The following is a 56,139-nucleotide window of genomic DNA, read 5'->3' as shown; positions in this document are numbered from 1 at the left end:
GATTTCTGCCGGAACGCGGCGGGCATGATCTACCCGGTCGTCGCCAATGCCAATGCGATCATCGAGGAAGAACTTGCCACCTATCTTCGTGGTCGCAATGACGCCATTTGGGCATGCACCCTCGCCACGGACGGTACAGCTTACAAACCGCACATTCTCGGCGAGCTGGATGCCGGGCAGATGAACACCATTCAACTGATCGCCGCGCATCATCCGATTTCCGCGCCGGACCTGGCCAAGCTCCGCCCCGATGACAAGATCGGAACCACCGCATGGAACAACCGGCTGGCGACGCTGTCCGCCAAGGGCATGCTGAAGGAAGTGCGTCACGGCAAAACCAAGCTGTTTAGCCCTGTGATGGAGGCGATCTGATGGGGGCCGATTTTATCCGCGAACAGTCCGGTCAGCCCTGGAGCAAGCGTTGGAATAAGGGCAGGGACCGGCTCAAGGAATCGGGACTGTTCGATGTTCAGTTTGGGGCGCAGCAGCGCACCATTACGGCGGACATCGACCCCGGCATGAGCGTGCAGGCTGGCGACGAGCTGGTGGTGCAGTGCGGGTCCGGTAACGCCATGGTGTGCCGGGGACAAAGCCGCATTGGCGCGGTGGATGGCCTGCCATCGGACATGCACGCATCCATTACCGAATGCGGCGGCGTCGCCCTTGGGATCGTCGAACGGGTCAGTCTGTTCGGCAACAGTGCGGAGCTTCGTTTGCAATGAAGAATGCCAACAACCATTCGCTTCCCCGCCTCGTGCGCAATGCGCAGAGCCTGTGGGATGATGCCGCCACCATGCCATGTTCGCTAGGATGCGTAACCTGTGTTGACCGCCCCATCTGCGGTGGTGTCCATAACGGCGCTAGCTTCTTTGACTGCGGCGATTACTGCCGCTGTGAGGATAAGGCGAGCTGTGATCTTGTCTGCCGGGGCAAGCCGAAGCAGTTCGTGGCACGCCTGAGGGAAGTCAGCGGGTTGGAGTTCGCGAACGTCCCCCGCGCTCCCCGAATCGCCGTTGAGACACTGCCGCCGATGGTGCCGATGATTGAGCATGCCACAGCGCGTGTCGGTACACTCAATTCTCCGATTGTCGCGCTGCCGCTCTACGCGCTTTTGGACATCGACGCGGGCACGCTACGCTATCCTGACCGCACAGCGCTGAGCCAGAAATTCGGCATCGATCCGAATGCGCGGCTTGTGGTTTCCGGTGTGGCGCGGGATAAGAAGATCGAGCGTTACTGGGCGGCAAAAGACAGGCCTGCCATGCTTCAGCAGCTGGCAGCCCTTGACATCGCGCTGATCACGCCTCCCAATTACAGCGTGCTGACCGATGTGCCCCGCACCGACAACCTGCATGCCATGAAGCGTATCCTGATGGCGACGGTTGAGATGATGCAGGCGGGGCTGCCGACCGCCTTACATGCGAACGCGCGCACGGAACGGGATTTTGAGCGCTGGGGCGAGCTGATCGCTGAGCGCCCGGAGATTCAGTATCTGGCTTTCGAGTTCGCGACCGGTGCAGGCCGTGGCGAACGGCTGGATTGGCATGTGGCGCAGCTAACCGCCCTTGCCGCGCGCGTGCCGCAACGGCTTGGTTTGGTGGTTCGCGGAGGCATGCGCGCGCTCGAACCGCTGCGGGCAGCCTTTGCGGGGGTGACGATGATCGATACCGACGCCTTCACCAAGACCCGCTGCCGCCAGGAGGCGCAATTCCGGCACGATGGAAAGTTGGTGTGGCGCAAGCATCCGACTCCGCCTGGCGCGCCGATCGATGCGTTGTTGCAGCAGAACGTCGCGGCGCTCCACAGTCACCACATCATTCTGGCGCGCACGCACGCCGAAAAACGGCGCGACGCTGCGTCAGAGGGCTTCCGCGCGCCAAATCGCGCAGATCGTCATGCCCGCGAGGGCTGACGTATGACTTAATCGCTGATCGCCATTGAGGGGGTCATGGGTCGGGCAAAGCATGAGCGCGTGATCGCCAGAGCGGAAGCGAAGCTCCGCTCGGTCAGTCACCATGGACCGGCAAAGCTGTACGAATCCCTGTCCACGACCAGTTGACGTGGGATAGCGCGACACACCGGTTTTGATGGCCTCGGCCAGCGCCGCCCCTGCATCCGGCAGATGCGCGTAGTCGGGATTTTGCCGTAGCGTTTCCAGCACACCCATGCCCCGATCCGCCACTACAAACTCGAAAGAGCAATCCGTGACGGCATAGGCGACCAGTCCCGTATGAGCCGCGCCGCTATGCTCGTAGACATTGTCCTGCATCTCACCCATCGCCCCGATAAGCGATGCAACGAGCCGGGCGGGAAAACCGCGATTCTTCGCGGCATTCTCCGCATGGAGCAGCCATTGCTGCCAAGTTTGGTCTCGGGTCTCGACTGGGTTCTCAGCAGGGAGTGGGAATGCTCCTGCCTGATCGTTGAAGCCGCCGCCGAATGGCTTACCCGTCGCCCACGCCTCACGAACTTTAGAAGCGAACGCCCCCGCGAAAGAAATGGAGTTATACTCGCCTGGGAATTGTTGAGCACCTGCTAGCAACTCAATTAGCGGGCCGATCCTGCCCGAGTTCTGAATCACGATAGAACCGTGATCACGTAACCTCCCATGCACTGCCTCTCGCAAGAGATCATCGACATCAGAGAACTGAGCGTGAAGGGAGTGCATCATTGCCCAATATCACAAGGACTTGGTCAACTCCTACCCCTCTTTCAATCAACGATGATCTGGAACTACGACCGCGCTGCCTCAGCAGCGCTATGGGATGAACATGTGGTAACAAAGGTTTTCAGGGTAGTGAGTTCGGATAGCCAGCTGGATTCGCCGGTCGTCGAGGCAGTGCACGGTGACGTCAATAGCGCAGCAGCGGAGGTTTCTGGAATTCGGGCGATGGCGGGCTGACGGTTTTCGGAAAATACCTCAGAAAAGTCGTCATTTGTTTACGCGACGATTATATCCGCGAAGAACCAGCCCCGCCGACGAGGCAGCGAGCTGATCCTACTTCGGTCAACATAAGGAATGCGACTGTGGCGACAAGCGCGCCAACTATCGCCAGTCCAGATACGGCGACAAGAACGAAGCGGTGCCACTTAATTCTGTCGTCCAGATCGTCGAAGACATCGACAAAGTCGTTGCTGACCGCCGCATAGTCGTCCTCAAACCTTGCACGCTGTCCCGTTATCTCGCCCGCCAGCATCGCCAGCGTGTGCCACTGATTGCGCACCGATAGTCCGAGAAGTGCAACGAATATCCACGCGCCCAAGAGCACAGCGCAATTCGTCCAAAACTCGAGTCCACAGTTCCTTGATATTTTGAGTTGTGATGCGACGACGATGGTTGCGACCGGGATGCCCAGCAGCTGGCCTTGAATATCTACAATCGTCTTGTGGATTTTGTTGATGTAGTCCAGCCGCGCTGTCTCAATTTCTTTTCTTATTTTCGAATAGGAGAAGCTCGATACAAAAAGGCGATAGCCCTTCTCCACCTCCTCGCAGAGGCTATCGAGGTTGGCGATGATGAACTGGAATCGTTTTGCTTGACGCTGGCCGCTGACGAGTTCGATCACCGCCGCAGCGAGCAGATCGGCCTTTTCCTGACCGTGAAGCGAGTCTTCGAACAACCGCCCGAGCCGGGTGGCCCCCGCGATCAGTGATTCCCGAAGATCAGCCTGGGTGAATACAATCGGCACGACCACATTTTCATTGCCGATGAACACCAGCTCCCTCTGTAACTCGACAACGTAGGAAGCCGCATGTTTCAGCGCAGCGACGACGGTAAGCAGTGCGCGGTAACGGGCCAGAACTTCAGGCACCGGATTGTCACCGGCGGCGTAGTTTAGATCGGCGACGAAGTAGTCCGTGGGTTCCGTGAACGCCGCACCCGGAGATAGGAACAATGCGTCGAAGGTGGCTGCAAGGAAGCCGAGCTTTAGGCTGGGTGCTGCGACGTTGATCGCGACTTGGGTGCCGACCATGGGGTCGCGCTGGTGGACCAGACTTATCTGCGTGAGGTCGTACAAGTCTTGGTCGGTCTCGATGGCGCGGAGCGTGTCCGCGATTCCCTCATTCGCAATCGTCAGCGTGCCGCCGCCTTTGCCATCGAAACTGGTGTGCCGGTAAATCTCGACGAGATCGGCGAAGCCGATGTCAGCCACCGCCCAAGCCCTCGGACTTTAGCTGCGCGACGAGGTCGTCGGGAAGCCCCGTAAGCGTCAGCGTGTTAGCAGCAGCGTCGTAGATCACCGATCGATTGCTCACTGCGTCCCGATCGAACTCAACCTTCCACTGCTTTGTGCCGCCGCGGAAGCGAACGAGAGAAGCCAACGCCCGACGGTCCGGTACGAATCGGTCGCTCAGACCCCGATCGGTATGCGCGAGATGATCGGCCAGCTTCTTCGGGTCCTTCGGCATCAGCTCGTTCGCAAGCGCGTCGAACTCAATCTCCTCCCGTGCGCGAGATGCCCGCTCGCAGATCGCCTTGGCACGGCCGAGAAACTCGTTGCCTTCCTTTTCTGACATCTTCGCTTCGGCCACGAACTCCTTAAGCGCTGCGACGAGATTGGAGGTATCGACGCGGTCCTGAACGACGGAGTCGCAGCCAAGAAAGTGTCGGAAATACTCCGACACATCGCCTTTGCCTTTGAGAAAGCTGATGTAGCGCTCGTCCCCGATTGCCCAGGCGGTCAGGTTGATGCGACCAGCGAAGCGAAAACCATCAAGATCCAAGTGACGGACATCCCGTACGTCGCGCTGCGATGTCAGCGCAGCGCTCAGTTTGTCGGTGATGATTGCTACGAGAAGATAGTCGTGCCCTTCCCGGCGGAAGTGCGCAAAGAGCACGTGGCCACCCGTCGACGCGGATCGTGCTTGCGCTTGGCTGCGAAGGGTTTCCATCATGCGCAATGTGAGGCGGAGAAAATCATTCTCAGGATCCTCGACATAATCGCGTACCTGCGCCTGCGTCGGATAACCTTCCGCAGTCGTGAACCTCCCATGTGATTTCGATGCGCGCCGATTGTAAAGGTCATACAACTCGTCGATGACCCTTTGGGTCGTCGACGTAACCGCGAGCTGCTTGTCTGCCGCCTGTACCTGATAGGTGCCATCTCGACGCTCAATGTCATGGATGGCTAGTGCTACGATCTTGTTCAAAGACGAAATTCCCCCATTCTCGAACTCTCGACCGATGCTGCGATCAGCTACTTCTCTCTCGGAACATCATAGCAACTCAGTGTTGCAATGGGAAATGCCATCATAGTTCCATGGAAGGAAAGTGTTTCATTGCAGCAGCGTATCGGTTTGCAGCGAGCGCTGGCGACAGCGCGGCTTTGGCGAGTGAGCGTGTTTCAAGGCAACTTGTGGGATCGTGAAGAGACAAACCGAAGGACCGACCTTAGGGCCCAAAGCTGCCGAAATCACCGCAGCAGAACCCGGACGTAGGATCTTTAGTCTACGCAGCATCCACCAACCGAAACACCGCCCCTGTACCAACGTCTCGAACCAGATCGACACCCTTTCCGTCCCAGTGATAGTCAAGGTGACGTCCTTGAGTGGGGTCGGATGCACAATCCGGGTAGAACAAGCCGACACATTCACCACCCGGATGCCGGATGCTCGGATAGACAAGACCTTCGGCCCCGCCCCCTTTAAGCTCAACAGCGAGGGCTTGCGATGCAGCATAGTTGTCGGGATCTAGCGCAGGATTGCCTGCGACAAGGCTCCTGAGATCGTGAAGATCGGCGCTTACCGAAAGGATGATCTCACGGAACTGTGAGGTCCAGCCTGGCGCTTCTACGGTGCGAGCCATGAAGCGGGCATGATGATGGATTGTCTCGAACAGCGCAGTTTCGAATGAATCCCCCGCGTATAGGACGCCGTAGGTCCCATCGGTGAAGCGACTTGGTCGGTCAGTGCTGACATGCGTGAACGGGGCCATCAGATAGGATGCGCCGTTGCCCCCTACCCGGCGGTCAGCAGGTACCAGATCGAGATTGCCGATCGTCGCCATGATGCGGGGATTGGTTTTTTGCTCGGCAGAGATCAGCAGCGGCCAATCTGCGGGGTCTGCGATATCTTCGAATAGGTCGATCGGTGGAAAGGCACTGCGGATAATCCGCACAGCACCTTTCCACTCGACCTGGGCAACCGGAATTGCCTGGGGATCAATCACCAGGCACCACGTTCGGCATCAAGATAGCGACGCACCCGCATGATATCGGTCAGCTCGCCGCCAAGCATGACGTCGAGCGCACTCTCTCCGGCAAAGGCGGCGTTACCTGCCTTGATCCAGGCGTAGCCACGTTGGGCTTCGGAAAAGATGATCCTCAGCGCCTTGTGGATACCCATCAGGTTGGAGAGCCGCGCCGCGCCATCGCGCGAGACACGGCCTGCACCCCCCGCCTTCCACCGCCGATAGGAGCGAACCGGCATGTCGAGCAAAGTCGCGGCTTGTTCGTCGGTTAGTTCCCATTTCCCGAACAGGTTCAGCACGGCGCGGAACATCGCCGCTGCTTCCTCTTGGGTTACAGGATCGTGCCGGAAGGCGTGTGGGACGGTATCAATGGGTTGCAAAGCCAACATGACTATTCTCCATATGGCAGCATATAGCATTTTTAATGCCATTTGGCAAGATACGTCAAATTTGACCTGCAAGCCGCGCCAACACCGCCACAGCGTTCGTCGTCGGGACGAAAAGTCGCGTCTGATAGCGTATGATCTCGGTGAAGCACCCATATGCCTTGTACCAGTCGAGGCGCGACGCCGACCAACCAGCCAGTTCGAGCCGCTGCGCACCATTCACGAGGCTGCGCTTGAGCGTAAGCGCTTCGCGGCTTTTGATTTGCATCGGTCGCCCTGTCCCGAGCACCGCATCGACGATTTGCTCTGCCGAAAAGGCATGTTCGTCTTCGAGCCCAAGCGCCTGGCACAGTTCGGGCACGCAATGAAGCGGAACCTCCCGACCTATTAGCGAGCGTCCGTCTCGCGCCGAAATCCGGCTGACCCGAACATAGTCGGAAGGGAGTTTGTCCCACACTGGAAGCAGCAGGCCGGTTGCAAGATGCAGGCGCTCGCGCTTGTGATTTGATGCTGCGTCATCGACCTCCGCCTGCCACAGGCGCTGAAATTCGGTTGGATGAACCGTTTCCCAGTTGCTCTCCTCGAGTTGATCGGCGGTGATGTGCCCATGCTTCAAGGGACGGACAAGCTCGAAGCGGGCCACACGCATACCTTCGTCGGTGAGCAGGCTGCGCGCTGGGACAAGCAGCCCGATCCGGCCTGAGCGCGTATTACGCAGAAGCTGCTGACGCGCACCTGAAAAGCCGTAGAGCTCCTCGAGGCGTTTGAGACGCAAAGGCTTGAGCGCACGGGCGATCTCGAGTTCCAGGAGATGCGTAGTAGCGCCCGACAGCGCATCGGTGCGCAGTAGCGTGTCGGTCAGCACCTCGTAATGCTCCACCGCAATGGTCTCGACCCCAATGTCGAGCGTGCCGGCCTGGCGTGCTGCATCGATCCGCGCTTCGACGAGGCCGAGAAACTCGTCAAATATGCCGTTTTGCAAAGCAATCGGCAACGCGAGGATGCGATTGAGCCAGCGCTGGATTGTTGGCAGGTCATCGACCATCCCGCCGTCGGGCCCTTCGACCCTGAGCCCGCTCAATTCCTCAAACCGAGAAAGCGTAACGGCTTCCAGCTTGCCTGCGAACAACAGGCCGAACCAGCGATGAAGCGCCTCCTTGGCGTAGGTGCTCTCGAGATTGTCGGCAGGATCGAAGAGGTTCTGCCCACCTGTCTGGCGCTGCCCTCGGGTCAGTGCCCCGAGACTGTCAAGCCGACGTGCAATGGTCGATATAAACCGACGTTCGCCACGCACGTCGGTGGTCACCGGGCGGAACAGCGGGGCCGACGCCTGATTGGTGCGGTTGGTACGGCCAAGGCCCTGAATTGCGGCATCGGCCCGCCAGCCCGGCTCAAGCAGGAAGTGGACCCGGCGCATCTGGTTCTTTGCCGCAAGGTCGGCATGATAACTGCGGCCGGTGCCACCGGCATCGGAGAAAACCAGAATCCGCTTTGTCCCGTCCATAAAATCTCGCGTTTCGGCGACATTGGCGCGCGGAGAGCGCGACTGGAGCACCTGGCGTCCATCGCGCCCGACGATCAGGCGGCGGGTACGGCCGGTGACTTCGGCGACCTGATCGACACCGAACCGTTCGATGATCGCATCGAGCGCCGTCGCGATCGGCGGCAAGGCACAGAGCTGCTCGATCATGCGGTCGCGCGCGGCAAGCGCCGAACGACAGAGAACAGGAGCACCATTGTCATCACTCATCGGTTCGGACCGGGCATTGCCATTCTCGTCCGTGAACACCGCCATCAACCGAACCGGGAAGCTTTTGGTGAGGTAATCGACCACATATTCGCGAGGGGAGAGATCGATTTCGAGTGCTTCACGTTCCGCATCGGAGAGATCGGCGAGGCGGCGGTTGAGCATGGCTTCGGCGGTCGAGACGAGTTGCACTACAACAGCGTTGCCGTCGGCAAGTGCCGTATCAATCGCAGGCAGCAGGCTCGGCAGCTTCATCGATAGAAGGAGCTGCGCGAAGAAGCGCTGCTTGGTGCCTTCAAACACCGAAAGCGCAGCCGATTTGGCACCTGAATTCAGGGTATCGCCACTGTCAGTGTCGACGATCCGGGTTGCCTCGAGTGCCTCGCGCAGGTTGGCATGAATGATTGCCCAGGCGTCTGCATAGGCGTCATAAACCGCTACCTGGTCGGGGGTCAGGCAATGCTCGAGAATCTCGTACTCAACTCCGGCGAATGAAAGTGCCCTCGCCGCGTACAGTCCGAGTGCCTTCAGATCGCGCGCGACCAGTTCCATTGCAGCGATACCGCCATCGCGGATGTCTGCGACGAAGGCTTCACGATTGGCAAAAGCCGTCTCGGGACCCCACAGGCCAAGACGGGTGGCATAGGCGAGATTATTGACGTCGGATGCCCCGGTCGCCGATGCGTAGAGCACGCGAGCGCGCGGCAACAGATTCTGGATGCGAACACCGGCAATGCCCTGTTCCGATCCTTTGACCTTACCACGTGAGCCCTCCCCGCCTGCGGCGTTGGCCATCGCATGGGCTTCGTCGAAGACGATGAGCCCGTCGAAGTCCTCCCCTGCCCATTCGAGAATCTGATCGAGCCGGGTCGCGTCGCTTCGACCCGAACGGAGTGTCGGATAAGTCACGAAGAGTATGCCCTCGCGCATCCCGATCGGGACACCGAGCTTCCATTGGCCAAGGGGCTGGACGTCGATGGGAAGGCCGCCGAGCGCGCTCCAGTCGCGGCGGGCATCTTCGAGCAAAGCTTCGTTCTTGGAAATCCAGATGTGGCGCCGTTCGCCCCTCACCCACCGATCGAGGATGACGGAAGCGACCTGCCGTCCTTTCCCTGCACCAGTTCCGTCACCAAGAAAGTAGCCCATGCGGTAGGCGTGCCCCTCGGCGCTCGCCTTCAAGGCGCAGCCCTTGTCGTCGGGCTCAAACCGTCCCGGCAGATCGCGGGCATGCGCGCTTGCGGCATAGATCAGGGTCTCGGCCTGCGCAGCGGATAGGGCGCCCCCAGCAATGAGGCTCGACGGAAGCTGAGGCACCACTTCGGGCACGGGTGCGGTTATCGAACCCATCGCAACGGATTCGACTAGGGGGGTCGGATGCGGGACAGCATCTGCAATCGAGATCCGGCTCGGCCGGTAGGGCAAATAATGCCCAACCTGGCTTTCGATCGGCGCAGGTGCTTCGAGCGGAGTAAAATCAAGCGGCAGGATCGACGGCGCCGCATCGGTTGGATGGACCTTAAGTGGAACTGGTTTCGTCTTGTTCGCAACCAGCCGAAGCGGCAATGCTGGCTTGATGCCGATGCTGGGTCCCGCGGGCAGGCTTACCCGGTCAGGGAGCATATCGATCAGCAGATGAAGGTCGGCAAAGTTTGCCGGCTGGGCGATGATCGGGCTGGTACCATCCTCAGCCTTATCGAGAATCAGGAGCCGGGTTGAGATTGAGGTGCCCTGCTTGATGAAACCGCGCTCGATCGTCGCGTTGAGGCGCAACGAGAGGCGACCAGCGATCCCGGCGAGGAATTTCGGAAGCTCGAACCATTCGGGCATCACTGCGACCAGGCGGCCACCGGGCAGGAGGCGCTTCCAGGCAGAACGTAAGTGCCGGTCCCCAGTGCGGCTATCGTGGCCCCTCTCGATACCGTGTGAATATGGCGGGTTCATCAGCACCACGCTCGGACCCACGTCGGGCGTGAGAAGTTCGTCGATCAGTTCCCCGTCAAACCCCGTGACTGTCGCCTCCGGAAACACAACGCCTAGGCATTCGCGGCGCAGCGGCGAAATCTCGTTGAGAGCAAGACGCGCAGTTGCCTTTGCTGCCCATACGCCCAGCATCCCGGTCCCGGCCGACGGCTCGAGAACCAGTTCAGCGGCAGAAATCGCGCATGCCTTTGCAGCCATCCAGGACAGACGGGGCGGCGTCGCGAATTGTTGCCACTCGATCTGCTCATCGCTCCGGTTGGACTGGGTCGGGACCAGACGTTCGAGGTGCGTGAATGCCTCATCGGCGAAGCTGGAAGACATTGCAGGTGAGAATTCAGTTGCCTGCGCCAGGAACAACACCTGCGCCAATTCAAGTGCGGCATGGGCATCGCGTACGGACCAGCGTCCTTCGGCGTCGCTACCGCCGAAGTGATCGGCCATTGTTGCATTCACAGTGAGCCGTGAAATTGCTTGATCTGCAGCGAGCCGCGCGGCCAGCGCCCTCGCGGCTGCCAGCACTTGCGGCTCGGCGGGATCGGAGAATGCGAAAGCGGTATTTGCGTGTGACATGAGAGACCTCCTGAAGAGGCCCGGGGTTTGTCCGGGTGTCCGTTCGGATGGATCCGCCCGGGGGCCTCACAAGGCCCCAAGCCCGCTTTCCTCTCACCGACATTCAGACCGTAGCTCGGACTGAGCGCATGAGCACATCATTCCAGTCGTCGCCGGTTAGCTCCGGACGCCTGGTGACAATCAGCCGCCCTTCACAAGCGTAGGCCTCTCGCGCACGCTCTTCAGCAAGGTGCCCGCCCGCATCATTGTCGACAAAGAGATACAGCTGGTGCACCGATTCCGGGATTGTGGCCAAGCCGAAGCGTTCGTTTCCTAGCGTCGCCCAGCAGGGAACCTTGAACATTTGCATCGCTGAGAGGGCCGTTTCGTTTCCCTCTGCGAGGCCAAGGCGTCCCCCATTCGGGTACGCGAAACGCACCGCCCCAGAACCGGGGCTGCCTAACGCACGCCTGGGCTGATCGAAAGAAGCCAAGCTGGTTTTGTCGAGGTCGAGGAAGGAGCGGTGCAGCGCCAGAATTCCTGCATCATTGCGCACGGCCGCCACCATCGCGGGTAGAAACCGGACAGCACCCTTTGGCCCCAGCGGCATATGCGGGTGGAAACGCAGCTCCGGCGAAGAAATCGTGATGCCTCTGGACACGAGGTACTTCTCGGCGGGGCTGCCAGCGATGGTCGATGCCTCACGCCAGAGCCTCAGTGCATTGCGATTGGCGACTTCCTCGCGCGGTTCGGCCACGATCGGACCACTCGTGCCATCGAACAGGTCCGCAATTCGTATTCCGAGCCCGGCCATGGCTTCTATCACCGCCTCGTTCGTGCAGCCGGCAAAGCAATGAACAAGAATTGCGCGCTTTCCAAGTGTGATGCTTAGCGAAGGAGTGCGATCGTCGTGGGCCGGGCAGCAGCACATTCCGCGCGAACGCGACCAGGCACCGCCCAGCTGCTCGACTATCTTGCGCGCGCGGTTTTCCAGTTGCAGACCTTGGAATTGGGATGATCGGTGTTGGTGCATGGGGCATCTCCATCGTAACGTGCCTCCACCCGCGCAGCCTCCGCTCTGCGTCGCTGACGTTTCATTTTCCTACATCACATGTTCTATATATGTTCTTTCCCGATTCGACCACCAAAGGATTCGGGAATGAGACTGAAATGGGCAGTAGTTGCAGGGGCAACGACAGGACTTGGGTCCGTCCTCCCCGCTCACGCGCAGGAGATGGAGCCCCCTCAGATGACCGTTGCCTCGGAGTTGACGACCGACGGCTTCCGCGTTGCAGAAGGGACTGATGGCTTCCTTCTCGTCGAACATGGCATTTGGAGAAAGCCTCCAACGATCTCGTCCGAGCCGCCGGCTACCGATACGGGTCGAACCTATCTGCCCTATCGATATCCAAAGCCCCAAGGCAGCGCGCCATCGGGATTCCGTCGGGCAAGCTACCTTCCTCATGTTTACGCTGCTGAGGCTCAATACTCGCTACCAAGCGGCCTTCTCGACGCTCTTGTATGGACGGAATCACGATATAATCCGATGGCCATCAGCAAGGCCGGGGCCGCAGGTTTGGGGCAATTGATGCCAGGGACAGCGCGGGACCTTGGCGTTTCAAATCGCTTCGATCCCAAGGCGAACATCTTGGGTGCGGCCCGATACCTACGCCAGATGCTGGACAAGTTCGGGGTAGTTCATCTGGCCCTCGCTGCCTACAACGCAGGTCCAGGTGCCGTCGAGCGCGCAGGCGGTATTCCTCGCAATGGCGAGACGCCGGCCTATGTGCGCGAAGTGCTGCGCCATTGGCGTTTTTGAACGGGGGGTGTTGTGAGCGCGGGTCGAATACGCGTCTCGGGAATTTTAAGCCGCGGTAGACGCGGGATGTTCCTGACCACGACAGACGAAGTCGTCTGGATCATCGAGAGCGAAGAACCCGAATGCGAATTCGTCGGATCAGCGGTGATTGTCGAGGGGGTTGTCGCAGGTCGAGATCGTTTGCGCGCAGACTGGATTGGACCGGTCTGATCGATGCCATAGTTATCAGGCTGCGCGCTTCCCTGCCTTCTTGATGTCGATCACCTTCCCGCCGCTCAGATAGTCAGCCCAGTCCTGCATCATCCGGCGCCGGGGAGCCAGATATTCAGCGGCATTGTAAGCTCCACGCACGTCGTTTTTCTCCGAATGCGCGAGCTGTAGTTCGACCCAATCCTCATGGTATTTCCTGATCCACATGGGCGGCTTGCCGAACTCGACCAACTGCTCATTGGCCCAGGTGCTCGCCAAGCCCCGGAAGCCGTGTACGGTTTGGCGACTGTGGTATCCGAGGCGATAGAGCGCGTAGATCATTGTGTTCTCTGAAAGCGGCTTGTTCGGGCCGTTACCCGGGAAGAGAAACTCGCCAGGCGCTGCTGCTATCATAGATTTCGCGATGTGCGTTGCCTGCTGCGAGAGGGGAACCAAATGCTCTCGTCCCATCTTCATTCGCTCGGCCGGTATGCGCCAGACAGGTGATTTGCCGCCGAGGTCTTCGAACTCGGATTTGGCGGCGAAGCGGAGCTCCTTCGTTCGAACCCAAGTCAGGAGCGCAAAGAGAACTGCGTCACGGGTGATTGAGGACCGTCGTTCGCCATCTTCCTGGTAGGCATGCAGCTTCTCGATGAATGCGGGCAATTCGCTGAGCGGCAGCCGGCTCATATGCTTCACTCGTGGTCGCGGCTTTAGCGCCCCACGCAGATGTGTCGTCGGATCATTCGAGGCCAGGCCACACGCGATTGCGAACTGGAAGACTTGCCCAACCCCTTGCTTCGCACGCCGGCTGATATCGAGCGCGCCTCTTGCTTCGATTTTGCGTATCATTGCCAGGACGTCGGGCGCAGTGATTTCATGCACGAGTTTCTCGCCGATGGCTGGAAACACGTCCCTTTCCATGCGCGACCAGACACGTTCGGCGTGCGCGGCATTCAACGCGCTCTTTCGATTTTCATGCCAGCGCTTTGCGACATCAAAGAAAGTGGCACCCTCCTGCGAGATCACTTGCCCCTTGGATTTCGTTGGATCCTTGCCCTCGGCTAGCAACGCCTTTGCGGCTGTGCGCTTGGCACGCGCTGCAGCTATCCCGAGGTCTGGGTAAGCGCCGAACGAGAGCAACTTCTCCTTGCCTGCGAAGCGGTACTTCATCCGCCACAACTTTGATCCGTTCGGCTGGACGAACAGGAATAAGCCCTCCCCGTCGGCCAGCTTGTAGGCGCGATCACTTGGCTTGGAATTTCGGGCCTGAGTCTCCGTGAGAGGCATTGGGGGTATCGCTCCTTTCCGACACTCCGCGAAAATACCCCCAAAATACCCCCACACCAAATCTGGCTGCATGTGGAAGACCATGGGCGCATGCGGACGCGAATCACCCGCAACCCTCTGCTTTTCTTTCGATTTTTGGAAAAATGCGGACGCTTGTGGAAGCTTCCGGATCAAAGGATGGTAGCGGAGGAGGGACTTGAACCCCCGACACGCGGATTATGATTCCGCTGCTCTAACCACCTGAGCTACTCCGCCCCACAGGGCCGCGCCCGGCCATATGCCGGGGCAAGGCGGCGCGTTTATCGGCGCACCCGCCCCCGGTCAACCGCGAAACGACCAGCGTTTCACGAACTCCCACGGTCCGCCGCGATAGGTGTGGCGTTCCACCTTCCCGTGGCTCGCGCGGCACGCTCCGCTGCCCTGGAGCGGCCCGCCCTTTCGAGACAGGCCGTGTGGCAAGGCCCATGCCGTCTCCGGACATCCGTGTTCTCCCTTATAGGCGTGAACGGGGGAGGAGCTACAGAATAAACGCCGTAGCTCACCGGGTTTGCGCGGCGCCACGCTCGGGACTGTCCCAGCACCACATCCGATCTCGCTCCAAGTATTGAGGTTCGAACCCGCAGTCTTCGTGCTTTCCCTGGCTCATGACCATTCGCTTAGCAGAGACGACATTCTCAACCGATAATGCGCCCTATTCTTATTCATCCCGGATTGCACAAGACCGGCACCAGTTGGCTGCAAGCGGTTCCTTTCTCCGACATCGATATCTTCAATAATGTCATGTCTCATGAAGAGGTCGACGCTTACCTCGTTCGTCCGCACGAATGGCAATGGGACCCTCAGATCGCCCGGGATCGAATAGCGATCGCCCTGCAGAAAAACGAACGCGCTTCGGTGAACGTGTTGAGTTCGGAGATACTGACGGGAAACCCGTTCTTCGGATCTCGTGAGGCACCCCTTCTGGCGCGCCGCCTGCGCGAGGTGCTGCCGCATGCCAAGATTCTGCTTACGGTTCGCGAGCAAGGTCAATGGCTTCGCTCGCTTTATCAGCAATATGTTAAACGCGGCGGTCGACTTGCACTCCCCGATTTTCTTTCCGGTAGTTCGGAACCGCAATATAAAACCTTCGACTTCATAAGTCTCGAATTCGACAGATTTGTCGAAGAATTTGCTTCCGCCTTCGGCCGGGAAAACGTTCTTGTTCTTCCGCAGGAACTACTGCGCGCCGATACGGGCGTGTTTTTCGAGCACCTCTCCTCCTTTCTTGGAGTGGAACAGATCGTCCCAAAGGACGAGTGGCGACGCGCTGTAGGTGCCTCGCCCCCGGAAGGCTCGGACTGGCTGCTGCGCCTCGCGAACTCGTTCCGGGACAAACCACTCAGTCGAACATCGAACACCCGCTTCGATTGGTTCGGGAAGCAGCTTGAAAGAGCGGCATATCGATTGCCCGCTCGCGGAACTCGCTATCAAGTCGAGCTTCCCGAAGAATTATTGAAAAGAAGCAATATTCGCCTGCAGGATTACTGTCCCACACCGCTCAGTACATTCGGATACCTCCTGTAGTATTTACAGTCGCCCTATCGACCACATGCATTCATTTTTCGAGGTATTGGTAAATTGAAAAGCGCTCTAACGGCTACGAAGCACTTTGCCAGCCTGGGATTATCGCTATTCCGGGATTCGATGTACGATGCGGGTCGGATGGTTCGGTATAGCCATGGTTCCGTCCGCCCGATTTCGCAGGCCCAGTCGCAGTACCGCATTCGAAAGGCGTATCATGGCATCGAGAAGGGCCTGTCCCTTCCCAATCCCCGCTATCGCTTCGGTCTGGCGAAGGTTCACAACCTGATTGCGATGGTGAACGAGCATATCCGCAAATATGGCCTGGATAGCACGGCGGCGGCGGCCAGCTCTGCGGTGCTGGCATATGACGAGGTCAACGATACCGATCTCGCCGATCGCCTTTATGGTGTTCACCAGACACGCGATTTGCGGGTTGGCGGGACGGAGGTCGTCATGCCGATGACTTTTGCCGATCCAGCCACGTTTCTGAAGAGCCGCCGGTCCGTCAGGCAGTTCACCGACGAACCGGTCCCCCGTTCGGTGATCGAGCAAGCCGTCGCCATCGCGCAGAACGCCCCGTCGGTCTGCAACCGTCAGGGTTGCAAGGTCTACGCCTTCGACAATCCGGAAGTGCTTTCGCTCCAGCCCGGAAACGCAGGCTTCGGCGATACCGCGGCATGGGGTTTGATCGTCACGAGCGATCTCAAGGCATTCTCCACATCGGGCGAGCGACACCAGGCATGGTGCGACGGCGGTATGTTCGCCATGTCCCTTCTTTACGGGCTTCACGCGTTGAAACTCGGAGCCTGCCCTCTCGCATGGACCGCCTCCGCCAGGCGCGACAGGAGCGTCCGGAAATCCCTCGGCATTCCCGACAATGAGGTCATAGTGATGTTCATTGCGGTCGGAGCAGTCGGCGACAGCTATGTCGTCGCCAAGTCTGCTCGCAAGGATCCGCGGGATGCGCTGGTCTTCGGTCACCATCCGGGCATGCCTGTTTCCGCTACGCGCAATTAGCAGGCGATTGGGGGCACGGCGGGCAACCTCGAGCGCTGCTCGCACCCGCCCCCGGTCAGCCGCGAAACGACCAGCGTTTCACGAACTCCCACGGTCCGCCGCGATAGACGTGGAGTTCCAGGCCGGTAAAGCGGAAGCGGTGGCGTTCGTAACTGCCATCCAGCTCGCGCTGCAATGCCTTCGCCGCGTTCGGCTCCACCTTGTTCTGCACGGTGATATGCAGGCGCGGCTTGTGCTGGTCCTGTTTCGTCAGCGCGCCGTGAAACCGCTCCGCGATCCGTTCGCGCACCTCGAGCATCCTCGGGCTGCGGATATCGATCGCCGTGCCGCGACCCAGGTTCATCAGCCCGCCCAGTTCGGCCTCGGGCGCGCGGTGTCGGCGGCGATCTGGGGCAGCACGGTCTTGAGTTCGTCGAACAGCGTCGGCGCGAAGGCGTGGAACAGCGTCACATGCGCCTTCAGGTGGTTGCGCTCGGCGGGAAAATGCGCCTGTCGCAACCGATCGGCCCAGGCAAAGATGTCGTCTGGCAGCGCCGCGGTCACGATGAACGGGTCGCTCACATCTCCCCGCGCGCTTTGCGGATTCTGTACCATTTCTGCACGTTCGCATTGTGCTCTTCGAGCGTCTTGGCGAACACGTGCCCGCCGGTCCCGTCCGCCACCATGTAGACCGCATCGGTCGGTGCGGGGTTCAGCACCGCTTCGATCGAGGCGCGGCCGGGATTGGTGATCGGCCCCTTCGGCAGGCCGGTCATGCTATAGGTATTGTACCCGTTGACCGCCCTGATTTCCGAACGCTCGATCCGGCGGCCCAGCGGTTTGCCCTTGGTGATCGGGTAGATCAGCGTCGGATCGGCCTGCAGCCGCATCCCGTCCTTCAGCCGGTTTGAATAGAGCCCGGCGACCATGCGTCGCTCCTTCGGCAGGCCCGTTTCCTTCTCCACGATCGAGGCGAGCGTCACCGCGTCCTGGATATTGTCGACCGCGATCCCCGGTTTGCGCCGGGGCCAGGCTTCGGCGAGGAAGTTCTTCATGCCCGCCTGCATCCGCGCCAGCACGGCCGCTCGCGGCTCGCCACGCTCGAAATCGTAGGTCGCGGGCAGCACCGAGCCTTCCTTGGGCACGGAAATCTTGCCGGTCAGCAGCGGCTCGGCCATCAGCCGCTCATAGACCATGATCGACGGCATCCCTTCAGGGATGGTGACGAACCGGCGGATCACCTCGCCATGCTGGAACGTGTCGAGGATCTGCGCAGGGCTCGCACCGGCGGGCAGCGCGAATTCGCCCGCCTTCACCGGATCGCCGCTGCCGAGAAACTTCGCCCGGACCAGGAACCGGTCGGCGGACGCGATCAGGCCGTCGTCCTCCAGCTCATGCGCGACGGAGGTCAGCGTCGCGCCAGAGGGCACGATGAAGAAGGTCTCCTCCTCTACCTCGCTCGACCCGTACCAGCCCCAGGCGAACCAGAGCAGCGCGGCGCCGACGACCGCGACGACGAGGGCGATCGCCAGCGGAACGATGCGGCGCATCTCAGTCGACCTTGCGCATCACCAGGCTGGCATTGGTACCGCCGAAGCCGAAGCTGTTGTTGAGAACCGCGTTCACTTCGCGCTTCTTCGCGGTGTGCGGCACCAGGTCGACGCCTTCGGTCCCCTCGTCCGGGTTGTCGAGATTGAGTGTTGGTGGAACCACCCCGTCGCGCATGGCGAGCAGGCAGAAGATCGCCTCTACCGCGCCCGCGCCGCCCAGCAGGTGGCCGATCGCCGATTTGGTGCTGGACATGCTCGCCCCGCCCAGATCGTCGCCCAGCACGCGCCTCACCGCAGCCAGCTCGATCGTGTCGGCCATGGTGCTGGTGCCGTGCGCGTTGACGTAGTCGATATCGCCCGGCTCCAGCCCCGCCTTCTTCAGCGCCATGCGCATGGCGAGCTCCGCGCCCTTCCCTTCCGGATGCGGCGCAGTCACGTGGTAGGCATCGCCCGAAAGGCCGTAGCCGACGACCTCGCCGTAGATCTTCGCACCTCGCGCCTTGGCGTGTTCGTATTCCTCGAGCACGACGACACCCGCGCCCTCGCCCATGACGAATCCCTCGCGGTCCCGGTCGTAGGGGCGGCTCGCCTCGGTCGGGCGGTCGTTATAGCCGGTGTTGAGCGCGCGGGCCTGTGCAAAGCCGGCGACGCCCAGCGGATTGATGGTGCCTTCCGCACCGCCCGCCAGCATAACGTCGGCATCGCCATCCTTGATCATGCGCGCGGCATCGCCAATCGAGTGCGCGCCGGTGGAGCACGCCGTCACGACCGCGTGATTGGGGCCCATCAGCCCGTATTTGATCGAGACCTGGCCCGAAACGAGGTTGATCAGCCGCCCGTGGACGAAGTGCGGGCTGACCCGGCCCGGCCCGCGCTCGTGCAGCACGATCGATTCGCTCTCGATCCCCGGCAGCCCGCCGATGCCCGATCCGATCGAGCAGCCGGCGCGTTCCTTCTCGGCGTCGCTCATCTCGGTCAGCCCGGCATCTTCGAGGGCCTGGCCGGCGGCGTCGATGCCGTAGACGATGAACGGATCGACCTGCCGCTGCACCTTGTGATCCACGCGCTTGCCCGGATCGAAGCCCCACTCGTGATCGGCCGGCTTCACCTCGCAGGCGATCTGGCACTTCTGATCGCTGGCGTCGAAGCGCGTGATCGGCCCCGCGCCGCTCTTGCTGGCGATCAGGTTCGCCCAGGTGGTTTCCACATCGGCTCCCAGCGGGGTGACGAGGCCGAGCCCGGTAACGACTACGCGGCGCATGGTGTTCTCCATTCGGAAATTCGTCTCAAAAGAAAACAGGCCCAGCCCGCCGGGGCTGAGCCTGCATGACCCTGGCGGGCTTCGCGAGCCTGGAGGCCTTAGCCCTTGTGCTCGTCGATATACTTGGTCGCATCGCCGACGGTGGTGATCTTCTCGGCCGCGTCGTCGGGGATCTCGATCCCGAATTCGTTTTCGAAGGTCATCACCAGCTCGACGATGTCGAGGCTGTCGGCGCCCAGATCGTCGATGAAGCTGGCATCCTGGGTAACCTTGTCGGCTTCCACGCCGAGATGCTCGACGACGATCTTCTGCACGCGTTCGGCGGTATCGCTCATTTGTGTCCCTCTCATCTGGGGTTATCGAATTGCTTTCGCCCTAATGAACGGTCGGGCGCAGCGCAAGTGCCCGATCACTCCCCCGCGCGGTCGACGCGGGTGGTTTCGCCGGGCGCGGTCTTGGGCGGTTCGACGGTGCGGATGTGCACGTCGCGCAGCTGGCGCGGGCTGACGGCGCTGGGCGCGCCCATCATCAGGTCCTGCGCGCGCTGGTTGAGCGGGAAGGCAATGACCTCGCGGATGTTGGGCTCGTCCGCCAGCAGCATCACGATGCGGTCGATACCGGGCGCGGAGCCGCCGTGCGGCGGCGCGCCCAGCTTGAACGCCTCGATCATGCCGGAGAAATTAGCGTCGACGTCTTCCTTCGAATAGCCCGCGATCTCGAACGCCTTGTACATGATTTCCGGGCGATGGTTCCGGATCGCGCCCGAGCTCAGTTCATAGCCGTTGCAGACGATGTCGTACTGCCAGGCCAGGATATCGAGCGGGTCCTTGCTTTCCAGCGCCTCCATCTCGCCCTGCGGCATCGAGAAGGGGTTGTGGCTGAAATCGACCTTCTTGAGGTCCTCGTCATATTCGAACATCGGGAAATCGACGATCCAGCAGAACTTGAAGCAGCCCTGCTCGATCAGACCCAACTCCTCACCCACACGGGTGCGGGCGGCACCGGCCAGCTTGGCCGCGTCCTTCTCCTTACCCGCGGCGAAGAACAGGCCGTCGTTTTCGCCCAGCCCGAGTTCGGCGTAGAGCTTCTCCATGCCCTCGGTCCCGTGGTTCTTGGCGATCGGCCCGCCGAACTCGCCACCCTTGCGGGTGACATAGCCCAGACCCGCAAAGCCTTCGCGGCGCGCCCAGTCGTTCATGTCGTCGAAGAACTTGCGGCTCTTCTCGTGCGTGTTCGGCGCGGGGATCACGCGCACGCGGCCCCCGCCGCCCACGATCTTCTCGAACAGGCCGAAGCCGGAACTGGTGAAGTGCTCGGTAACGTCGCTGATTTCCAGCGGGTTGCGCAGGTCCGGCTTGTCGCTGCCGTATTTCAGCATCGCTTCGGCATAGGGGATGCGCGGAAACTCGCCCGCGGGCGTCACGCTCTTGCCGTTCGAGAACTCCTCGAACACGCCCGCCAGCACCGGCTCGATCGCCTGGAACACGTCTTCCTGCGTGACGAAGCTCATCTCGAAATCGAGCTGGTAGAATTCCGGGCTGCGGTCGGCGCGCAGGTCTTCGTCGCGAAAGCACGGCGCGATCTGGAAATAGCGGTCGAAGCCCGCGACCATCAGCAGCTGCTTGAACATCTGCGGGGCCTGCGGCAGCGCGTAGAAGGTGCCGGGATGCAGGCGGCTGGGCACGATATAGTCACGTGCGCCCTCCGGGCTGGAGGCGGCCAGGATCGGTGTCTGGAACTCGGTGAAGCCCTGGTCCTGCATCCGGCGGCGCAGGGACGAGATCACGTTGCTGCGCAGCATGATGTTCGCATGCATGGTCTCACGGCGCAGATCGACGAAGCGATATTTGAGGCGGATGTCTTCGGGATATTCCTGCTCGCCCGCGACCGGCAGCGGCAGCTCGTCCGCCTTCGACTGCACGGTGCATTCGCGCGCGAACACCTCGATCGCGCCTGTCGGCAGATTGGGATTGACCGTACCCTCACTGCGCGCCTTCACCTCGCCATCGATGGTGACGACGCTTTCCAGCTTCAGCGAATCGAGCAGCTCCAGCGCCGGACTGTCCTCGTCCGCCACGATCTGCGTCATGCCGTAATGATCGCGCAGGTCCACGAACAGCACGCCGCCATGGTCGCGCTTGCGGTGGATCCAGCCCGACAGGCGCACGGTGGACCCGACATCGTCCTTCGTCAGCTGGGCGCAGGTGTGGGTGCGATAGGCATGCATTGTATTGTTCGCTTTCCAATTCGGCAGGGATCGCGCTAAGGGCGCGCGTGGTTCGCGGGCGGCCCCTTTTCGGCTGTGCGCGCGCTAACAGGCCATGCGCCCCGCTTTGTCAAGCGAGGGCGAGCGCCGAGGGCGGTACTCCGCCCGAACAGCCAAAGAAAGACATCATGAAAATCCACGACCTTATCACCGATACCGAGACCCTCGCCGCGCTGTGCGAGCGGCTCGCCAAATCCGACTTCGTCTGCGTCGATACCGAATTCATGCGCGAGAACACCTACTGGCCGGAACTGTGCCTGGTGCAGCTCGGCAATGATCAGGAAGCCGCCGCGGTCGATCCGCTGGCCGACGGGATCGACCTGACCCCGATGCTGGACCTGCTCACCGACAACGAGGACGTGCTGAAGATATTCCACGCCGGCGGGCAGGATGTGGAGATCATCTACAACCTCACCGGCAAGACCCCGCACCCGATCTTCGACACGCAGATCGCGATGATGGCGGTCAGCCAGAGCGAGCAGATCGGCTATGCCAACATGGTCGAAAGCTGGCTGAACAAGACGATCGACAAGGGCGCGCGCTTCACCGACTGGAGCCGGCGCCCCCTGACCGACCGGCAGATCGAATACGCCATCGGCGACGTCACCTACCTGGCGCAAATCTTCCCCAAGATCCTGAAGAAGCTGATCAAGACCGGGCGCGGTGCCTGGCTCGACGCGGAAATGGAAAAGCTCGCCGATCCGGCGAATTACGAGAACGATCCGAGTGTCGCGTGGAAGCGGATCCGTTCGCCCGGCCGCAATGCGCAGGTGCTGGGCCGGCTGAAGGCGCTGGCGGCGTGGCGCGAGGGCGAGGCGAAGCACAAGAACATCCCGCGCGGCCGCATCATGCGCGACGAGACGCTGGCCGACATCGCCAGCCATCCGCCCAAGAAACAGGCCGATCTCGCCAAGGTGCGCGGCCTGTCCAATGCGTGGAAGGACAACGATATCGGCAAGCGGCTGCTGAAGGTGATCGAAGACGCCGAGCCGCTGCCGAAGTCCGAAATGCCCGAGAAGCCCAAGCGCGGCGCGCCGCTGGGCAAGGAGGGGGCGCTGGTCGCCGACCTGCTCAAGCTGCTGCTGAAGATCCGCAGCCGCGAGATCGACATCGCCGCGCGCCTGCTGACCCGCAGCGACGAGATGGAAGCGCTGGCCGCGGGCGTGCGCGACCTGCCGGTGCTGAAGGGCTGGCGGTACGAAACCTTCGGGAAGGACGCGCTCGACCTGGTCGAGGGCAAGCTCGGCTTCGCGGTCGAGGACGGGCGGCTGAAGATGACGCATATGGACGAGCGCAGCGAACCCGCCATGGCGGATCAGGCGGCGGAGTGAGCACCTACCTGCCCACGATCAAGCAGCTGCAATATCTCATCGCGCTGCACGAGCACGGGCATTTCGGCCGCGCGGCGGAAGCGAGCTTCGTTTCGCAATCCACTTTGTCGGCCGGTATCCGCGAGCTGGAATCGCTGCTCGGCGTCACGCTGGTGGAGCGCAGCCGGCGCGTGGTCCGCTTCACCCCGCTGGGCAACCAGGTGGTGGAAAAGGCGCACCGCCTGCTGCGCGAGGCGGAGGAGCTGACCGACATCGTCCAGGCGGCGGGCAAGCCGCTGACCGGCACCGTGCGGATGAGCGTGATCCCCACCATCGCGCCGTTCCTGTTGCCGCGCATCCTGCCCCGCCTGCGCAAGGACCGCCCCGAACTGAAACTGTTCCTGCGCGAGGAGACCAGCGCCGACGCGATCGAATCGTTGCATCACGGGCGCAGCGACTGCGTGCTGCTCGCCCTCCCCTTCCCCACCGGCGAGGTGGAGCAGGAGCATATCGCGAACGACCGCCTGTTCGTCGCCTTTCCCGAAGGCGATCCGCGCGATCCGCCCGCCGAGATCAAGCCCGCCATGATCGACGAGGGGCGCTTGCTGTTGCTGGAAGACGGCCATTGTCTGAAGGATCACGCGCTCGCCGCCTGCAACCGCCCCGAACTGCGCGCCAGCGCGGCGATGATCGGGACCAGCCTGCACACGCTGGTGCAGATGGTGGACAACGATCTGGGCCTCACCATGCTGCCCGAGATGGCGCTGGATGCGGGTATCCTGAACGGCACCCACGTCGTCGCCCGCCCGATCAAGTCGGACGCGCCCGACCGCGAGATCGCGCTGGTCTGGCGCAAGAACTCTCCCCGCGGCGACGAATTCCGCCTGCTGGCCGAGGAACTGCGCAAGGGGTAGTGTCCCCGGGTAGCCAGGCACCGTAGCGCATCTTCTCTCTGCCGCGCGCTGCAGGGGTCTCGAAGGAGACGGGATGAAGGATCGGAATACCTCCAGGGCTGATCGCCATGGTCTTTGGCTGGACCTCGCGATGGTGGTGCTGATGATAGCGGCCTTCGGCTGGCTTGCGTTTGGCCCCGGCTTCGCATTCGCTACGAGCGGGATTGGAGCCCTGCTGGCATTCCCATTCGCGATCGGGGCACTGTACGCCCGGCGCATGTACACTGCCGACGACTACCCACTCACGGGCTGCCTCATCATCCCTGTCGCGCTGCTCGTGGCTATTCTTGCAGTCGTCTGGCTCGGTGGGTTCGAGGGGTTGATCTGCATCGCAATGATCCTCCCACTCTGGATTGTGGGCGGTGCGGGCGGTGCCTTTGCCGTCTATCTGCTAAGATATACGGCCGGCGACGGCGATGCGGACAGTGGTGGCGCGCGCCTGAATTCTGTGGGGCTCGCGCTGGCACCCTTCGCCATCATCTGGGCGGAAATGACCGCCCCCGCCCCATGGGAAGATCGCATCGTGTCCCGCTCCATCGACATCGATGCACCGCCCTCCGAAATCTGGCCCTATCTGGTCGAGATACCCGATATCGCGGAAAACGAAGGGCGGCGGACATTCACCCACGATCTGCTGGGGGTCGCGCGACCGCGGGAAGCGCGGCTTGTGCATCGCGCGGGACTGTTGGTCCGCAAGGCACGCTGGGGGCGCGATATCCGCTTCGAGGAGATCGTGACCAAGGTGGTGCCCGGACGAAGCATCGCATGGCTCTTCGCCTTTCCCGACGATTCGATACAGCGCTATACGGATCGCCATATCGCGCCCGATGGACCGATACTCAAGCTGGTCGGCGGGGGTTATGACTTGCATCCGCGAGAGGACGGATCGACGCGGGTGGTATTGTCGACACACTATCGGATGCGCTCGCGCCTGGGCTGGTATCTGGGATGGTGGGGCGAACGCACTCTGGGCGACATCGAAGAAAACGTTCTTGCGATCATTCGCGATCGGTCTGGAAACGTCACCGATAGGCGCTCGTAGGGCGCGCTGCCCGGCAGGACCGGTTTCCTACCCCGCCCGGGGACGATAAACCCGGCAATATGTTGTGTTCGACCATATGGTTAGACCGCAGGATGGAAAGTGACTCTTCCGCTAAGGAAACCGGCATCAAATGCAGGAAATACAACAACTTCTAGCGCCGCCGGAGTTTTGCAAAAACCCCCGTTCGGTGTTCCATCGTCAATCCATGTGGTGCAGGCCGACGCGCAGGTAATCCCATCCAGTCACGAGCGTCAGGACCGCCGCCGCCCACAGGCAGGCAAGGCCGGTCAGGTGAATCCACTGGTCCGCCAGCTGCCCGCATTGTTCGTAAACCGACTGGCACGGGATGCCCTCCACCGCGCCGCCCAGAATCAGCGCGCCGAGCGAGATCAGCTGGAACGCCGTCTTCCATTTCGCCAGCCGCGAGACCGGCACGGACACTTGCAGCCCGCCGAGAAATTCGCGCAGGCCCGACACCGCGATCTCGCGCACCAGGATCACCAGCCCGGCGATCACGTGCATGTCGCCGACGAACGGCCCGCGCAGGAACCCCTGCGCCGTCAGCACCAGGATCACCGCCGCCACCATGATCTTGTCCGCGATCGGATCGAGGAAGATGCCCAGCTTCGACACCGCCCCCTGCGCCCGTGCGAGATAGCCATCCAGATAATCGGTCAGGCCGATCACGCAGTAGAGGACGAATCCCACCACGTAACCGAACTGCCAGTTCGGCCACCACAGGAAGAAGGCGAGCAGGGGCACGCCCAGGATGCGCGACAGGGTCAATATGTTGGGCAGCGTCAGCATTGCGCCTTGCGCCCTAGCGACAAAGGCGGCGCGGAAAAAGCGCCTTCGCCCTTTGTTTCCTTTCCGGCCGCTGGCATAGACGCCGCGAACGCGATGTCTCGCGGACCGGAGAGTACATGACCACATCGACGCATATCCTGCGCCGCCGGCGGTTCCTGCCGCTGTTCGTGACCCAGCTGTTCAACGCCTTCAACGACAACCTTTTCAAGACCGCGATGGTGCTGTTCGTGGTCTATTCGATCTACAATTCCGAAGCGAAGGAGGCGATGTTCAGCGCCGTCGCATCCGGCGTTTTCATCCTGCCCTTCTTCCTCCTGTCCGCGCTTGCGGGGCAGCTGGCCGACATGCGCGACAAGGCGCGGATCATCCGCATCATCAAGGGGTGCGAGATCGGCATCATGACCGTGGGCGGGCTCGGCCTCGTGATTGCGTGGCAGGATGTCGAATGCGCGGCGGCGGTCGGCCAGTGCTTCGTCGCGCCCCATTCGTTGATAGCGGACGCGGCGATCCCGCTGCTGCTCGCCGCCCTGCTCGCAATGGGTGTGCATTCGACTTTCTTCGGCCCGATCAAATACGCAATCCTGCCTCAGCATCTGGAATCGGACGAGGTGCTGGCAGGCACGGGATGGGTCGAGGCCGGGACCTATATGGCAATCCTGGTGGGCACCATTCTGGCCGGGTGGATCCCGGTCGAAATCGCCGCGCTGGTGGTATTCTGCACGGCAGTGTTGGGATATCTGGTGTCGCGCCAGGTTCCGCCCGCACCTGCACAAGGGGAAGTCGAGCCGATCGACCTAAACATCTTGCGCTCCTCCGTTACGGTGGTGCGCAACACCATGCACGACCGGCGGGTTTATTACGCGATCCTCGCCATCAGCTTCTTCTGGACCATCGGGGCGGTGCTGATCATCCAGTTCCCGCCGCTCGCCAAGAACGTGCTGACCGCTAGCAAGGAGGTCGCAAGCCTGTTCCTCGTCATCTTCTCGGTCGGTGTGGCGATCGGTTCGGTCGCGGTCAACGCGCTGCTGAAGGGGCGGGTTTCGGCGCGCTATTCGCCCGCGGCGGTGATCGTGATGGGTCTGTTCGTGGTGGCGTTCTACTTCGTCTGCCGCGCGTGGACCCCGGTTCCGGCGGGCGAGTTGATGGACGTGCCGCACTTCATCGGCGTCCCCATGGCGATTCCGCTCCTGCTCTGCCTGCTGGGTATAGCCATCGCGGGCGGGATGTTCGTGGTCCCGCTCTACGCCTTCCTGACGACTTTCGTGCCCAAGACGCAGACGGCGCGGACCATCGCGGCCAACAATATCGTGAACTCAGGCGCTATGGTGGCGGGGGCCCTGCTCGCCACCGGGCTCAGCGCCGCGCGCGTGGCGATCGTCGATCAATTGCTGCTAAGCGCCGCGATGTGCCTGATCTCGTGCTGGCTCGCACGGCGGCTGCTGATGACCGAACGCGCGGCGGAGCTGGATTAGAAGATCAATGCCAGCATCGCCGCGAGCGTCGCGAAATAGGTGGTGGCGAAGCCGCGTACATCGGATGCGTTCAGTGCCCAGCGGCTGCGCGGCGGCTCCGGCTCGGCCCCGGCGCGGATATGCGGGGGCAAGCTCGCGCGGAAGGGGTGGCGAGCGGATTCGTCGGTCAGGAGAAGGGCGCGTCTCATGCCTGATGGTCTTAACCCTTTCTTTACCTTTCGCCACCGCCCCGGTCGATTTGTCCGAGACCGGGACGAATGGATCATTTCGCGGATCGCGCCGGAACCGGCGGGCATGAAAGGAAGCGCCATTGTTTCCGCCCCGACAAAACGGTAGCTGCTTCGCATGACCGACACCCCCTCTCCCCAAGCCGCGCGCCTGCTGGTCGATTGCCTGCACGAGCAAGGCTGCGACCGTATCTTCACCGTCCCGGGCGAGAGCTTTCTCCCGGTGCTCGACGCGCTGCACGACACGCCGGCGATCGATCTCGTGACCTGTCGGCAGGAAGGCGGCGTCGCGTTCATGGCGTGCGCCGACGGCACGATGACCGGGCGGCCGGGCGTCGCGTTCGTGACGCGCGGCCCCGGCGCCACCAATGCCAGCATCGGCGTGCATGTCGCGCAGCAGGATTCGCAGCCCATGATCCTGTTCGTCGGCGATGTGGCGCGCGGCATGCGGGGGCGTGAGGGGTTTCAGGAGATCGACTTCCCCGCCTTCTTCGCGCCGATCGCCAAGTGGGCGGCCCGGATCGAGGATGCCGACCGCATTCCCGAATTAATCGCGCGAGCCTACGCCACCGCGATTTCGGGTCGACCCGGTCCGGTGGTGCTGGCGCTGCCCGAGGACATGCTGTTCGACGCGACACAGGCAAAGCCCCGCCCCCGTGTCGAGCGCCCCGCGCAGGCCCCCTGCCCCGATGCGATGCAGGCCATGATGGCGATGCTCGACGACGCGGTCTCGCCCGTCGCGATTATCGGGGGTGCTGGCTGGAACGCGAAAGCGCGCGACTATTTCCAGGTGTTTGCGGAACGGCTGGGCCTGCCGGTCGCAACCGCCTTCCGCCGACAGGACGCGATCAGCCCCACCAGTCGCGTCTATGCCGGCAATCTGGGCTATGGTCCCAACCCGGCGCTGGTTTCGCGGGTGCGGGAGGCGGATTTGATCCTGGCCGTCGGCGCGCGCCTGGGTGAGGCCACGACCGACGGATATTCGATCGTAACGCCCGATCACCCCGACCAGCAGCTGATCCATATCCACCCCGACCCGAACGAACTGGGCAGCGTCTATCGCACCGACCTCGCCATCTGCGCCGACATGGCGGAATTCGCCGAAAGCGCGGCGCTATGGGACGAAGGCGATGTCACCGACTTTTCCGCCGGGGCGAACGCCAATCGCGAATGGCGCGACTGGTCGGAGCCGCAACTGGGCGACTGGCAGCTCGATCTCGCCCGCTGCGTCACCCACATGCGCGAAATCTTCCCGGCCGATACCGTGATCTGCAACGGCGCGGGAAACTACGCGGGCTGGTGGCATCGGTATTGGCGGTATGGCGGCTTTCCCAGCCAGCTCGCGCCGACCTGCGGTGCGATGGGCTATGGCGTACCCGCCGCGATCGCTGCGGCGCGGCGCTTTCCGGAACGCACCGTGGTGGCCGTCGCGGGCGATGGCGATTTCCTTATGAACGGACAGGAACTGGCTACCGCCGCGCAATACGATCTCGATCTGTTGGTTATCGTGGTGGACAATGCGACCTACGGTACCATCCGCATGCATCAGGAGCGGGAATTTCCCGGACGTGTGTCGGGAACAGGTCTCGTCAATCCGGATTTCGCCGCGCTCGCGACCGCTTTCGGTGGTTGGAGCCGGTCGGTCGATACCGACGAGGGGTTCTTCGAGGCGATCGAGGAAGCGCGCGGTCGTTCGGGTGTTCGCCTGATCCATTGCCGGATAGACGCGGAGCAACTGAGCGCCGCGGGAGCAACGATATCTAAACTGCGCGCGAACGCCTAACCCAAGAGAAAGGGCCGCTCCCCCGATGGAAGAGCGGCCCTGACTGACGTTTCAGCAATCAGATGTCGTCGCCGAGCTTGCCTTTGACTTCACCCTTGAGCTGCTGGCCCTTACCCTTGCTTTCCTGAGCCTGGCCCTCGGCGCGGGTCTCGGGATCGTTGGACTGTTGCTTCAGCTTGCCTGCGGCTTCGTTGGCGTTGCCCTTCACCTTGTCCGTAAATTCACCCATGGTTTTATCCTTCGATGTTCGGTCCGCGACATCCGCGGCCTTCTTACACCAACCAAACGCATGACATCGCGAAGGGGGTCCCAAAACCGGCGTTGAGGCGAGCGGTAACTGCGCCCAATTGATGGGCCGCTAAACGCCTGCCATCGAAAGGATCAGCGACCACTCTTCCTTACCGATCTCCGCGACCGAGAGGCGCGACAGTTTCACCAGCTCGCATTCGGCCAGCCGGGGTTCCGCCTTGATCTGCTTCAGCGTGACCGGGTTCGGCAACTTGGTCTTGGGCACGACCCGCACGGCAGCCCACTTGCCGCCTTCATCCGTCGGGTCCGTCAGACCGGCCTCGCTGATCTCCACGATCCCCACGATCTCTCGTCCGATGTTGGAATGATAGAAGAACGCCTGGTCGCCCACCTCCATCGCGGCAAGATTGTTCTTGGCGCGGTGATTGCGCACCCCGTCCCACAGGCCCTCACCATCGCGCTCCAGATCGTCCCAGCCATAAGCATCGGGTTCGGATTTCATCAGCCAGTAACGCGCCATGGGTCGGATTCCTGTTATTGCAGAAAGCGAGGCTGCGTGTCCCCCGAACACCCGCCGAGGGTCAAAGGCGAATTCCGGTTTTTACCCGATATTCACGCATTAGGTGCACAGCGCCCCGGGGGAAGATCAGAGGGGGCCGCTTGCGCGGTTAAAGCGTGCCGATGAGAAAAACCCAGCCAACTTACGATAGGCCGTCCGCCGACAGCGAGCGCCGGGACTTCGTCACGCTTGGTATCGCCGTTGCAGCGATCATCCTGTTCGTCGGAACCGCAGGGGCCGTCCTTCCCGGCATCTTGCGCGGCTGGCTCGGTTACAGCACCAGCGCCAGCAACGCCGGCCTCACCTCCGCGCTGATCCTCAACATCGCACTCATCATCTTCGGTTGGCGCCGTCATCGCGAGCTGAGCGAGGAGATTGTCGAACGACGAGCCGCCGAACAGGAGGCGCTTGCGCTCGCGCGGATCGATCCACTCACCGGCTGCCTCAATCGCGGCAGCGTGATCGATGCGATCCGCCTTACGGCTGCAGACGCCGAGGCAGCGGGCCACGGCCTCGCCCTGATCATGATCGATCTCGACGACTTCAAGCGCATCAACGATCTGCACGGTCATCTGGTCGGCGACGAAGTGCTGGTATCGGTGGCCGACCGGATCCGGGCGCTGCTGCCCGCTGGCGGATCGATCGCACGTCTGGGCGGCGACGAATTCGCGGTCGTCAGCGTGTTCGACCGCGGCCTGCCGGATCGCGTAGACCAGCTGGCGTCACGGATCATCGCCGAAGTCTCCACTCCGCAAACATATGACGGATCGGAGGTCTCGATAACGATGTCGGTCGGTATCGCGGTTTACTTGCCGAACCGAACGAAACGCAGTGCGGACTGTCAGCCCGAGGAACTGATGAAGCAGGCCGACATCGCGATGTACAATGCGAAGGCCGAAGGAAAAAATCGCCATTCATGGTTTGCCGAGGAAATGGAGCGCGAATTCCGGCGACGCAGCCAGCTGGAGGAAGGAATCCGGCTGGGGCTGAATCGCGGAGAATTCTCTCCACATTACGAACAGCAGATCGATCTCGAGACGGGCCGCCTGGTCGGTTTCGAAATGCTGGCACGCTGGACCTCGCCCACCCTGGGCTCGATCAGTCCGGAGGTCTTCATTCCGATCACCGAGGAGATGGGCCTCATCGGCGAATTGTCCGAGAGCCTTATGCGAGAGGCGTTCGCCGACGCGCTGGAGTGGGACGCGTCGCTGACGCTGTCGGTGAACATCTCGCCTGTCCAGCTGCGCGATCCATGGTTCGCCCACCGCATCCTGAAGTTGTTGCTGGAAACGGGTTTCCCGGGCGAAAGGCTCGAGATCGAGATTACCGAGAACTGCTTGCACGAGAATATCGGCGTCGTCCGGTCCATGATCACCAGCCTGCAGAACCAGGGCATCCAGATCAGCCTCGACGACTTCGGAACGGGCTATTCCAGCCTTGCGCAATTGCGCTCGCTGCCTTTCGACCGGCTGAAGATCGACCGCAGCTTCGTGATGGAACTCAGCAGGCTGGATGCAAACTCCGAGATCGTGCAGGCCATTGTCACGCTCGGCAAGGGTTTGAAAATGCCCGTAACGGCCGAGGGTATAGAGGACGCCCGCATACTTGACCTGTTGAAAACCATGGGTGGGATGAAAGGCCAGGGATATCTCTACGGCCGCCCCGAGCCCGCCGATGCGGTACGCGAACGGTTGGCCAGCGCAGGTCTGCTCACTTCGTCGCCGGGCAAGCGCGATAAGGGCGCTGTCGCGGGCAAGGCTCAAGTGGCAGCCCCCGCGGCCAGCCGACAGACGGGGGTTCACCAGCAGGCCTGAGGGCTGCTTGCCGTCCGGCCTTTACGCAGGGGGCGGTGCCCCATACATGCGCAGGCGCAATGCGCGTCCCGTTCGTAAAGATGCATGGCCTCGGCAACGACTTCGTCGTGCTGGATGCCCGCGCCACCGACCTGCCGGTGTTGCATGAAGGAAGCGCTCGCGCGATTGCCGATCGGCATCGCGGCGTCGGCTGCGACCAGATCATCCTGCTCGAACCCCATGCGACAGCCGATTTCGCCATGCGCATCTTCAACGCGGACGGAACCGAAGTGGAAGCGTGCGGCAATGCCAGCCGAGCGGTCGCACTGCTGCATGGCGAACCCGCCGAGATCGCCACCGCCGGGGGAATGGTGCGGGTAGAACCCGGCAATGGCAGCGCGAGCGTGGATATGGGCAGGCCCCGCTTCGGCTGGGAAGATATTCCGCTAGCCTATGCGATGGACACCCTCGCCATGCCGGTCGCTTGGGACGAACTCGAAAATCCCGCTGCGGCCAATGTCGGCAATCCCCATGTCGTCTTCTTCGTCGAGAACGCCGAGGCCATGGCGCTGGAGCAGCTCGGCCCGCAGATCGAAACCGATCCGCTGTTCCCGAAACGGATCAACGTCAACGTCGCCCAGCTTACGGGGCCCGACGAACTCCGCCTCCGCGTGTGGGAACGTGGGGCCGGGCTTACCCACGCCTGCGGAACGGGAGCATGCGCCACGGCGGTATCGGCCATGCGCCGCGGCCTCACCGCGCGAACAGTGCGGGTCACTCTGCCGGGCGGCACGATCAGGATCGAATGGGACGATGACGATCGTATCATGATGAGCGGCCCTGCTACCGAAAGCTTCCGCGGCGATTTCGAATGGGGCGATTTCGCGTGAGGGCGCCCGAAATCGTGACCCTTGGCTGCCGGATGAACATCGCCGAGAGCGAGCGGATTGCGGGCCTCGTCAGCGGGGCCGAGGACCTCGTCGTCGTCAACAGCTGCGCCGTCACCAGCGAGGCCGTGCGGGCCACGCGGCAAGCCATTCGGCGGGCACGACGGGCTCGGCCCGAGGCCCGGCTGCTGGTGACCGGCTGCGCTGCCGATATCGAGCGGGATGCGCTGTCGGCCATGCCCGAAATCGATGGGATCGTGCCGAATGTCGATAAGCTCGACGCGCGCCGTTATAATGTACCGGCTGCAATGGTTAGCGAGCGCCAAGCCCTCGGGCATACGAGGGCCTTCCTCGCGGTGCAGAATGGGTGCGATCATGCCTGCACGTTCTGCGTGATTCCGCTGGGGCGCGGACGAAGCCGGTCCCTGACGATCGAGCATGTCGTGTGCGAGGCACAAGAGCTGGTCGCCCAGGGAGTGGCCGAGCTGGTGCTGACAGGTGTGGACCTGACCAGTTGGGGACACGACCTGCCCGGAGCGCCCTCGCTGGGAATGCTCGTGGACGCCGTCCTGGAAGCTGTTCCGGACCTACCGCGCCTGCGCCTGTCCTCGGTCGATGGCGTCGAGATCGACGAGCATCTGCTGGCGTTGTTGATCGAAGAGCCCCGGCTCATGCCGCATATCCACCTCTCCTTGCAGCACGGGCACGACCTGATCCTGAAGCGGATGAAACGTCGCCATAGTCGCGCCGATGCGATCGAACTCGTCGCGCGGTTAAAAGCCGGCCGACCCGATATCGCGATCGGGGCGGACCTGATCGCGGGATTTCCGACGGAAAGCGAAGAACATCACCGCGCGAATCTGTCGATCGTTCGCGAGCTAGAAATCGTTCATGGGCATGTTTTCCCCTATTCCGCCCGTCCCCGAACACCGGCAGCGCGCATGCCGCAGGTGGATCGCGCTATCGTGAAGGCGCGCGCGGCAGAATTGCGCGCCGCTATCGCGAATGCGCGCAATACCTGGATGGGCGAGCAGATTGGCGTGCCCCAGCGGGTGCTGGCGGAGCGCGATGGCGGCGGCTATGCGGAAAACTTCGCGCGGGTCGCCCTGCCCCATGGCACGGTGCCCGGCACCATCGTCACCATCACCCCCACCTCCCACGCGAAAGGCATGTTGCAGTGAACCAGCCGAGCTGGAGCGACCGCCTGTTCGGCGGGTTCCGCAAGACCTCCGACCGTTTGTCCGACAACCTCACCGGTATCGGCGGTGGCACCACGCGGCTGGACGATGCGACGCTGGACGAGATCGAAGACGCGCTGATCGTCTCCGACCTCGGCCCTGCCGCCGCAGGCCGCATCCGGGAGAAGCTGCGCGAGAAGCGCTTCGGGCTGGAGATCACCCAGCGCGAGCTCAAGGAAGCGGTGGCGGAGGAGATCGCCGCGATCCTGCGCCCGGTTGCGAAGCCGCTGGAGATCACCGCATTCCCCCGTCCGCAGGTGATTCTGGTCATCGGCGTCAACGGATCGGGCAAGACAACCACGATCGCCAAGCTGGCGCATTGGTTCCAAGAGGACGATTACGGCGTCATGCTGGCCGCGGGCGACACGTTCCGCGCTGCGGCCATCGGTCAGCTCGCCACCTGGGCCGAACGGATCGGCGCACCGATCATTCGCGGGGCCGAAGGCGGCGATCCGGCCAGCATCGTATTCGACGGGGTCAAGGCAGCGACCGATCAGGGGATCGACGCGCTGGTGGTCGATACCGCCGGACGCCTCCAGAACAAGCGCGAGCTGATGGACGAACTGGCCAAGATCCGCCGCGTGCTCGGCCGCCTGAATCCCGAGGCACCCCACGACGTAGTGCTGGTCCTCGATGCCACCAACGGCCAAAACGCGCTGAGCCAGATCGATGTGTTCAAGGAAGTCGCCGGTGTGACCGGACTTGTCATGACCAAGCTCGACGGCACCGCGCGCGGCGGCGTGTTGGTCGCCGCGGCGGAGCAATACGGCCTTCCCATTCACGCGATCGGCGTCGGCGAGAAGATCGACGACTTGCGACCGTTCGACCCCGATCTGGTCGCGCGCGTGATCGCCGGGGTTGCGTGATGAAAGACACCAGTAACAAAAAGAAACCGGGCTCCGGTTGGCTCAGCGTCGTCACCGATTACGGGCCGCTATTGGTTTTCTTCCTAACCTATCGCTGGTTCGCGCCGGCGGACCATTCTTCCGTGCTCGAGATCGCGGCCGTCGTGAAGGGGACGCTCGCCTTCATGGCGGCGTCGGTGGTTGCGCTGGGCATTTCCAAATGGCGGCTCGGGCGCATCTCGCCCATGCTATGGTTCTCCACCGCGCTCATCGTCGGCTTTGGCGCGCTGACGGTTTTCTTCGGCGATCCGGTCTTCGTGCAGCTCAAACCCACGATCATCTACGCGATCTTCGGGGTCGCCCTGCTGATCGGATGGTGGCGCGGACGCGCACTCCTGAAGATTTTGCTGGAGGCTGCCTTCGAGGGACTGTCGAACGAAGGTTGGCTGAAATTGAGCCGCAACTGGGGCGTGTTCTTCCTGTTCCTCGCGGCGCTGAACGAGGCGCTGCGCTGGAACCTCGATTTCGGCAGCTGGCTGGCGGCGAAGCTTTGGGTCTTCCTGCCGCTCAGCTTCCTCTTCACCTTTGCGCAGATCCCTATGCTGTTGCGCCACGGGCTGAGCAGCGAAGCGACCGACGAGGCGGTTAGCGAAGAGCCGCCGACCGGCGGTTGACGCTTAGTTAGATACGCACCTGGCTGCCCAGTTCGACGACCCGGTTGGTCGGCAGGCGGAAGAATTCCATCGCGGTCGCCGCATTGCGCAACATCCAGGCGAAAATCTTCTCGCGCCAGATCGGCATGCCCGGCTGGTCGCCCGGAAGCAGCGTCTGGCGGCTGAGGAAGAAGCTCGTCTTCATCATGTCGAACGATCCACCGCAGCGATCGATCTGCGACAAGGCCAGCGGCACGTCGGTTTCTTCCATGAAGCCGTAATTCAGGACGAGGCGATAGAAGCCTTCGCCCAGCTCGCTGTAATCGTAGCGACGGTCCGGCTCGACATAGGGTATGTCGGCAATCTCCACCGTCAGGATCACGACCCGCTCGTGAAGCACCTTGTTGTGCTTGATATTGTGCAGCAGCGCAGAGGGCACGCCGTTGGGGTTCGCAGCCATGAAGATTGCGGTGCCCGGCACGCGGGTGGCGCTGTTATGCGCGGACTTCGCGAAAATCTCGATCGGCAGCGCGATCTCGCTCATCCGGTTGCGCATCAGCGTGCGCCCGCGCGCCCAGGTGGTGAGCAGGGTGAAGGTGATGAAACCGATCAGTAGCGGGAACCAGCCACCATCGGGCACCTTCGTGAGGTTGGCCGCGAAATAGGCACCGTCCACGATCAGGAAGACGAGCACCACGGGTGCCGCGATCCACCACTTCCATTTCCACACCCCGGTCAGCAGCACGGCCATCAGGAAGGTGTCGATCGTCACTGCCCCGGTCACGGCGATGCCGTAGGCGGAGGCGAGGTTCGACGAATTGCGGAAATACAGGACCAGGATGATGACCGCGATCATCAGCGCCCAGTTGATGCTCGGGATGTAGATCTGCCCCGCCTCGGTCTCGCTCGTGTGGCGGATCGACAAGCGCGGGATGAAGCCCAGCTGCATCGCCTGCTGGGTGATGGAGAACGCCCCGGAAATGACCGCCTGGCTGGCGATGAAGGTCGCCGCGGTCGCGAGGAAGACGAGCGGCAAGCGCAGCATCTCCGGTGCCAGGGTAAAGAATGGTGCCTTGATCGCCTCGGCCGCTTCGGGCGCGCTCAGGGACACGATCATCGCACCCTGACCGAAATAGTTCAGCAGCAAGCACGGCATGACAAAGCCGAACCATGACAGGCGCATCGGCCCGCGACCGAAATGGCCCATGTCGGAATAGAGCGCTTCCGAACCCGTCACCGCCAGCACGACGGAACCGAGTGCCAGGAACGCCAGCGTACCGTCGCTGATGAAGAATTGCACAGCGTACATCGGATTGAGGGCGAGGAGGATTTCGGGATGCTGGACCAGCGAGATCACGCCAAGGACCGCGATGACGGTAAAATAGACGATCATCACCGGCGCAAAGAGCGCGCCGACCGCTGCCGTGCCGCGCTTTTGCAGCATGAACAGGCCGATCAGCAGGACCAGCGAGATCGGAATGACGAGATTGCTCAAAGCCGGGTTGACGACGGTCAGCCCCTCCACCGCCGACAGGACAGAAATGGCGGGCGTGATCATGCTGTCGCCGTAGAACAGCGAGGTCGCGAACACGCCGAGCAGCACCACCAGCCAGCCATAGCGATTGCGCCCCATGGTCCGGCTGATCAACGCGACGAGAGCGAGGCTGCCGCCCTGCCCCTTGTTGTCGGCGCGCATGAGGATGGAAACGTACTGGACGGCCACGACCAGCGTCATCGACCAGAAGATCAGGCTGACGACACCGAAAACGTGCAGCCGGTCGATCGCCAGCGGGTGCGGACCGACAAAGGTTTCGCGGAAAGCGTAGAGCGGACTGGTGCCGATATCGCCGAAGACGACGCCGATCGCGCCTGCGGCCAGTTTCCACTTGGAATTGCTGCCATGATGGCCACCGCCGCCACCTTCGGACGTGCGATGGTTGTCGAGGGAGACTTCGCTCATGGAATGGGGGCCCCGGTGGTTTGGCGCTTGGTCATCATCGCGACTCCGCTCAAGCGCATATTGCGAGGCGCGCGATTACCAGCACGCCGGAACCTGCGCAACGCTTCGCTAGGGGCGTGTCCCGCGCGTGCCACCCGCGGACATGGCGGCGATGATTTCATCCAGTTGCGCCAGACGCATCGCGAGCAGATCGCGCCCCGGCGCTCCGGGCTTCGCCTGCGCCGCACCTTGCGCCCAGATTTCACGTGCGTCCTCGAACCGCCCCTCGCGTAAGGCCGCTATGCCGAGGAAATAGGCGGGGCCGGGATTGCCGGGAAGCAGCGCCTGCGCTCGCTCGAAAGCGTAAAGCGAAGGGGGCGCCAACCGACCGCCCGCATGCTCGACCAAGACGGTCGCGAGCGCGAGCCAAGCCTCGCCGTCGTTCGGATTTTCCTGCACCGCATTGTGCAGCATGCCCGCGGCGTCGTCCAACCGGCCGCGGCGGGCGAAAGCATCGGCCGTCAGGACATAGCGGCTACGAGGATCGGTGGCGGCGAAGAATTCACGTCTCGCCTCCATCATTTGCGTGTCGGCGGAGGCTGTATCCTTCATCGACTGGCCTGGGGCGGAGGGTAATGCCGGACTGGCCTGCCACGCGAAGCCCGCGAGACCGAACACCAGCGCCGCCGCGAACAGCGTCCACAGCCCGCGCTCGCGCCTCAGCAGCATCGCGCCGCCCAGGAACCCAAGCCCCGCAAGAAGGATTGCGGCGACCCAGCTCATCCGACCTGCTTTCCTCCGCGGCCGAGCCGCCGCCAGATGAGCAATGCCACGGCCAGCAGGAGGATCACAGGCAGCAAGAAGAGGGGCCAGGTGGCGCCATCCATGCGAGGGGCGTAACTGATATAGTCACCGTAACGCGCGATCATCGAGCGGCGGATCGCCTCCGGTTCCTCCCCCGCGGCGATCCGGCTGCGAACCTGATGGCGCATGTCGCCCGCCATCGCTGCGTCGCTGTCGGCGATCGACTGCGACTGGCAGGTAACGCATCGCAGCGTTTCCATCAGCTCCTTCGCTTCGGCTTCCTGCCTGGGATCGGGGAGCTGCGCATTCGCATAGGGTGCAGGCGGAACTGCCGATTGCGCCAGCAGGGGACCAGGAACCGATATCAGCAGCGCGAGACAGACGAATAGCGCCCTCACCGCGCCTGCTCCAACTGTCGCAACAAGACAGGCACGTCGTCCGGCCGAATATCGCCTATATGCTGGTAACGGATAATACCTCGGCCATCGATGACGAAGGTTTCGGGCACGCCGCTAGATCCGATGCCAAGCTGCACCTGGGATATGTCGTCGCGCGCGATGCGGATGTACGGGTCGCCATTTCGGGCGAGGAAGCGGGCGATATCCTCCGGCGTGTCCCGTATCGCAATGCCAACGATTGGGGCTCCGGCGCGTTGCAACGCCTCGAGTTGGGGCGCCTCCGCCACGCACGGCACGCACCAGCTCGCCCATACGTTGAGAAGCCGCGGCGTGCCATCGGCGAAATAGGCGCTGGCGAGGCGCGGCGCGTCCTCGCTCTCGCCCGGCAGGTCGAACGCGGGAAGCGGACGTCCGATCATCGCGCTCTTCACCGTCTCGTCCTTCGGCTGGGTCAGCATATAGCCCGCAACCCCGGCGAAGAGCAGGAACAGCAGTAGCGGGACGAGGAAAGCCAGCCGGTTCATGCCGCCAGTTCCGCTACATCCGCACGCCGCTGCGCTAGCCGTGTGCGAAATGCGCTCTGGCGCCGCCGCACCACCAGGTGCCCGCCGATCGAAAGCAAGCCGCCCAGTGCCACCAGCAGCCCGCCGAGCCAGATCAGGGTGACGAAGGGCTTCCACCACAGGCGCACCTGCCATCGTCCCTCACCCGCGGCATTTCCCAGCACGGCGTAGAGCTGTCCGTCCCATGCCGTCAGCAAGGCGCTCTCGGTCGTGGACTGCACCGGATCGGTGAAACTGCGCGCCTGGGGCCGCAGGGGGTGGACCGCTCCATCGGCGCGCTGTGCGGTCATACGCCCTTCCAGCGCCGTCCAGTTCGGGCCGGCGACGGGGTCGACGCCGTCGAGCCGGACGGTCCAGCCGGCGATCGTCGTATCCGTGCCCGGGGTCAGCGCCACGAGGCGCTCGCTCGAGAACCCGCTCTCGCTCGCCATCCCTAGCACTGCCACGGCTATTCCAAAGTGCGCGACGACCATTCCCCAGGTCGTCAAAGGCGTGCGGGTCAGCCGCCTGCGCCACAGCGGCAAGACGCTTGCCACCGCCAGTCCCAGCCCCAATGCAAGCCCAAGTAGCGGAAGCAGCGCTACGCCCATCGCGATCGACACGATCAGAGTTACGAGCGTGACGGCCCCGGCAAGCGCAAGCGGCTTCGCGATACGCGTCAAACGGTCCCGCCGCCAGCGCAGCAGAGGACCGACCATCATCACTACCAGCATGGGCACGGCGAAGATCGCGCTGACCGGGTTGAAATAGGGCGGCCCGACCGACACTCGCGTGCCGAACGCCTCGGTCAGCAACGGATAGAGCGTGCCCACCAGCACCACCGCCAATATGGCGCTGAGCATGACGTTGTTGATCACCAGCGCGCTTTCGCGGCTGGCCAGCGCGAACCGCTCCCCTTCCGCGATGCTGCCCGCGCGCAGGGCGAACAGGGTCAATGCCCCGCCGATGTAGATCGTCAGCAGTGCGAGGATGAAGGCCCCCCGCTCCGGATCAACCGCGAATGCGTGCACACTGGTCAACACGCCCGAACGCACCAGGAATGTGCCGACCATGCTCATCGAGAATGCGATGACACCCAGCAGCACCGTCCACGTCCGCAGCGCGTCGCGCGCGGCGAGGACTCCTACCGAATGCAGCAATGCCGTACCGGCCAACCACGGCATCAGGCTGGCGTTCTCGACCGGGTCCCAGAACCACCAGCCGCCCCAGCCGAGCTCGTAATATGCCCAGTAACTCCCCGCGGTGATCCCCACGGTCAGGAACACCCAAGCTCCCAGGATCCACGGGCGGACCGCGCGGGCGAAGTCAGGCGTCACCTGGCGGGTGAGCAGCGCGCCGACGACGAAGCTGAAAGCGACCGAAAGTCCGACATAGCCGAAATAGAGCGTGGGCGGATGGAACGCGAGACCGATGTCCTGCAGCAAGGGGTTGAGCCCGGCCCCGGTGACGGCCGGAGGCGACAGCCGCTCGAACGGATTGGAGCTGAACAGGAGAAAGGCATAGAAGCCCAGCCCGACGAAGGCCTGCGCCGCCAGCGTGGCGCGCATGGTCCGTTCGGGCAGACGATACTCGAACGCCGCGATCGCCGCGCCGGCCACAGCCATAACGGTGACCCATAGCAGCATTGAGCCCTCGTGATTGCCCCATGCGCCCGCCAGCTTGAAGATCATCGGCTTGTCGGCATGGCTGTTCGCCGCCACCAGCGCGACCGAGAGGTCCGTAATCGCGAAAACGTAGATAAGGCTGAGAAACGCCACGGCGACCAGCCCGCCCTGCACGATCGCCGCGGGGCGCACGAGCCGGGCGATATCGTCTCCCTCCGCCCGCATACCCAGCGCACCGGTCACGAGCTGCAACACGCACAGCGCCGTCGCGAGCCATAGCGCGGCGAGACCGAGATTGGCGATCATCTAAAGGCCGACCGTGGTGTCGCGCGCCATCTTCGACGCGGTGCCATCATCCAGGCCCTGCATCTCGCGGGGCGTGTAGTTTTCGTCATGCTTGGCGAGCAGGTTGGTCGCGGTAAAAACTCCATCGCGCCCGAGCGAGCCCTCTGCGACGACACCCGAGCCTTCGGTAAACAGGTCCGGCACAATGCCGCTGTAGCGCACCGGCACGATCGCCCCGCGGCCGCCGACGGTGAAGGTGATCGAGACCCCGTCGGCCATCTGCTTCACCGAACCGCGCTGTACCATACCGCCAAGCCGCACCGCCTGGCCCGGTGCGGGCGGGTTCTGCTCCATCTGGTCGGGTAGGTAGAAATAATTCGCCTGGCTGCGCAGCGCCCATGCGGCCAGCAGGGCCGCGCCGATCAGCGCTACCATTGCGATTACCACCAGGACCAGCCGCTGGTGCTTTGGCTTGAGCGCGCTCATCTGCGTCGTGCCTTCTCGCGGCGCGCCTCGGCACGCTTCATCGCCCACCAGCTCCATGCGACCGTCGCCAGCGTTCCGACGACGCCGATCGCGTAGGCGGCGACCACGAAATCCCATTGGTCGAGCGCTTCCTTCATCAGGCCGCCTCCATCGCCCGGCGCCGCAGGCGCGCATCCGCCTGCAAATCGGCCAGCAGCGCGCGCATTCGCGCAAGCACGACGCCGCCGAACAGCAAGGAGAAGCCGAGCGTTGCGACGAGTAGCGGCCAGAGGAAAACGGGATCGATCGCGCTTTTGCCCAGCGTGATGCTGGGGGGCTGGTGCAGCGAGTTCCACCAGACCACGGAGCGGTTGATGATCGGGATGTTGATCGCGCCGACCAGCCCGAAGATTGCCGGAATGCGGGCGGAGGCGCCCTCGCGCTCCACCGCCTGCGCCAGCGCGATGTAACCGGCATAGAGGAACAGCAGCACGAGCATACTGGTCAGCCGTCCGTCCCACACCCACCATGTACCCCAGGCGGGTCGGCCCCAGATCGATCCGGTAACGAGGCAGATCGCGGTAAAGACCATACCCGGCACCGCCGCCCCCCGCGCCGCGATCGCGGCCAGCGGATGGCGCCAGACCAGGAAGACCAGGCTGGAGATCGCGATCGTGGTCCAGCCGCCCATGCCGAGCCATGCGGCGGGCACATGCAGGAAAAGGATGCGCACGGTTTCGCCCATCAGCCGGTCGGGCGGCACGCGTGTCAGGCCCCACCACAGTGCCGCTGCCGTAACGAGCAGGCCTGACAGCAACAGCACGGGCGTCAGCCAGCGCGCGAGGCTCAAAAAACGGCGGGGATTGGCGAAACCGTGCATGCTAGATCGATCCGCTCCTGCATTGGCAGGGCGACGCGACGCGGGCAAGCGGCCTTTCGGATTGTCGGGCAGGAAACACCCGCGATCAGCGGCGCCCGATGCGCTCCTGCGCCATGCCATCGGCCACCACATCCGGCGAAAGGTCGCTGCGCTCGCTTTCCCGCCAGATCTCGACCAGTCGCTCGGGGATTTGCGCGATGCGCTTGCGCACCTCGTTGATGTCGCAGGGCTGGCCCTCGGTTCGGCACAGATATTCGAGCGTCACTGAGATGATGCCGCCCGCGTTGATGACGTAATCGGGGGCATAGAGGATGCCGCGATCCGCCAGTACCTTTCCATGATGCGCCCGCGCGAGCTGGTTGTTCGCCCCGCCGGCCACGATCGCGCAATCGAGCCGGGCGATCCCTTCATCGTCGAGGATGGCGCCCAGCGCATTGGGGCTGAACACGTCGCAGGCGACGCCCATGATGATGTCGGGAGAAACCTTGTCCGCACCCAGCTCCGAGGCGAGCCGCGCGGCGCGATCTTCGTCGATATCGGAAAGGGTCAGCTTCGCGCCGTCCTTCGCCAGCAGCCGGGCGACGCCGCCGCCGACACTGCCGGTGCCCTGGATAGCGACATGGACGCCCTCCACGCTGTCCTTGCCCAGCTTGTGCGCGACGGCCGCCTTGATTCCGAGATAAATGCCCATCGCGGTGAAGGGCCCGGGATCGCCGCCCGCCTGGCCATCTTCGACCGGCAGGCCGGACACGTATGAAGTTCGCTCGGCCACCGCGCTCATATCCGCTTCGCCGATACCGACATCCTCCGCGGTGACGTATTTCCCGCCCAGCGCCTCGACAGCGTCGCCGAAGGCGGCGAGCAGGTCGGGCGTCTTGGTCCCGTCCTCGTCGGCGAGGATGACGGCCTTACCCCCGCCCATCGGCAGTCCGGCCATGGCGTTCTTGTAGCTCATGCCGCGGCTGAGGCGGAGCGCATCGCGCATCGCATCCTTCGGCTCGGCATAGTGCCAGAACCGGGTGCCGCCCGCGCCGGGGCCGAGATGCGTCGAATGGACGGCAATGATGGCGGTGAGCCCGCTATGCGGATCGCGAACCAGTTCCACCAGTTCGTGATCGTCGTAATCGGGTTCGGTCCAGAAAGCCGTCATGTCTCGCGCGCCCGCCTGTATTGGGGGAATAAGAATGGATGCGCGTGGGAGAAATGGGGCGATCGAGGGGTCTCGAACCCCCGACCTCCGGTACCACAAACCGGCGCTCTAACCAACTGAGCTACGATCGCCACATGCCCCGTGTCCCGGTGAGGAAACCCGCGCACCGGCGGGGCTGTTACGCCCATCGGCGGCATCGTCAAGGCCGCCCATGTTCGGGCTGCGCCTGTTACACAGGCAGGCGAATTTGCAAAGGAAAATCTACCTGAGCGGGCGTCTCGCGAAACAAAATTACCCGGGCTTGGCGGCGAATGCTGCGAAGGGTATTCGCATCGTCGATGACCGCTCTCGGCGAATCCAGTATCGAGTTCCTGCTGCGCGCCGAGCGCGCGCAGAAACTGCCTTCGGACCGGCTGGAACTCGTCCAGCGAAGAGGCTTCCTCGATCCGGAATTGTGCAAGCGGTTGATCAAGATGATCGACGCGAGCCGTCGCCCCTCGACCCTGGCCGATCCCAACGGCGACGCCTATTTCCGCACCAGCGAAACCTGCGATCTGCCCGAAGAAGCACAAGAGACGCGACAGCTAAACGCCATGCTGCACGAATGGACCGGTATCGATCCAGCCCATGGCGAACCCCTGCAGGGTCAGCGGTATGCGGCGGGTCAGGAGTTCAAACCGCACACCGACTACTTCGAGCCGGGCGGACAGGATTACGACAAATACTGCTCCGTCGCGGGCCAGCGCACCTGGACGGTGATGATCTATCTGAACCAGGTCGAGGCGGGCGGCGGCACACGGTTCAAGGCGGCACGCAAGATCTTCCAGCCCGAAACCGGCAAAGCCCTGGCGTGGAACAACATGCAGGCCGACGGCGTCCCCAATCCCGACACGCTCCACCACGGAATGAAAGTGCGCAAGGGCACCAAATACGTGATCACGCGATGGTACCGCGAGCGACCATGGGGTTGGGAATAGGAACCGAACGAGAAAGGGCGGCCCGCAGGACCGCCCTTTCGAAACCAATTGGTCGGAAGCGCTTACTTCTTCTTGAGCGAGAGACCACCGAAACGCTTGTTGAAAGCGGCGACGCGGCCACCTTCCTGCAGCTGCTGCTTGCCACCGGTCCAGGCCGGGTGGCTGGTCGGGTCGATCTCAAGCGCGAGCGTATCGCCCTCGCTGCCCCAGGTGGAGCGGGTCTGGAACTCGGTACCATCGGTCATCTTGACGGTGATGGTGTGGTAGTCGGGATGCGCTTCGGATTTCATGATATCGGTCCTTCGTAGCAATAGCCCGGTTCCGACCGGGCCCGCTGTAATCGGGAAAGGCGCGCGCTTAGCGTCGCGCGAGGCATTTGGCAAGAAGCAGGGCTGGCCACCCTAGATGCAGCTATCGCACCTCAGGAAGGCGGGTCGGCGATCATCGCGGTGAATTCGACCTCGGAGGTCGTATTTCCCTCGACGCTCGCCTTGCCCTTGAACTTGTAGACCCGGCTTCGCTTCTGCAGGAACTGCACTTCCAGATCGAGGAGGCAGCCCGGCTCCACGGGCTTGCGGAACTTGGCGTTCTCGATCCCCATGAAGATAACCAGCTTGCCCGTTCCGGCCAGCTCCAGCGTCTCGATACCGAGGATCGCCGCGGCCTGCGCCAGCGCCTCGATCTGCAGCACGCCGGGCATGATCGGCGCGCCCGGGAAATGGCCTTGAAAGAAATCCTCGTTGAAGGTCACCGCCTTCACCGCGTGAATCTCCTCGCCGAGCGTGATCGATTTGACCCGATCGACGAGGAGCAACGGATAGCGATGCGGCAGCGCCTTGAGCACCTGCCGGATGTCGTAGGATTCCATCTCGGCCATCACCTGCGGCTCAGCGCCCTTCGATCTGCTGCTGCGGCGCCTGCTGGCCGCCGGTCTGGTTCTGCATCGCAGCCTGCTGCGCCTGCTGTTCGCGAACTTCGCGCGGCACCCAGCCTTCCGGCGGCACCAGCTGCGCGGTCGGCAGCAGAGTATTGAGTTCGTTCACCACGTCCTGCGACAGCATGTAGGACGGCTCGGCGAAGACCACCTGACCCTGGGACGAATCCAGTACCAGCGTGATGTTCTTCTTCTTCGCCGCAGCCTGGATGGCCGCCTCCAGCTTGTCCTGGATCTGTTCCTGAACATAGGCACGGCTAGCCGCGACAGGTGCCAGGATACGCTGAATTTCGGCCTGGCCAGCCTGGTCGATCTGCTGGATCTGCGCGGCCTGCGCCTGCAGGGCGTCGTTGGAAACGCTGCCACCCTGGCGGTCGGCATTGAACTTGTCGATGAGCGGCTTCAATTGCGCTTCGATCTGCTGGTTGCGCGTGGTCGCCTGCTGGATCTGCGCCGCGTAAGTTGTCGGGCGCTGCTGCTGCGCGGTCTGGAATGCCTGCGAGTTGGCCACGATCGCAGGCAGGTTCACCACCCCGACACCCTTCGCCACCTGCGCGGCGGCGGGAAGCGGGAGAGCGGCGACCGAAGCGGTCGCGAGACCCAGCGCGAGAAGAGGTTTGAAAACGGTTTTCATCAGAATTGCGTCCCTACGTTGAAGGTGAATGTCTTGGTGTCGTCGCCGGGCTGCTTTGTAACAGCCCTGGCGAAATCGATCCTGAACGGACCGAAGGGCGAGTTCCAGTTCACGCCGATACCCACGGTCACACGCGGCTTCGCCGTGTCGCCCAGGAAGAGCTCGCGGAACGCCGGAATAGTGCGGAGTGGAATGTTGGCCGTACCGTCCGGGGCGGTCGCGTTGGTGGTCTGCGAGGTCACCCCGTTATACGTCTGCTGGTAGATTTTGAGGTCTTCGGTCAGCGTGGTCGTTTGCGGGCGCTCGACATTGAACAGCGCGCCCACATCGACGAACACCGACGGTCGCAGCCCCAGTTCCTTCGCGCCCGAACCGAGCGGAATCTCGAGCTCGGCATGGCCGAGATAATATGCCTTGCCCCCCAGCGCGTCGTCGCCGATCAGCCGGTCGCGCTGCGTGATGTACTCGCCCGTCGTGGTGTCATAGGCCTGACGCAGGACGCGCGGCCCCACGCCGCGAATGTCGAACCCGCGGAATTCCGGTTCGCCGAGCTGGAAACGGTCGGTCAGCCGCACGTCGTCGACCCCGGTGGTGCTACCGAAGCCCTTGATATACCCGCCCTCCGCGCGCAGCGAGAAGATGAAGTTATTGAGAACCGGCCAGAACTTGGACGCGCTGCCGCGTACGCGCGCGAACTTCACCGAACCGCCCAGCCCCGCATATTCGGCAGTGAGTGTTACCTGATTGCCGCGCGAGGGATGGTAGGAGTTGTTGAGCGTGCTGTAATTAAGCGTCATCCCGAGGATGGAGCTCGTCCGCTTGCCCAGCGCATCGCACAGATAGCGACCCGCCAGCAGCGGTTCGCACGTCGGAATTCCGTCCCCGTCCAAGTCCAAGAAATAGGTCGACTCGTCCACACTAACGTCGTCGAAGTTCAAAGTGTAGCTGCCGATGGCGTAGATGTATTCGGTCACCGGGAAGCCGAGCCGCAACGAAGCACCGGTGGTCGATTGCTCGTACGTGGTCTGCCGGTTGCTGCCGATGAAATTGAAGCTGTTGAGGTCCCGGCGATAGACATCCACGCCGAGCGACAGATTGCGATCGAACACGTAGGGATCGGAGAAGCTGAGGTTGAAGCTTCGCGAGTAGCGCGACCACTGCACCGAGGCGCCGACGGTCTGACCGCGACCGCGGAAGTTGCGCTGCTTGATCGATGCGGCGAGCAGGAACCGCTCGAGCGAGGAGAAGCCCGCCGAAAGCTGCAGCTCGCCGGTCGGCTGTTCTTCCACGTTCGCTTCGAGAACGATCCGGTCGGGCTCGGACCCTTCCTTTTGCTCGATCTCGAAATTGTCCTGGAAGTAGCGCAGCGACGCAATGCGATTGCTGGACCGCTTCACCTGCAATGTGTTGAACGCATCGCCTTCGACCAAGCGCATTTCGCGGCGCACGACCTTGTCCTGCGTCAGGGTGTTGCCGTTGACGTCGACCCGTTCGACATAGACGCGCGGTGCCTCGCTGATGACCAGCGTGATGTCCATCGTTTTGGTTTCGGGGTTGCGCCGAACCTGCGAACGGACATCGGCGAAGGCGTAACCGAACGTTCCGGCGAGTTCGGTCAGGCCCTCTTCCGCGTCGTCGATCGTCTTGGCGTTGTACCAGTCGCCCTTGTTGATCGTCAGGCTCTTGGTCAGGCCCTCGCTGTCGAAATCGCGGATCTGGCTTTCGACCTTGACGTCGCCGAACTTGTAGCGCTCGCCTTCCTCCACCACGTAGGTGATGATGAAGTCTTCCTTGTCGGGCGTCAGCTCGGCGACCGCGGAAACGACGCGGAAGTCGGCATACCCTTCCGTCAGGTAGAATTCGCGCAGCTTCTGCTGGTCGAACGCCAGCTTGTCCGGATCGTAGCTGGTGTTCCCTTTCAGGAAGCTCAGGAAACCGGTCTGTTTGGTGACCATCTGATCGCGCAGGTCGCCATCGGAAAACTTCTCGTTCCCGATGATGTTGATCTGGCGGACCTTGGATTTCGGCCCTTCGTTGATCTCGAAGACGAGGTCGACGCGGTTCTGGCTCAGTTGGACGGTCTGCGGTTCGACGGTGGCGGCGAAGCGCCCCTGCCGCTTGTACAGCTCGATGATGCGGGCAACGTCCGCGCGCACCTTCGACCGGGTGAAGATCTGACGCGGCGCGAGCTTAATCTCGGGCAGGATCTTGTCGTTCTTGAGCCGCTTGTTGCCTTCCAGAATGATCCGGTTGATGACCGGATTTTCCGTCAGGTCGATGATGACATCGCCATTCTCGTTACGGATGGAGAAGCTGGAGAACAGCTCGGTCGCGCCCAGATCCTTCAACGCCTGGTCCGCGGCGGCGGCGGTATAGACCTGCCCCGGGCGCAGATTGATGTAGCTGAGGATGGTCTGCGGCTCGAGCCGCTGGGCACCGCGCACCGAAATCGTGCGGATCACGTCTTGGCGCGGAGCCTGCGCCTCGGAAGTCGCCGGCGCATCGGCACCGTCCTGCGTTTCCTGCGCCAAGGCGGGAAGCGGCAGGCCAGCCAGTATGGAGCCCCCCAGCAGGCTGAGGATAAAACGCCCATGGCTTTGCGAAATGGTTTCGCGCCCGAAAGTGCTGCCATTCATATTCGGAAAAAGTCCCGTCCAGTTCGTCCACCCGCCCCCGGATTTTCGTATCGTCACGCATCGCGGCGGCAGGGGTCGGTCAAGCCGCGCCCTATTGCCCGATGCGTGCCCCCCGATCAAGCGACCGCGTGGGATAATCCCACCCGATCGCCGCCGTTACCCGAACAGCGGCAACGACACCAAGTCGTTGAAGGTCACGAACAGCATCAGCATCAGCACGAGTGCGAAGCCGGTGCGGTACGCCATCTCCATCCCTTGCGGGCCGACCGGCCTGCGGCGAACCGCCTCCGCCGCATAGAACGCCAGATGCCCGCCGTCGAGCGCGGGAATTGGCAACAGGTTAATGAATGCCAAGTTAATCGAGATCAGCGCGGCAAGGTTCGCGAACGCGATCGGTCCCAGGCTCAGCTGCTCGCCCGAATACTTGGCGATCTTGATCGGTCCGCCCAGTTCCTGGACCGAGCGGTGCCCGGTGACGATCTGACCGATGCCGGTGACCATCAGCCGGACCACGTCGACCGATTGCCGCACGGCCAGCGGGATCGCCTCCAGCGGGCCGACTTCCGCAATGCGGATCTGGCTGGAATAGACGCCGATCCGGCCGACGTGAGACTGATTGCCGAACTTGTCGGTTTCCACGGTATCGCTGGGGGTGACGGGGACCTCTCGCCGCGCGCCGTCACGCTCGATCGTGAAGCGCAGCGTCTGGCCCGGGTACATGAGTACCTTTTGCTGTAGCGAGGAGAATTCCGGAACCGCGTCCCCATTGATGGCAACGATCCGGTCCCCAACCCGCAACCCGGCCTCGCGCGCGGCGGACTGTTCGGCAAATTTCGCGATCACGTTCGTCTCGGCGGGATCGGCTGCGACCGGTCGGCCGAAGATCGCGAAGAAGGCGGCGAAGATCGCGACGGTGACGATGATGTTGGTGGCCGGACCGGCGAATACGATCAGCGCCCGTTTCCATAGCGCCGCGTACTGGAAGCGCCATCGCGCTCTTCCGCCGTCAGCCCGTCATGGCCGGTCGCATCCGGCACGCTGGCGGGGTTCATATCGCCCTTGAACTGCACATAGCCGCCCAGTGGCAGCATGCTGACCTTCCACCGCGTGCCGCGTCGGTCGGTCCAGCCGAACAATTCCTTGCCGAAGCCGATGGAGAAGGCCTTCGCCTTCACTCCGAACCACCGCCCGACGAGGTAGTGCCCCAGCTCATGCACCGTCACCAGCGGCCCCAGCAGCAGTAGGAACCCGACGATATACATCCAGAAAGGCGGCGAGCCGGTCATTCAGGTGGTCTCCAGCAACGCGGCGGCGCTCCGACGCGTGGCGGCGTCGAGCGCGAGCACGTCCTCCAGATTTTCGGGCGCAGGCGGCAGGTTGCTCTCATTCAGCACGGTTTCCACCACTAGCGCGATACGCGTGAACGGAAGGTGACCCTTCAGAAACGCGGCGACGGCGATTTCGTTCGCCGCGTTGAGGACCGCCGGGGCTGCCCCTCCCGCCTCCGCCGCTTCCCGCGCCAGCCGTGTGGCGGGAAAGCGTACCTCGTCGGGCGCGAAAAAGCTGAGTTCGCCGATCGCGGGCAGGTCCAGCGGCGCGCACGGCGTTTCCATCCGCCGCGGCCAGGCGAGGCACGAAGCAATCGGCACCCGCATGTCCGGCGGCCCGAGCTGCGCCAGGGTCGATCCGTCGCGGTATTCCACCATCGAGTGGATCACGCTTTGCGGATGGACCACGATGCGGATGCGATCGAGCCCGACCGGGAACAGGTGGTGGGCCTCGATCAGCTCCAGCCCCTTGTTCATCATCGTCGCCGAATCGACGCTGATCTTTGCGCCCATGCTCCAGTTGGGGTGCGCCACCGCCTGTTCCGGGGTGACGCGCGCCAGCTCTTCCGTGGAGCAGGTGCGCAAGGGCCCGCCGCTGGCGGTGAGCGTGATCCAGCGTACCTCGGCCACGTCGTTGCCATGGAGGCACTGGAAGATCGCGTTGTGCTCCGAATCGACCGGCAGCAGCGTGGCACCGTGCTTTTCCACCGCGGTGGTCATCACCTCGCCAGCGGAAACCAGCGCTTCCTTGTTCGCGAGCGCGATGGTGCCGCCCTGCTCGATAGCGGCCATGACCGGGGCGAGCCCGGCGCAGCCGACGATGGCGGCCATGGTGATGTCGACGGGGCGCGCGGCGGCCTCGCACAAAGCGCGCTGGCCGCCTGCCGCCTCGATCCCGCTGCCTTCCAGCGCCGCGCGCAGCTCCGACAGGCACTCCTCGTCGCCCACGACCGCGAGACGCGCATCGAATTCGCGGGCCAGCGCGGCCAGCTCCTTCGCGCTGCAATTGGCGGTCAGGGCCTCGACCCGCCATTCACCCGGCTCGCGCCGCAGCAGGTCGAGCGTGGAGGTGCCGACCGAACCGGTCGCGCCCAGAATGGTGATCGAGCGGGTCAGAGGTCGGTCGCCTGCATCAGCGTGCCCATGAACACGAAGCCGAGCACGCAGGATACCGCGATCAGCCCATCGACCCGGTCGAGGATGCCCCCGTGTCCAGGAATGAGCGAGCCCGAATCCTTCACATGCGCCTTTCGCTTCATCCAGCTTTCCAGAAAATCGCCGCATTGCGCGACCACCGCGACCACCCCGCCCAGCACGATCGCCGCCGGAACCGAGAGGGCGAGGCGTCCGCCCGATGCGAAGAGGGCCAGCACCAGCGCCGCGCCCGCCATGCCGCCCGCCAGACCAGCCCACGTCTTGGACGGGCTGATCCTGGGCGCGATCTTCGGCCCACCGATGATACGCCCGGCGAAATAGGCCCCCGTATCGGTCGCGATCACGCTGGCGATCAGCGCGATCAGCGGGCCGCCGATCCGGCCTTCACCGGCGCTGCCCAGCACCTGATCGTTGCCCAGCGCCGCGATGACAAAGGTGGCATAGCCGATATAGCAGAGGCCCAGGACCACCCCAGCCGCGCGGCGACCCGCGCTTTGCGTCATGCGCCAGACGATCGCGGTCCATTCGTACAGCGCCCACAGCCCGATTATCAACGCGAGCCCGCTCCACAGCCAGCCGCCGATCCAAAGCGCCCCGCCCGCGACCGCGACCATCACCAGCGCGCTGGCCGCGCGGCGCGGCAGATCGCCGGTGCGGACCGAGATCGGCACCGGGAGGTAGCGCTGCGCGCGCGCCTTCAGCCGGTCGCGCTTGCGCACATCGTCGTCAACGTCCGCCATAGCGCCTCTCCCTCGCTGCGAACCGGTCCAGCGCGTCCCGCAGGTGCGCCGGGGTGAAATCGGGCCACAGCGTATCGACGAAAATCATTTCCGCATAGGCCGATTGCCACAGGAGGAAGTTCGACAGGCGCACTTCCCCGCTGGTGCGGATCAGCAGGTCCAGCGGCGGGAGATCGGCAGTATCGAGATGCGCGGCGATCGTATCGGGCGTAATCTCGCCCTCGCGCGCGGCCTGGGTGGCGGCGCGTGCGATTTCCTGCTGCGATCCGTAATTCAGCGCCACCGCCAGCGTCTGCGTACCGTTTGCCGTCCGCTCCAGCGCGTCTTCCAGCATGGCGACAATGTCGGAATCGAGCGCGCGCCAATCACCGACGATCCGCAGCCGCACGCCGTTCTCGATGAATTCGGGCAGATCCGATTTGATGAACTTGCGCATCAGGTTCATCAAATCCCCGACCTCGTCCTCCGGCCGTTTCCAGTTCTCCGAACTGAAGGCATAGAGCGTCAGGCACTCGACCCCCATGCTGGGCACGGCGCGCACGAGCTCGCGTACCGCCTCCACCCCGCGCTTGTGCCCCAGCGCGCGCGGCAGATGGCGCCGCTTCGCCCAGCGCCCGTTGCCGTCCATGATGATGGCCACATGGCGGGCCGATGCGGATTCAGATGCCATGATGCGGCTTTCGCGAGGGACCGCCGGGGCCTCTCACTGGTTCAGGATTTCCTGAACCTTCTTTTCGACCGCCGTATCGGTCTCGGCGACGTATTTGTCGGTCAGCTTCTGGACCTCGTCCTCGGACCGCTTGCGGTCGTCTTCGGAGATTTCCTTCTTCTTCTCGTCTTCCTTCAGCGCTTCCATCCCGTCGCGGCGCACGTTGCGGATGGCGATCTTGCCCTTCTCGCCATATTCGCCCGCCAGCTTCGCCAGGTCCTTGCGCCGTTCCTCCGTCAGGTCGGGCATCGGCAGGCGGATGGTCTGGCCGTCGGTCATCGGGTTGAGACCCAGATTGGCCTTGGCGATACCCTTCTCCACGGCGCTGACGTTCGACTTGTCCCACACCTGCACGCTCAGCATGCGCGGTTCGGGGGCGGAGACGGTCGCGACCTGGCTCAACGGCATCATCGCGCCGTAAACCTCGGCCACCACGGGATCGAGCAGGCTGGTGTTCGCGCGACCGGTGCGCAGGCCCGACAGGTCTCCCTTGAGGCTGTCCACCGCGCCTTGCATGCGGCGCTCGATATCGCTTTTGTCGTATTTTGCCATGATCAGGCTTCCTCTTTCACTATCGTCTGCACACCCTCGCCCGCCAGCACCCGGGCGAGATTGCCCTTCTCGCGGATCGAGAAGACCACGATCGGGATCGCGTTATCGCGGCACAATGCCACGGCGGAGGCATCCATGACCTTCAGGTTGTCTGCCAGCACACGGTCGTAAGTGACCGTATCGAAACGCTTCGCGGCACGGTTCTTCTTCGGATCGCTGTCGTACACGCCGTCGACGCTGGTGCCCTTGAAGAGCGCGTCGCAGCGCATTTCCGCCGCGCGCAGCGCCGCGCCGCTGTCGGTGGTGAAATAAGGTGCCCCGACCCCGGCGGCGAAGATCACCACGCGGCCCTTCTCCAGGTGCCGCTCGGCGCGGCGACGGATGACCGGCTCGCACACCTGATCCATCTGCACCGCGCTCTGGACTCGGGTCTGCACACCCAGTTGCTCGAGCGCGTTCTGCATCGCGAGCGCGTTCATCACGGTCGCCAGCATGCCCATGTAATCGGCCTGCGCGCGGTCCATGCCCTGCGCCGCCCCGGCCATGCCGCGAAAGATATTGCCCCCGCCGATGACGAGGCAGATCTGCAGCCCGGTATCCTTGGCCGCCTTCACCTCCTGCGCCAGCTCCGCGACGAAGGCCGGATCGATGCCGAAGCTCTGGTCGCCCATCAGCACCTCGCCCGACAGCTTGAGCAGGATGCGTTTATAGGCGGGCGCGGTCATAGTCAGGTGTGGTCCGGTTGGAGGGCGGGTCGCGGCGGTCCTTAGCGACAAGGGCTTGAACGCGCAAAGGGAAAGCCGGATGATGTCGGGCGATGTCCCGGCAGAGGCGCTCTCTCATGGTTTACACCGTTCTGACCGCGTTGAAACTGAGAAGTCCGGGGCACGCGCCACGCTTTTGGTGGCACACGCTGCGCTCGCTCTCCCAGGCGCGGAAGGTGCCCGGCAATCTGTCGGTAGCCGTCAACCGGCTGGGGGATCATTATTGCACGATCACGACCTGGGAAAACGCGGGCGCGATGCGCGCCTTCGCCTATCGCGGCGCGCACAAGAGGGCGATCCGCGCCTTCCCCCGTATCGCGACCGGATACATCCATAGCTATGAAGGCGAACCGGTTAGCTGGGACGCGCTCATGGAAATTGTCACGGCGAAGGGCCGCGCATACGATTAGGGGCGACGCGCCCATCGGCGCGCCGCCCCCAGATTTCGGTCGAGAACCGCTCAGCCCTTGACGGCAGCGGCCACCTCGGCTGCGAAATCGCTTTCTTCCTTCTCGATGCCTTCGCCGAGCTGGAAGCGGACATAGTCCTTCAGCACGATGGGCTTGCCGGCATCCTTGCCAGCTTTCGCCACGACGTCGCCGATCGGGGTCTTGTTGTCCATCACGAACAGCTGGCTGAGAAGGGCATTCTCCTTGGCGAACTTGCCGATGGCGCCTTCGACCATCTTTTCCTGGACGTTCTCCGGCTTGCCGCTCTCGGCCGCCTTTTCCTTGGCGATCGCACGCTCGCGCTCGATCAGTTCGGGATCTAGGCCCTCGGCGTTGAGCGCCTGCGGGAACGCGGCGGCAATGTGCATGGCGAGTTGCTTGCCCAGCGCTTCCAGCGTGTCCGCGTCGGCTTCGCTTTCAAGCGCGACGAGCACGCCGATCTTGCCGAGGTTCGGCGAGACGGCGTTGTGCATGTAAGGAACGACCACGCCATTATCGACGCTCACGGTCTTCATGCGGCGGACCTGCTGGTTCTCGCCGATGGTCGCAACGTTATCCGTCAGCTTGTCGCCCACGGTGCCGCCATCGGGGTAGGATGCGCCCTTGAGCGCTTCGACATCGTCGCCGTCCACGCCCAGCGCAACTTCGGTGGTCTTGCGCACGAAGTCCTGGAACTTGTCGTTCTTGGCGACGAAGTCGGTTTCCGAATTGACCTCGACCGCGACGCCCTTGGTCCCTTCGACGGCCACGCCGACCAGGCCCTCGGCCGCGGTGCGGCTGGACTTCTTCTGCGCGGTGGCAAGGCCCTTGGCACGCAGTGCGTCGACCGCGGCCTCGATGTCGCCGTTCGCGTCTTCGAGCGCCTTCTTGGCATCCATCATGCCCGCTCCGGTCTTCTCGCGGAGCTTCTTCACGTCAGCGGCGGTAAAAGCAGCCATGTCTCGTTTCCTCGAATTTGATAGTGCAATGCGCCCGGGTCGAGCGTGCGACCCGGGCGGCTAATGTCTGTTTGTGAAGCGCCGGTGACGGCGGTTCATTCGCCGGTTCAGGCGGCGGCTTCGGCCTCTGCCGGCGGATTTTCCATCTCGCCGACGTTCTTGCCACCACCCGAGTTCTTCTTCGCGGCCTCGCCGAACGCCTCGCAATAGAGGCGCACCGCGCGGCTGGCGTCGTCGTTACCCGGGACGGGGAAAGCGATGCCGGTCGGATCGACGTTCGAATCGAGCACACCGACCACCGGAATGCCAAGCACGTTGGCTTCCTTGATGGCGAGATCTTCCTTGTTGGCGTCGATCACGATCATGACGTCGGGAATACCGCCCATGTCGCGGATGCCGCCCAGCGACATGTCCAGCTTGTCGCGCTCGCGCGTGAGCTGGAGGATTTCCTTCTTGGTCAGCCCGTGGGTGTCGCCTGAAAGCTGCTCTTCCAGAGTCTTGAGACGCTTGATCGACTGGCTGATCGTCTTCCAGTTGGTGAGCATGCCGCCCAACCAGCGGTGGTTGACGAAGTGCTGCCCGGCAGCACGTGCCGCCTCGGCGATCGGCTCCTGCGCCTGGCGCTTGGTAC

56 protein-coding genes, 2 tRNA genes and 2 pseudogenes (2 of these 60 running past the window's edge) are annotated in these 56,139 nt (G+C 63.1%); 20 read left to right on the top strand and 40 right to left on the bottom strand.

Translation table 11 applies throughout. From position 1 onward, the window contains the following. The 3 genes in view from F7D01_RS12425 to F7D01_RS12415 are tightly spaced (each overlapping or abutting the next) and all read left to right on the top strand, a layout consistent with a single transcriptional unit that may run on beyond the window. Nucleotides 1–372, top strand: the 3' portion of a protein-coding gene (locus F7D01_RS12425) for a hypothetical protein (RefSeq protein ID WP_215227842.1). 330 nt of this gene lie to the left of the window's left edge; 372 of the gene's 702 nt are visible here — the last part of the coding sequence; its start codon lies beyond the left edge, outside the window; the stop codon is at nt 370–372. Then, the gene (locus tag F7D01_RS12420) at nt 372–722 is read left to right on the top strand and encodes a hypothetical protein (RefSeq protein ID WP_215227841.1); all 351 of its coding nucleotides are present in this window, start codon (nt 372–374) and stop codon (nt 720–722) included. The genes F7D01_RS12425 and F7D01_RS12420 overlap by 1 nt, the downstream gene beginning before the upstream one ends. Beyond that, nucleotides 719–1,912 carry a DUF4417 domain-containing protein gene (locus tag F7D01_RS12415; protein WP_215227840.1) on the top strand — a complete coding sequence of 398 codons (1,194 nt, stop codon included), beginning with the start codon at nt 719–721 and terminating at the stop codon, nt 1,910–1,912. The genes F7D01_RS12420 and F7D01_RS12415 overlap by 4 nt, the downstream gene beginning before the upstream one ends. Here the strand turns inward: F7D01_RS12415 and F7D01_RS12410 are convergent. Then, the gene (locus F7D01_RS12410; RefSeq protein WP_215227839.1) at nt 1,859–2,581 is read right to left on the bottom strand and encodes a hypothetical protein; all 723 of its coding nucleotides are present in this window, start codon (nt 2,579–2,581) and stop codon (nt 1,859–1,861) included. The two genes, F7D01_RS12415 and F7D01_RS12410, sit on opposite strands and share 54 nt — an antisense overlap. A gap of 141 nt (nt 2,582–2,722) precedes the next feature. Between F7D01_RS12410 and F7D01_RS12405 the strand changes: the two genes are divergently transcribed. Further along, nucleotides 2,723–2,902: a hypothetical protein gene (locus F7D01_RS12405; RefSeq protein ID WP_215227838.1), complete on the top strand. Its 180-nt coding sequence runs from the start codon at nt 2,723–2,725 to the stop codon at nt 2,900–2,902. A gap of 49 nt (nt 2,903–2,951) precedes the next feature. Here the strand turns inward: F7D01_RS12405 and F7D01_RS12400 are convergent, their stop codons facing one another. The 6 genes from F7D01_RS12400 to F7D01_RS12375 all read right to left on the bottom strand — a co-directional run bounded on the left by F7D01_RS12400 (nt 2,952) and on the right by F7D01_RS12375 (nt 11,885). After that, the gene (locus tag F7D01_RS12400) at nt 2,952–4,154 is read right to left on the bottom strand and encodes a hypothetical protein (protein ID WP_215227837.1); all 1,203 of its coding nucleotides are present in this window, start codon (nt 4,152–4,154) and stop codon (nt 2,952–2,954) included. After that, on the bottom strand, nt 4,147–5,151 hold the full coding sequence (locus tag F7D01_RS12395) for a nucleoid-associated protein (RefSeq protein WP_215227836.1): 1,005 nt from the start codon (nt 5,149–5,151) through the stop codon (nt 4,147–4,149). The genes F7D01_RS12400 and F7D01_RS12395 overlap by 8 nt, the downstream gene beginning before the upstream one ends. Nucleotides 5,152–5,449: 298 nt before the next feature. Then, nucleotides 5,450–6,169 carry an RES family NAD+ phosphorylase gene (locus F7D01_RS12390; RefSeq protein WP_215227835.1) on the bottom strand — a complete coding sequence of 240 codons (720 nt, stop codon included), beginning with the start codon at nt 6,167–6,169 and terminating at the stop codon, nt 5,450–5,452. Then, on the bottom strand, nt 6,166–6,579 hold the full coding sequence (locus F7D01_RS12385) for an MbcA/ParS/Xre antitoxin family protein (RefSeq protein WP_215227834.1): 414 nt from the start codon (nt 6,577–6,579) through the stop codon (nt 6,166–6,168). Before F7D01_RS12385 ends, F7D01_RS12390 begins: the two co-directional genes overlap by 4 nt. Nucleotides 6,580–6,634: 55 nt before the next feature. Next, nucleotides 6,635–10,873 (bottom strand): strawberry notch family protein, encoded by a 4,239-nt coding sequence (locus F7D01_RS12380; protein WP_215227833.1) that lies wholly within the window; start codon nt 10,871–10,873, stop codon nt 6,635–6,637. 103 nt (nt 10,874–10,976) lie between these two features. Further along, the gene (locus F7D01_RS12375; RefSeq protein ID WP_013832719.1) at nt 10,977–11,885 is read right to left on the bottom strand and encodes a toprim domain-containing protein; all 909 of its coding nucleotides are present in this window, start codon (nt 11,883–11,885) and stop codon (nt 10,977–10,979) included. A 126-nt stretch (nt 11,886–12,011) separates the two neighbouring features. Here F7D01_RS12375 and F7D01_RS12370 point away from each other — a divergent pair, with 126 nt between their 5' ends. After that, nucleotides 12,012–12,671: a lytic transglycosylase domain-containing protein gene (locus F7D01_RS12370; RefSeq protein ID WP_215227832.1), complete on the top strand. Its 660-nt coding sequence runs from the start codon at nt 12,012–12,014 to the stop codon at nt 12,669–12,671. A gap of 12 nt (nt 12,672–12,683) precedes the next feature. Further along, nucleotides 12,684–12,881, top strand: a complete 198-nt coding sequence (locus tag F7D01_RS15290; protein WP_046902796.1) for a DUF5818 domain-containing protein — start codon at nt 12,684–12,686, stop codon at nt 12,879–12,881. A gap of 15 nt (nt 12,882–12,896) precedes the next feature. Here the strand turns inward: F7D01_RS15290 and F7D01_RS12365 are convergent, their stop codons facing one another. Both F7D01_RS12365 and F7D01_RS12360 read right to left on the bottom strand, forming a co-directional pair. Beyond that, nucleotides 12,897–14,150: an integrase arm-type DNA-binding domain-containing protein gene (locus tag F7D01_RS12365; RefSeq protein ID WP_215227831.1), complete on the bottom strand. Its 1,254-nt coding sequence runs from the start codon at nt 14,148–14,150 to the stop codon at nt 12,897–12,899. A gap of 178 nt (nt 14,151–14,328) precedes the next feature. Beyond that, nucleotides 14,329–14,405, bottom strand: a tRNA-Met gene (locus F7D01_RS12360). A 456-nt stretch (nt 14,406–14,861) separates the two neighbouring features. Between F7D01_RS12360 and F7D01_RS12355 the strand changes: the two genes are divergently transcribed. Then, nucleotides 14,862–15,713 carry a hypothetical protein gene (locus tag F7D01_RS12355; RefSeq protein ID WP_215227830.1) on the top strand — a complete coding sequence of 284 codons (852 nt, stop codon included), beginning with the start codon at nt 14,862–14,864 and terminating at the stop codon, nt 15,711–15,713. Nucleotides 15,714–15,851: 138 nt separating this feature from the next. Continuing rightward, entirely contained in the window at nt 15,852–16,730 is an 879-nt protein-coding gene (locus tag F7D01_RS12350) for a nitroreductase family protein (RefSeq protein ID WP_215227829.1), read from the top strand. 55 nt (nt 16,731–16,785) lie between these two features. On the opposite strand, the pseudogene F7D01_RS12345 reads toward F7D01_RS12350, so the two are convergent. The 5 genes and pseudogenes from F7D01_RS12345 to aspS all read right to left on the bottom strand — a co-directional run bounded on the left by F7D01_RS12345 (nt 16,786) and on the right by aspS (nt 21,747). Next, nucleotides 16,786–17,324: pseudogene (locus tag F7D01_RS12345) on the bottom strand (2'-5' RNA ligase family protein). Then, nucleotides 17,288–18,259 carry an endolytic transglycosylase MltG gene (gene mltG / locus F7D01_RS12340; RefSeq protein ID WP_215227828.1) on the bottom strand — a complete coding sequence of 324 codons (972 nt, stop codon included), beginning with the start codon at nt 18,257–18,259 and terminating at the stop codon, nt 17,288–17,290. Before mltG ends, F7D01_RS12345 begins: the two are co-directional and overlap by 37 nt. A 1-nt stretch (nt 18,260) precedes the next feature. Next, on the bottom strand, nt 18,261–19,520 hold the full coding sequence (gene fabF, locus F7D01_RS12335) for a beta-ketoacyl-ACP synthase II (RefSeq protein ID WP_215227827.1): 1,260 nt from the start codon (nt 19,518–19,520) through the stop codon (nt 18,261–18,263). 98 nt (nt 19,521–19,618) lie between these two features. Next, the gene (locus tag F7D01_RS12330) at nt 19,619–19,855 is read right to left on the bottom strand and encodes an acyl carrier protein (RefSeq protein ID WP_215227826.1); all 237 of its coding nucleotides are present in this window, start codon (nt 19,853–19,855) and stop codon (nt 19,619–19,621) included. 74 nt (nt 19,856–19,929) lie between these two features. Next, nucleotides 19,930–21,747 carry an aspartate--tRNA ligase gene (gene aspS / locus F7D01_RS12325; RefSeq protein ID WP_215227825.1) on the bottom strand — a complete coding sequence of 606 codons (1,818 nt, stop codon included), beginning with the start codon at nt 21,745–21,747 and terminating at the stop codon, nt 19,930–19,932. A 167-nt stretch (nt 21,748–21,914) separates the two neighbouring features. On the opposite strand from aspS, the gene rnd reads away from it, so the two are divergent. The 3 genes from rnd (at nt 21,915) to F7D01_RS12310 (ending at nt 25,091) form a co-directional block, all read left to right on the top strand. Further along, entirely contained in the window at nt 21,915–23,117 is a 1,203-nt protein-coding gene (gene rnd / locus F7D01_RS12320; protein ID WP_215227824.1) for a ribonuclease D, read from the top strand. Then, nucleotides 23,114–24,010, top strand: a complete 897-nt coding sequence (locus tag F7D01_RS12315; RefSeq protein ID WP_215227823.1) for a hydrogen peroxide-inducible genes activator — start codon at nt 23,114–23,116, stop codon at nt 24,008–24,010. The genes rnd and F7D01_RS12315 overlap by 4 nt, the downstream gene beginning before the upstream one ends. 73 nt (nt 24,011–24,083) lie before the next feature. Then, nucleotides 24,084–25,091, top strand: a complete 1,008-nt coding sequence (locus F7D01_RS12310) for a hypothetical protein (protein WP_215227822.1) — start codon at nt 24,084–24,086, stop codon at nt 25,089–25,091. 198 nt (nt 25,092–25,289) lie between these two features. Here F7D01_RS12310 and pgsA read toward each other — a convergent pair whose 3' ends face one another. Continuing rightward, entirely contained in the window at nt 25,290–25,898 is a 609-nt protein-coding gene (gene pgsA / locus F7D01_RS12305; RefSeq protein WP_215227821.1) for a CDP-diacylglycerol--glycerol-3-phosphate 3-phosphatidyltransferase, read from the bottom strand. Nucleotides 25,899–26,014: 116 nt separating this feature from the next. Between pgsA and F7D01_RS12300 the strand changes: the two genes are divergently transcribed. Further along, on the top strand, nt 26,015–27,370 hold the full coding sequence (locus F7D01_RS12300) for an MFS transporter (protein ID WP_215227820.1): 1,356 nt from the start codon (nt 26,015–26,017) through the stop codon (nt 27,368–27,370). Here F7D01_RS12300 and F7D01_RS12295 read toward each other — a convergent pair. After that, a complete protein-coding gene (locus F7D01_RS12295) occupies nt 27,367–27,558 on the bottom strand; it encodes a hypothetical protein (protein WP_215227819.1) in 192 nt (63 codons plus the stop codon). The two genes, F7D01_RS12300 and F7D01_RS12295, sit on opposite strands and share 4 nt — an antisense overlap. 157 nt (nt 27,559–27,715) lie before the next feature. Here F7D01_RS12295 and F7D01_RS12290 point away from each other — a divergent pair, with 157 nt between their 5' ends. Continuing rightward, nucleotides 27,716–29,380: a thiamine pyrophosphate-binding protein gene (locus tag F7D01_RS12290; protein ID WP_215227818.1), complete on the top strand. Its 1,665-nt coding sequence runs from the start codon at nt 27,716–27,718 to the stop codon at nt 29,378–29,380. A gap of 58 nt (nt 29,381–29,438) precedes the next feature. Here F7D01_RS12290 and F7D01_RS12285 read toward each other — a convergent pair whose 3' ends face one another. Further along, complete coding sequence (locus tag F7D01_RS12285) at nt 29,439–29,609, bottom strand: CsbD family protein (RefSeq protein WP_215227817.1); 171 nt, start codon at nt 29,607–29,609, stop codon at nt 29,439–29,441. Between the two features lie 129 nt (nt 29,610–29,738). Next, nucleotides 29,739–30,149 (bottom strand): EVE domain-containing protein, encoded by a 411-nt coding sequence (locus tag F7D01_RS12280; RefSeq protein ID WP_215227816.1) that lies wholly within the window; start codon nt 30,147–30,149, stop codon nt 29,739–29,741. Between the two features lie 161 nt (nt 30,150–30,310). Between F7D01_RS12280 and F7D01_RS12275 the strand changes: the two genes are divergently transcribed. From F7D01_RS12275 to F7D01_RS12255, 5 genes are read left to right on the top strand one after another with little or no spacing between them, the layout of a single operon-like run. After that, nucleotides 30,311–32,002, top strand: coding sequence for a bifunctional diguanylate cyclase/phosphodiesterase (locus F7D01_RS12275; RefSeq protein WP_215227815.1), 1,692 nt, complete (start codon nt 30,311–30,313; stop codon nt 32,000–32,002). Nucleotides 32,003–32,061: 59 nt separating this feature from the next. Next, complete coding sequence (dapF, locus tag F7D01_RS12270) at nt 32,062–32,871, top strand: diaminopimelate epimerase (RefSeq protein ID WP_215227814.1); 810 nt, start codon at nt 32,062–32,064, stop codon at nt 32,869–32,871. Then, nucleotides 32,868–34,049, top strand: coding sequence for a tRNA (N(6)-L-threonylcarbamoyladenosine(37)-C(2))-methylthiotransferase MtaB (gene mtaB / locus F7D01_RS12265; RefSeq protein ID WP_251566811.1), 1,182 nt, complete (start codon nt 32,868–32,870; stop codon nt 34,047–34,049). Before dapF ends, mtaB begins: the two co-directional genes overlap by 4 nt. Beyond that, the gene (ftsY, locus tag F7D01_RS12260; protein WP_215227812.1) at nt 34,046–34,972 is read left to right on the top strand and encodes a signal recognition particle-docking protein FtsY; all 927 of its coding nucleotides are present in this window, start codon (nt 34,046–34,048) and stop codon (nt 34,970–34,972) included. Before mtaB ends, ftsY begins: the two co-directional genes overlap by 4 nt. Next, nucleotides 34,972–35,625 (top strand): inner membrane-spanning protein YciB, encoded by a 654-nt coding sequence (locus F7D01_RS12255; RefSeq protein WP_215227811.1) that lies wholly within the window; start codon nt 34,972–34,974, stop codon nt 35,623–35,625. Before ftsY ends, F7D01_RS12255 begins: the two co-directional genes overlap by 1 nt. 7 nt (nt 35,626–35,632) lie before the next feature. Here the strand turns inward: F7D01_RS12255 and F7D01_RS12250 are convergent, their stop codons facing one another. From F7D01_RS12250 to F7D01_RS12205, 10 genes are all read right to left on the bottom strand, one after another. Further along, nucleotides 35,633–37,564 (bottom strand): potassium transporter Kup, encoded by a 1,932-nt coding sequence (locus F7D01_RS12250; RefSeq protein ID WP_215227810.1) that lies wholly within the window; start codon nt 37,562–37,564, stop codon nt 35,633–35,635. A gap of 108 nt (nt 37,565–37,672) precedes the next feature. Further along, complete coding sequence (locus F7D01_RS12245) at nt 37,673–38,326, bottom strand: tetratricopeptide repeat protein (RefSeq protein ID WP_215227809.1); 654 nt, start codon at nt 38,324–38,326, stop codon at nt 37,673–37,675. Further along, entirely contained in the window at nt 38,323–38,745 is a 423-nt protein-coding gene (locus tag F7D01_RS12240; protein ID WP_215227808.1) for a cytochrome c-type biogenesis protein, read from the bottom strand. Before F7D01_RS12240 ends, F7D01_RS12245 begins: the two co-directional genes overlap by 4 nt. After that, a complete protein-coding gene (locus F7D01_RS12235; protein ID WP_215227807.1) occupies nt 38,742–39,269 on the bottom strand; it encodes a DsbE family thiol:disulfide interchange protein in 528 nt (175 codons plus the stop codon). The genes F7D01_RS12240 and F7D01_RS12235 overlap by 4 nt, the downstream gene beginning before the upstream one ends. Next, a complete protein-coding gene (locus tag F7D01_RS12230; RefSeq protein ID WP_215227806.1) occupies nt 39,266–41,218 on the bottom strand; it encodes a heme lyase CcmF/NrfE family subunit in 1,953 nt (650 codons plus the stop codon). Before F7D01_RS12230 ends, F7D01_RS12235 begins: the two co-directional genes overlap by 4 nt. Next, nucleotides 41,219–41,683 carry a cytochrome c maturation protein CcmE gene (gene ccmE, locus F7D01_RS12225; RefSeq protein WP_215227805.1) on the bottom strand — a complete coding sequence of 155 codons (465 nt, stop codon included), beginning with the start codon at nt 41,681–41,683 and terminating at the stop codon, nt 41,219–41,221. It lies immediately after the preceding gene. Next, nucleotides 41,680–41,820, bottom strand: a complete 141-nt coding sequence (locus F7D01_RS12220) for a hypothetical protein (RefSeq protein ID WP_215227804.1) — start codon at nt 41,818–41,820, stop codon at nt 41,680–41,682. The genes ccmE and F7D01_RS12220 overlap by 4 nt, the downstream gene beginning before the upstream one ends. Further along, entirely contained in the window at nt 41,820–42,542 is a 723-nt protein-coding gene (gene ccmC / locus F7D01_RS12215; RefSeq protein ID WP_215227803.1) for a heme ABC transporter permease CcmC, read from the bottom strand. The genes F7D01_RS12220 and ccmC overlap by 1 nt, the downstream gene beginning before the upstream one ends. A gap of 85 nt (nt 42,543–42,627) precedes the next feature. Next, nucleotides 42,628–43,692 (bottom strand): Glu/Leu/Phe/Val dehydrogenase, encoded by a 1,065-nt coding sequence (locus tag F7D01_RS12210; RefSeq protein WP_215227802.1) that lies wholly within the window; start codon nt 43,690–43,692, stop codon nt 42,628–42,630. A 54-nt stretch (nt 43,693–43,746) separates the two neighbouring features. Continuing rightward, nucleotides 43,747–43,823 (bottom strand) — tRNA-His (locus F7D01_RS12205). Nucleotides 43,824–44,030: 207 nt separating this feature from the next. On the opposite strand from F7D01_RS12205, the gene F7D01_RS12200 reads away from it, so the two are divergent. Next, entirely contained in the window at nt 44,031–44,669 is a 639-nt protein-coding gene (locus tag F7D01_RS12200; RefSeq protein WP_215227801.1) for a 2OG-Fe(II) oxygenase, read from the top strand. Nucleotides 44,670–44,731: 62 nt separating this feature from the next. Here F7D01_RS12200 and rpmE read toward each other — a convergent pair whose 3' ends face one another. From rpmE to pyrH, 10 genes and pseudogenes are all read right to left on the bottom strand, one after another. Beyond that, entirely contained in the window at nt 44,732–44,959 is a 228-nt protein-coding gene (gene rpmE / locus F7D01_RS12195; RefSeq protein ID WP_215227800.1) for a 50S ribosomal protein L31, read from the bottom strand. Between the two features lie 131 nt (nt 44,960–45,090). Further along, nucleotides 45,091–45,546, bottom strand: coding sequence for a 3-hydroxyacyl-ACP dehydratase FabZ (gene fabZ / locus F7D01_RS12190; protein ID WP_215227799.1), 456 nt, complete (start codon nt 45,544–45,546; stop codon nt 45,091–45,093). 10 nt (nt 45,547–45,556) lie between these two features. Then, a complete protein-coding gene (locus F7D01_RS12185; RefSeq protein WP_215227798.1) occupies nt 45,557–46,237 on the bottom strand; it encodes an OmpH family outer membrane protein in 681 nt (226 codons plus the stop codon). Next, nucleotides 46,237–48,873, bottom strand: a complete 2,637-nt coding sequence (bamA, locus tag F7D01_RS12180) for an outer membrane protein assembly factor BamA (protein ID WP_215227797.1) — start codon at nt 48,871–48,873, stop codon at nt 46,237–46,239. Before bamA ends, F7D01_RS12185 begins: the two co-directional genes overlap by 1 nt. A 156-nt stretch (nt 48,874–49,029) precedes the next feature. Further along, nucleotides 49,030–50,159: pseudogene (rseP, locus tag F7D01_RS12175) on the bottom strand (RIP metalloprotease RseP). Then, on the bottom strand, nt 50,160–51,317 hold the full coding sequence (locus F7D01_RS12170; protein WP_215229802.1) for a 1-deoxy-D-xylulose-5-phosphate reductoisomerase: 1,158 nt from the start codon (nt 51,315–51,317) through the stop codon (nt 50,160–50,162). Next, complete coding sequence (locus F7D01_RS12165) at nt 51,314–52,096, bottom strand: phosphatidate cytidylyltransferase (protein WP_215227796.1); 783 nt, start codon at nt 52,094–52,096, stop codon at nt 51,314–51,316. The genes F7D01_RS12170 and F7D01_RS12165 overlap by 4 nt, the downstream gene beginning before the upstream one ends. After that, nucleotides 52,083–52,766: a polyprenyl diphosphate synthase gene (gene uppS / locus F7D01_RS12160; RefSeq protein ID WP_215227795.1), complete on the bottom strand. Its 684-nt coding sequence runs from the start codon at nt 52,764–52,766 to the stop codon at nt 52,083–52,085. Before uppS ends, F7D01_RS12165 begins: the two co-directional genes overlap by 14 nt. Nucleotides 52,767–52,799: 33 nt before the next feature. Continuing rightward, nucleotides 52,800–53,357, bottom strand: a complete 558-nt coding sequence (gene frr / locus F7D01_RS12155) for a ribosome recycling factor (RefSeq protein WP_215227794.1) — start codon at nt 53,355–53,357, stop codon at nt 52,800–52,802. 2 nt (nt 53,358–53,359) lie between these two features. Next, nucleotides 53,360–54,082 (bottom strand): UMP kinase, encoded by a 723-nt coding sequence (gene pyrH, locus F7D01_RS12150; RefSeq protein ID WP_215227793.1) that lies wholly within the window; start codon nt 54,080–54,082, stop codon nt 53,360–53,362. A 116-nt stretch (nt 54,083–54,198) separates the two neighbouring features. Here pyrH and F7D01_RS12145 point away from each other — a divergent pair, with 116 nt between their 5' ends. After that, on the top strand, nt 54,199–54,531 hold the full coding sequence (locus F7D01_RS12145) for a hypothetical protein (RefSeq protein ID WP_215227792.1): 333 nt from the start codon (nt 54,199–54,201) through the stop codon (nt 54,529–54,531). 50 nt (nt 54,532–54,581) lie between these two features. Here the strand turns inward: F7D01_RS12145 and tsf are convergent, their stop codons facing one another. After that, nucleotides 54,582–55,508 carry a translation elongation factor Ts gene (tsf, locus tag F7D01_RS12140; RefSeq protein ID WP_215227791.1) on the bottom strand — a complete coding sequence of 309 codons (927 nt, stop codon included), beginning with the start codon at nt 55,506–55,508 and terminating at the stop codon, nt 54,582–54,584. A gap of 107 nt (nt 55,509–55,615) precedes the next feature. Next, on the bottom strand, nt 55,616–56,139 hold the 3' portion of the coding sequence (gene rpsB, locus F7D01_RS12135) for a 30S ribosomal protein S2 (protein WP_215227790.1). Its footprint extends 217 nt past the window's final position; 524 of the gene's 741 nt are visible here — the last part of the coding sequence; its start codon lies beyond the right edge, outside the window; the stop codon is at nt 55,616–55,618.

It is taken from the genome of Erythrobacter sp. 3-20A1M, from assembly GCF_018636735.1.
In the GTDB taxonomy this organism is placed as follows: domain Bacteria; phylum Pseudomonadota; class Alphaproteobacteria; order Sphingomonadales; family Sphingomonadaceae; genus Alteriqipengyuania.
This window is presented reverse-complemented; position numbering and strand designations above follow the sequence as displayed.

Coding starts and splice junctions, on each gene's coding strand:
- dapF (WP_215227814.1), top strand. CDS start 32,062: ATGCGCGTCCCGTTCGTAAAGATGCATGGCCTCGGCAACGACTTCGTC.
- F7D01_RS12250 (WP_215227810.1), bottom strand. CDS start 37,564: ATGAGCGAAGTCTCCCTCGACAACCATCGCACGTCCGAAGGTGGCGGC.
- F7D01_RS12330 (WP_215227826.1), bottom strand. CDS start 19,855: ATGAGCGATACCGCCGAACGCGTGCAGAAGATCGTCGTCGAGCATCTC.
- F7D01_RS12365 (WP_215227831.1), bottom strand. CDS start 14,150: ATGCCTCTCACGGAGACTCAGGCCCGAAATTCCAAGCCAAGTGATCGC.
- aspS (WP_215227825.1), bottom strand. CDS start 21,747: ATGCATGCCTATCGCACCCACACCTGCGCCCAGCTGACGAAGGACGAT.
- F7D01_RS12405 (WP_215227838.1), top strand. CDS start 2,723: ATGATCTGGAACTACGACCGCGCTGCCTCAGCAGCGCTATGGGATGAA.
- frr (WP_215227794.1), bottom strand. CDS start 53,357: ATGGCAAAATACGACAAAAGCGATATCGAGCGCCGCATGCAAGGCGCG.
- F7D01_RS12280 (WP_215227816.1), bottom strand. CDS start 30,149: ATGGCGCGTTACTGGCTGATGAAATCCGAACCCGATGCTTATGGCTGG.
- F7D01_RS12300 (WP_215227820.1), top strand. CDS start 26,015: ATGACCACATCGACGCATATCCTGCGCCGCCGGCGGTTCCTGCCGCTG.
- F7D01_RS12185 (WP_215227798.1), bottom strand. CDS start 46,237: ATGAAAACCGTTTTCAAACCTCTTCTCGCGCTGGGTCTCGCGACCGCT.
- rpmE (WP_215227800.1), bottom strand. CDS start 44,959: ATGAAATCCGAAGCGCATCCCGACTACCACACCATCACCGTCAAGATG.
- F7D01_RS12210 (WP_215227802.1), bottom strand. CDS start 43,692: ATGACGGCTTTCTGGACCGAACCCGATTACGACGATCACGAACTGGTG.
- F7D01_RS12370 (WP_215227832.1), top strand. CDS start 12,012: ATGAGACTGAAATGGGCAGTAGTTGCAGGGGCAACGACAGGACTTGGG.
- F7D01_RS12290 (WP_215227818.1), top strand. CDS start 27,716: ATGACCGACACCCCCTCTCCCCAAGCCGCGCGCCTGCTGGTCGATTGC.
- F7D01_RS12220 (WP_215227804.1), bottom strand. CDS start 41,820: ATGAAGGAAGCGCTCGACCAATGGGATTTCGTGGTCGCCGCCTACGCG.
- F7D01_RS12415 (WP_215227840.1), top strand. CDS start 719: ATGAAGAATGCCAACAACCATTCGCTTCCCCGCCTCGTGCGCAATGCG.
- F7D01_RS12200 (WP_215227801.1), top strand. CDS start 44,031: ATGACCGCTCTCGGCGAATCCAGTATCGAGTTCCTGCTGCGCGCCGAG.
- F7D01_RS12310 (WP_215227822.1), top strand. CDS start 24,084: ATGAAGGATCGGAATACCTCCAGGGCTGATCGCCATGGTCTTTGGCTG.
- bamA (WP_215227797.1), bottom strand. CDS start 48,873: ATGAATGGCAGCACTTTCGGGCGCGAAACCATTTCGCAAAGCCATGGG.
- F7D01_RS12285 (WP_215227817.1), bottom strand. CDS start 29,609: ATGGGTGAATTTACGGACAAGGTGAAGGGCAACGCCAACGAAGCCGCA.
- F7D01_RS12235 (WP_215227807.1), bottom strand. CDS start 39,269: ATGAACCGGCTGGCTTTCCTCGTCCCGCTACTGCTGTTCCTGCTCTTC.
- rnd (WP_215227824.1), top strand. CDS start 21,915: ATGAAAATCCACGACCTTATCACCGATACCGAGACCCTCGCCGCGCTG.
- F7D01_RS12350 (WP_215227829.1), top strand. CDS start 15,852: ATGGTTCGGTATAGCCATGGTTCCGTCCGCCCGATTTCGCAGGCCCAG.
- ccmC (WP_215227803.1), bottom strand. CDS start 42,542: ATGCACGGTTTCGCCAATCCCCGCCGTTTTTTGAGCCTCGCGCGCTGG.
- F7D01_RS12230 (WP_215227806.1), bottom strand. CDS start 41,218: ATGATCGCCAATCTCGGTCTCGCCGCGCTATGGCTCGCGACGGCGCTG.
- F7D01_RS12255 (WP_215227811.1), top strand. CDS start 34,972: ATGAAAGACACCAGTAACAAAAAGAAACCGGGCTCCGGTTGGCTCAGC.
- F7D01_RS12420 (WP_215227841.1), top strand. CDS start 372: ATGGGGGCCGATTTTATCCGCGAACAGTCCGGTCAGCCCTGGAGCAAG.
- pgsA (WP_215227821.1), bottom strand. CDS start 25,898: ATGCTGACGCTGCCCAACATATTGACCCTGTCGCGCATCCTGGGCGTG.
- F7D01_RS12385 (WP_215227834.1), bottom strand. CDS start 6,579: ATGTTGGCTTTGCAACCCATTGATACCGTCCCACACGCCTTCCGGCAC.
- ccmE (WP_215227805.1), bottom strand. CDS start 41,683: ATGAGCGCGCTCAAGCCAAAGCACCAGCGGCTGGTCCTGGTGGTAATC.
- F7D01_RS12295 (WP_215227819.1), bottom strand. CDS start 27,558: ATGAGACGCGCCCTTCTCCTGACCGACGAATCCGCTCGCCACCCCTTC.
- F7D01_RS12375 (WP_013832719.1), bottom strand. CDS start 11,885: ATGCACCAACACCGATCATCCCAATTCCAAGGTCTGCAACTGGAAAAC.
- uppS (WP_215227795.1), bottom strand. CDS start 52,766: ATGGCATCTGAATCCGCATCGGCCCGCCATGTGGCCATCATCATGGAC.
- F7D01_RS12245 (WP_215227809.1), bottom strand. CDS start 38,326: ATGAGCTGGGTCGCCGCAATCCTTCTTGCGGGGCTTGGGTTCCTGGGC.
- F7D01_RS12165 (WP_215227796.1), bottom strand. CDS start 52,096: ATGGCGGACGTTGACGACGATGTGCGCAAGCGCGACCGGCTGAAGGCG.
- fabF (WP_215227827.1), bottom strand. CDS start 19,520: ATGCGCCGCGTAGTCGTTACCGGGCTCGGCCTCGTCACCCCGCTGGGA.
- fabZ (WP_215227799.1), bottom strand. CDS start 45,546: ATGGCCGAGATGGAATCCTACGACATCCGGCAGGTGCTCAAGGCGCTG.
- pyrH (WP_215227793.1), bottom strand. CDS start 54,082: ATGACCGCGCCCGCCTATAAACGCATCCTGCTCAAGCTGTCGGGCGAG.
- mltG (WP_215227828.1), bottom strand. CDS start 18,259: ATGCGCCGCATCGTTCCGCTGGCGATCGCCCTCGTCGTCGCGGTCGTC.
- F7D01_RS12380 (WP_215227833.1), bottom strand. CDS start 10,873: ATGTCACACGCAAATACCGCTTTCGCATTCTCCGATCCCGCCGAGCCG.
- tsf (WP_215227791.1), bottom strand. CDS start 55,508: ATGGCTGCTTTTACCGCCGCTGACGTGAAGAAGCTCCGCGAGAAGACC.
- F7D01_RS12145 (WP_215227792.1), top strand. CDS start 54,199: ATGGTTTACACCGTTCTGACCGCGTTGAAACTGAGAAGTCCGGGGCAC.
- F7D01_RS12275 (WP_215227815.1), top strand. CDS start 30,311: ATGAGAAAAACCCAGCCAACTTACGATAGGCCGTCCGCCGACAGCGAG.